General features: G+C 65.6%; 56 protein-coding genes, 1 other RNA gene and 1 pseudogene (1 of these 58 running past the window's edge). 31 read left to right on the forward strand and 27 right to left on the reverse strand.

The features are described 5' to 3' along the window. The first annotated feature begins 130 nt into the window (after window positions 1-130). Together BST40_RS29980 and BST40_RS05335 are read left to right on the forward strand one after the other, a co-directional pair. Window positions 131-298 carry a hypothetical protein gene (locus BST40_RS29980; protein ID WP_158006377.1) on the forward strand — a complete coding sequence of 56 codons (168 nt, stop codon included), beginning with the start codon at window positions 131-133 and terminating at the stop codon, window positions 296-298. Between the two features lie 37 nt (window positions 299-335). Then, a complete protein-coding gene (locus BST40_RS05335; protein WP_142276709.1) occupies window positions 336-824 on the forward strand; it encodes a lycopene cyclase domain-containing protein in 489 nt (162 codons plus the stop codon). A gap of 15 nt (window positions 825-839) precedes the next feature. Here BST40_RS05335 and BST40_RS05340 read toward each other — a convergent pair whose 3' ends face one another. The 3 genes from BST40_RS05340 to BST40_RS05350 all read right to left on the reverse strand — a co-directional run bounded on the left by BST40_RS05340 (window position 840) and on the right by BST40_RS05350 (window position 3,858). Beyond that, complete coding sequence (locus tag BST40_RS05340; RefSeq protein WP_141563941.1) at window positions 840-1,628, reverse strand: DUF5995 family protein; 789 nt, start codon at window positions 1,626-1,628, stop codon at window positions 840-842. Between the two features lie 95 nt (window positions 1,629-1,723). Continuing rightward, on the reverse strand, window positions 1,724-2,722 hold the full coding sequence (locus tag BST40_RS05345; RefSeq protein WP_083153694.1) for an LLM class F420-dependent oxidoreductase: 999 nt from the start codon (window positions 2,720-2,722) through the stop codon (window positions 1,724-1,726). Between the two features lie 5 nt (window positions 2,723-2,727). Next, entirely contained in the window at window positions 2,728-3,858 is a 1,131-nt protein-coding gene (locus BST40_RS05350) for an acyl-CoA dehydrogenase family protein (RefSeq protein WP_075548805.1), read from the reverse strand. A gap of 86 nt (window positions 3,859-3,944) precedes the next feature. Between BST40_RS05350 and BST40_RS05355 the strand changes: the two genes are divergently transcribed. The 3 genes from BST40_RS05355 to BST40_RS05365 all read left to right on the forward strand — a co-directional run bounded on the left by BST40_RS05355 (window position 3,945) and on the right by BST40_RS05365 (window position 6,187). Further along, the gene (locus BST40_RS05355; protein WP_075548806.1) at window positions 3,945-4,424 is read left to right on the forward strand and encodes a winged helix-turn-helix transcriptional regulator; all 480 of its coding nucleotides are present in this window, start codon (window positions 3,945-3,947) and stop codon (window positions 4,422-4,424) included. A 119-nt stretch (window positions 4,425-4,543) separates the two neighbouring features. Beyond that, entirely contained in the window at window positions 4,544-5,677 is a 1,134-nt protein-coding gene (locus tag BST40_RS05360; protein WP_075548915.1) for a glycoside hydrolase 5 family protein, read from the forward strand. Between the two features lie 105 nt (window positions 5,678-5,782). Then, window positions 5,783-6,187: a hypothetical protein gene (locus tag BST40_RS05365; protein ID WP_131808352.1), complete on the forward strand. Its 405-nt coding sequence runs from the start codon at window positions 5,783-5,785 to the stop codon at window positions 6,185-6,187. Window positions 6,188-6,202: 15 nt separating this feature from the next. On the opposite strand, the gene BST40_RS05370 is transcribed toward BST40_RS05365, so the two are convergent. Together BST40_RS05370 and BST40_RS05375 are read right to left on the reverse strand one after the other, a co-directional pair. Continuing rightward, entirely contained in the window at window positions 6,203-7,405 is a 1,203-nt protein-coding gene (locus tag BST40_RS05370) for a cytochrome P450 (protein WP_075548808.1), read from the reverse strand. Next, window positions 7,406-8,200, reverse strand: a complete 795-nt coding sequence (locus BST40_RS05375; protein WP_075548809.1) for a spirocyclase AveC family protein — start codon at window positions 8,198-8,200, stop codon at window positions 7,406-7,408. It abuts the gene before it with no gap. A 213-nt stretch (window positions 8,201-8,413) separates the two neighbouring features. Between BST40_RS05375 and BST40_RS05380 the strand changes: the two genes are divergently transcribed. Then, complete coding sequence (locus tag BST40_RS05380) at window positions 8,414-9,079, forward strand: TetR/AcrR family transcriptional regulator (protein WP_075548916.1); 666 nt, start codon at window positions 8,414-8,416, stop codon at window positions 9,077-9,079. Window positions 9,080-9,097: 18 nt separating this feature from the next. On the opposite strand, the gene lipY (BST40_RS05385) is transcribed toward BST40_RS05380, so the two are convergent. Both lipY (BST40_RS05385) and BST40_RS05390 read right to left on the reverse strand, forming a co-directional pair. Then, entirely contained in the window at window positions 9,098-10,744 is a 1,647-nt protein-coding gene (gene lipY, locus BST40_RS05385; protein ID WP_167381681.1) for a triacylglycerol lipase LipY, read from the reverse strand. Window positions 10,745-10,919: 175 nt separating this feature from the next. After that, the gene (locus BST40_RS05390; protein ID WP_075548810.1) at window positions 10,920-11,618 is read right to left on the reverse strand and encodes an MspA family porin; all 699 of its coding nucleotides are present in this window, start codon (window positions 11,616-11,618) and stop codon (window positions 10,920-10,922) included. Between the two features lie 235 nt (window positions 11,619-11,853). On the opposite strand from BST40_RS05390, the gene BST40_RS05395 reads away from it, so the two are divergent. The 5 genes from BST40_RS05395 to BST40_RS05415 all read left to right on the forward strand — a co-directional run bounded on the left by BST40_RS05395 (window position 11,854) and on the right by BST40_RS05415 (window position 15,368). Then, entirely contained in the window at window positions 11,854-12,129 is a 276-nt protein-coding gene (locus tag BST40_RS05395; RefSeq protein WP_075548811.1) for a hypothetical protein, read from the forward strand. Between the two features lie 89 nt (window positions 12,130-12,218). After that, the gene (locus BST40_RS05400; RefSeq protein WP_083153696.1) at window positions 12,219-12,536 is read left to right on the forward strand and encodes a hypothetical protein; all 318 of its coding nucleotides are present in this window, start codon (window positions 12,219-12,221) and stop codon (window positions 12,534-12,536) included. Beyond that, entirely contained in the window at window positions 12,533-13,297 is a 765-nt protein-coding gene (locus BST40_RS05405; protein WP_075548813.1) for an alpha/beta fold hydrolase, read from the forward strand. The genes BST40_RS05400 and BST40_RS05405 overlap by 4 nt, the downstream gene beginning before the upstream one ends. A gap of 34 nt (window positions 13,298-13,331) precedes the next feature. Then, window positions 13,332-13,547 (forward strand): Clp protease/crotonase-like domain-containing protein, encoded by a 216-nt coding sequence (locus tag BST40_RS05410; protein WP_083153698.1) that lies wholly within the window; start codon window positions 13,332-13,334, stop codon window positions 13,545-13,547. A 30-nt stretch (window positions 13,548-13,577) separates the two neighbouring features. Beyond that, entirely contained in the window at window positions 13,578-15,368 is a 1,791-nt protein-coding gene (locus BST40_RS05415; RefSeq protein WP_075548815.1) for a serine/threonine-protein kinase, read from the forward strand. Window positions 15,369-15,472: 104 nt separating this feature from the next. Here the strand turns inward: BST40_RS05415 and lipY (BST40_RS05420) are convergent, their stop codons facing one another. The 11 genes from lipY (BST40_RS05420) to prfB form a co-directional block, all read right to left on the reverse strand. Beyond that, on the reverse strand, window positions 15,473-16,657 hold the full coding sequence (gene lipY, locus BST40_RS05420; RefSeq protein WP_082275580.1) for a triacylglycerol lipase LipY: 1,185 nt from the start codon (window positions 16,655-16,657) through the stop codon (window positions 15,473-15,475). A gap of 400 nt (window positions 16,658-17,057) precedes the next feature. Next, window positions 17,058-17,425, reverse strand: a transfer-messenger RNA (tmRNA) gene (ssrA, locus tag BST40_RS05430). A gap of 86 nt (window positions 17,426-17,511) precedes the next feature. Continuing rightward, window positions 17,512-18,357 carry a maleylpyruvate isomerase family mycothiol-dependent enzyme gene (locus BST40_RS05435; protein WP_083153700.1) on the reverse strand — a complete coding sequence of 282 codons (846 nt, stop codon included), beginning with the start codon at window positions 18,355-18,357 and terminating at the stop codon, window positions 17,512-17,514. 19 nt (window positions 18,358-18,376) lie between these two features. Then, the gene (locus BST40_RS05440) at window positions 18,377-19,411 is read right to left on the reverse strand and encodes a tetratricopeptide repeat protein (protein ID WP_075548819.1); all 1,035 of its coding nucleotides are present in this window, start codon (window positions 19,409-19,411) and stop codon (window positions 18,377-18,379) included. Then, a complete protein-coding gene (locus BST40_RS05445; protein WP_162877277.1) occupies window positions 19,411-20,631 on the reverse strand; it encodes an ATP-binding protein in 1,221 nt (406 codons plus the stop codon). Before BST40_RS05445 ends, BST40_RS05440 begins: the two co-directional genes overlap by 1 nt. A gap of 51 nt (window positions 20,632-20,682) precedes the next feature. Next, a complete protein-coding gene (smpB, locus tag BST40_RS05450) occupies window positions 20,683-21,180 on the reverse strand; it encodes an SsrA-binding protein SmpB (RefSeq protein WP_075548821.1) in 498 nt (165 codons plus the stop codon). A gap of 2 nt (window positions 21,181-21,182) precedes the next feature. Then, entirely contained in the window at window positions 21,183-22,076 is an 894-nt protein-coding gene (gene ftsX / locus BST40_RS05455) for a permease-like cell division protein FtsX (protein ID WP_075548822.1), read from the reverse strand. Next, on the reverse strand, window positions 22,077-22,766 hold the full coding sequence (ftsE, locus tag BST40_RS05460; RefSeq protein ID WP_083153749.1) for a cell division ATP-binding protein FtsE: 690 nt from the start codon (window positions 22,764-22,766) through the stop codon (window positions 22,077-22,079). It abuts the gene before it with no gap. A gap of 44 nt (window positions 22,767-22,810) precedes the next feature. Next, a complete protein-coding gene (locus BST40_RS29985) occupies window positions 22,811-23,275 on the reverse strand; it encodes an Rv3103c family proline-rich protein (RefSeq protein ID WP_083153704.1) in 465 nt (154 codons plus the stop codon). Between the two features lie 2 nt (window positions 23,276-23,277). Beyond that, on the reverse strand, window positions 23,278-24,273 hold the full coding sequence (locus BST40_RS05470; RefSeq protein ID WP_075548823.1) for a mechanosensitive ion channel family protein: 996 nt from the start codon (window positions 24,271-24,273) through the stop codon (window positions 23,278-23,280). After that, a complete protein-coding gene (gene prfB, locus BST40_RS05475) occupies window positions 24,260-25,390 on the reverse strand; it encodes a peptide chain release factor 2 (protein ID WP_075548824.1) in 1,131 nt (376 codons plus the stop codon). Before prfB ends, BST40_RS05470 begins: the two co-directional genes overlap by 14 nt. 109 nt (window positions 25,391-25,499) lie before the next feature. Here prfB and BST40_RS05480 point away from each other — a divergent pair, with 109 nt between their 5' ends. Then, window positions 25,500-26,873, forward strand: a complete 1,374-nt coding sequence (locus BST40_RS05480; RefSeq protein WP_083153706.1) for an FAD-dependent oxidoreductase — start codon at window positions 25,500-25,502, stop codon at window positions 26,871-26,873. Here BST40_RS05480 and BST40_RS05485 read toward each other — a convergent pair whose 3' ends face one another. Genes BST40_RS05485 through BST40_RS05495 form a run of 3 tightly spaced genes read right to left on the reverse strand, consistent with a single transcriptional unit; the run spans window position 26,874 to window position 30,070 of the window. Beyond that, the gene (locus BST40_RS05485) at window positions 26,874-28,457 is read right to left on the reverse strand and encodes an FAD-binding oxidoreductase (RefSeq protein WP_083153708.1); all 1,584 of its coding nucleotides are present in this window, start codon (window positions 28,455-28,457) and stop codon (window positions 26,874-26,876) included. Between the two features lie 9 nt (window positions 28,458-28,466). After that, window positions 28,467-28,670, reverse strand: coding sequence for a hypothetical protein (locus BST40_RS31045; RefSeq protein ID WP_075548827.1), 204 nt, complete (start codon window positions 28,668-28,670; stop codon window positions 28,467-28,469). Window positions 28,671-28,699: 29 nt separating this feature from the next. Continuing rightward, entirely contained in the window at window positions 28,700-30,070 is a 1,371-nt protein-coding gene (locus tag BST40_RS05495; protein WP_083153710.1) for an HNH endonuclease signature motif containing protein, read from the reverse strand. 336 nt (window positions 30,071-30,406) lie between these two features. Between BST40_RS05495 and BST40_RS05500 the strand changes: the two are divergent. The 3 genes and pseudogenes from BST40_RS05500 to BST40_RS05510 all read left to right on the forward strand — a co-directional run. Further along, a pseudogene (locus BST40_RS05500) lies at window positions 30,407-30,839 on the forward strand (MMPL family transporter); the annotation flags it as partial. A gap of 172 nt (window positions 30,840-31,011) precedes the next feature. After that, on the forward strand, window positions 31,012-32,028 hold the full coding sequence (locus tag BST40_RS05505; protein ID WP_075548830.1) for an Acg family FMN-binding oxidoreductase: 1,017 nt from the start codon (window positions 31,012-31,014) through the stop codon (window positions 32,026-32,028). Between the two features lie 4 nt (window positions 32,029-32,032). Continuing rightward, on the forward strand, window positions 32,033-32,461 hold the full coding sequence (locus BST40_RS05510) for a pyridoxamine 5'-phosphate oxidase family protein (protein ID WP_075548831.1): 429 nt from the start codon (window positions 32,033-32,035) through the stop codon (window positions 32,459-32,461). Between the two features lie 7 nt (window positions 32,462-32,468). Here the strand turns inward: BST40_RS05510 and BST40_RS05515 are convergent, their stop codons facing one another. Continuing rightward, complete coding sequence (locus tag BST40_RS05515; RefSeq protein ID WP_083153751.1) at window positions 32,469-33,860, reverse strand: WS/DGAT/MGAT family O-acyltransferase; 1,392 nt, start codon at window positions 33,858-33,860, stop codon at window positions 32,469-32,471. 184 nt (window positions 33,861-34,044) lie between these two features. On the opposite strand from BST40_RS05515, the gene BST40_RS05520 reads away from it, so the two are divergent. Further along, window positions 34,045-35,043, forward strand: coding sequence for an Acg family FMN-binding oxidoreductase (locus BST40_RS05520; protein ID WP_083153711.1), 999 nt, complete (start codon window positions 34,045-34,047; stop codon window positions 35,041-35,043). Here BST40_RS05520 and BST40_RS05525 read toward each other — a convergent pair. From BST40_RS05525 to BST40_RS05535, 3 genes are read right to left on the reverse strand one after another with little or no spacing between them, the layout of a single operon-like run. Then, a complete protein-coding gene (locus tag BST40_RS05525; RefSeq protein WP_075548834.1) occupies window positions 35,023-36,756 on the reverse strand; it encodes a GAF domain-containing sensor histidine kinase in 1,734 nt (577 codons plus the stop codon). The genes BST40_RS05520 and BST40_RS05525 overlap by 21 nt on opposite strands. A gap of 9 nt (window positions 36,757-36,765) precedes the next feature. Continuing rightward, window positions 36,766-37,413 carry a hypoxia response regulator transcription factor DosR/DevR gene (gene dosR, locus BST40_RS05530; protein WP_075548835.1) on the reverse strand — a complete coding sequence of 216 codons (648 nt, stop codon included), beginning with the start codon at window positions 37,411-37,413 and terminating at the stop codon, window positions 36,766-36,768. Between the two features lie 37 nt (window positions 37,414-37,450). Next, window positions 37,451-38,251 (reverse strand): universal stress protein, encoded by an 801-nt coding sequence (locus tag BST40_RS05535; protein WP_075548836.1) that lies wholly within the window; start codon window positions 38,249-38,251, stop codon window positions 37,451-37,453. A 237-nt stretch (window positions 38,252-38,488) separates the two neighbouring features. Here BST40_RS05535 and BST40_RS05540 point away from each other — a divergent pair, with 237 nt between their 5' ends. From BST40_RS05540 to BST40_RS05560, 5 genes are all read left to right on the forward strand, one after another. After that, the gene (locus BST40_RS05540) at window positions 38,489-40,831 is read left to right on the forward strand and encodes a nitric-oxide reductase large subunit (RefSeq protein WP_083153713.1); all 2,343 of its coding nucleotides are present in this window, start codon (window positions 38,489-38,491) and stop codon (window positions 40,829-40,831) included. 3 nt (window positions 40,832-40,834) lie between these two features. Further along, entirely contained in the window at window positions 40,835-41,461 is a 627-nt protein-coding gene (locus BST40_RS05545) for a hypothetical protein (protein ID WP_075548838.1), read from the forward strand. Further along, complete coding sequence (locus BST40_RS05550) at window positions 41,458-42,255, forward strand: slipin family protein (protein WP_075548839.1); 798 nt, start codon at window positions 41,458-41,460, stop codon at window positions 42,253-42,255. Before BST40_RS05545 ends, BST40_RS05550 begins: the two co-directional genes overlap by 4 nt. A 359-nt stretch (window positions 42,256-42,614) precedes the next feature. After that, window positions 42,615-43,751, forward strand: a complete 1,137-nt coding sequence (locus BST40_RS05555; RefSeq protein ID WP_075548840.1) for a PPE family protein — start codon at window positions 42,615-42,617, stop codon at window positions 43,749-43,751. A 480-nt stretch (window positions 43,752-44,231) separates the two neighbouring features. Next, window positions 44,232-45,371: a PPE family protein gene (locus BST40_RS05560; RefSeq protein ID WP_075548841.1), complete on the forward strand. Its 1,140-nt coding sequence runs from the start codon at window positions 44,232-44,234 to the stop codon at window positions 45,369-45,371. A 5-nt stretch (window positions 45,372-45,376) separates the two neighbouring features. On the opposite strand, the gene BST40_RS05565 is transcribed toward BST40_RS05560, so the two are convergent. Continuing rightward, window positions 45,377-45,721 carry a hypothetical protein gene (locus BST40_RS05565; RefSeq protein WP_075548842.1) on the reverse strand — a complete coding sequence of 115 codons (345 nt, stop codon included), beginning with the start codon at window positions 45,719-45,721 and terminating at the stop codon, window positions 45,377-45,379. A gap of 23 nt (window positions 45,722-45,744) precedes the next feature. Between BST40_RS05565 and hisN the strand changes: the two genes are divergently transcribed. The 5 genes from hisN (at window position 45,745) to BST40_RS29990 (ending at window position 50,702) form a co-directional block, all read left to right on the forward strand. Beyond that, on the forward strand, window positions 45,745-46,527 hold the full coding sequence (gene hisN / locus BST40_RS05570; RefSeq protein ID WP_075548843.1) for a histidinol-phosphatase: 783 nt from the start codon (window positions 45,745-45,747) through the stop codon (window positions 46,525-46,527). 19 nt (window positions 46,528-46,546) lie between these two features. Continuing rightward, on the forward strand, window positions 46,547-47,653 hold the full coding sequence (gene amrS, locus BST40_RS05575; RefSeq protein ID WP_083153715.1) for an AmmeMemoRadiSam system radical SAM enzyme: 1,107 nt from the start codon (window positions 46,547-46,549) through the stop codon (window positions 47,651-47,653). An 82-nt stretch (window positions 47,654-47,735) separates the two neighbouring features. Beyond that, the gene (locus BST40_RS05580; RefSeq protein WP_083153717.1) at window positions 47,736-49,166 is read left to right on the forward strand and encodes an acyl-CoA dehydrogenase family protein; all 1,431 of its coding nucleotides are present in this window, start codon (window positions 47,736-47,738) and stop codon (window positions 49,164-49,166) included. Window positions 49,167-49,198: 32 nt separating this feature from the next. Then, entirely contained in the window at window positions 49,199-50,407 is a 1,209-nt protein-coding gene (locus BST40_RS05585; RefSeq protein ID WP_083153719.1) for an acyl-CoA dehydrogenase family protein, read from the forward strand. A 124-nt stretch (window positions 50,408-50,531) separates the two neighbouring features. After that, window positions 50,532-50,702 (forward strand): hypothetical protein, encoded by a 171-nt coding sequence (locus BST40_RS29990; protein ID WP_158083992.1) that lies wholly within the window; start codon window positions 50,532-50,534, stop codon window positions 50,700-50,702. Here BST40_RS29990 and BST40_RS05590 read toward each other — a convergent pair. Beyond that, window positions 50,657-51,298, reverse strand: a complete 642-nt coding sequence (locus BST40_RS05590; protein ID WP_083153721.1) for a TetR/AcrR family transcriptional regulator — start codon at window positions 51,296-51,298, stop codon at window positions 50,657-50,659. The genes BST40_RS29990 and BST40_RS05590 overlap by 46 nt on opposite strands. A 106-nt stretch (window positions 51,299-51,404) precedes the next feature. On the opposite strand from BST40_RS05590, the gene BST40_RS05595 reads away from it, so the two are divergent. The 5 genes from BST40_RS05595 to BST40_RS05615 all read left to right on the forward strand — a co-directional run. Next, window positions 51,405-53,003, forward strand: a complete 1,599-nt coding sequence (locus BST40_RS05595; RefSeq protein ID WP_083153723.1) for a bifunctional 3-(3-hydroxy-phenyl)propionate/3-hydroxycinnamic acid hydroxylase — start codon at window positions 51,405-51,407, stop codon at window positions 53,001-53,003. Continuing rightward, complete coding sequence (locus tag BST40_RS05600) at window positions 53,000-53,875, forward strand: alpha/beta fold hydrolase (RefSeq protein ID WP_075548849.1); 876 nt, start codon at window positions 53,000-53,002, stop codon at window positions 53,873-53,875. Before BST40_RS05595 ends, BST40_RS05600 begins: the two co-directional genes overlap by 4 nt. After that, window positions 53,872-54,885 carry a VOC family protein gene (locus BST40_RS05605; RefSeq protein ID WP_083153725.1) on the forward strand — a complete coding sequence of 338 codons (1,014 nt, stop codon included), beginning with the start codon at window positions 53,872-53,874 and terminating at the stop codon, window positions 54,883-54,885. The genes BST40_RS05600 and BST40_RS05605 overlap by 4 nt, the downstream gene beginning before the upstream one ends. A 72-nt stretch (window positions 54,886-54,957) precedes the next feature. Then, window positions 54,958-55,956, forward strand: a complete 999-nt coding sequence (locus BST40_RS05610) for an acrylyl-CoA reductase family protein (RefSeq protein WP_083153727.1) — start codon at window positions 54,958-54,960, stop codon at window positions 55,954-55,956. A gap of 41 nt (window positions 55,957-55,997) precedes the next feature. Beyond that, window positions 55,998-56,579, forward strand: partial view of an NADPH:quinone oxidoreductase family protein gene (locus tag BST40_RS05615; RefSeq protein ID WP_083153729.1) — the 5' portion only. 390 nt of this gene lie beyond the right edge of the window; 582 of the gene's 972 nt are visible here — the first part of the coding sequence; the start codon lies at window positions 55,998-56,000; the stop codon falls past the right edge of the window.

Consider the following 56,579-nt stretch of genomic DNA (forward strand, 5'->3'; position numbering starts at 1 on the left):
CCGACTCAGGCTTGCGCCAACCCGCACGAGGCATACCCTACAAACTACACCCATGTAGTCTTAACTGAACGGTATTGGGACTAAATGGGACTAACTGGATGGGCCGTACGGCCAGAAAGCGAGTCGGAAGGTGACCCACGCATATCTGATCGGCAGCGCAGGGCTGATGCTGATCTGGGTTGGTTTCTGGGTCCCGGCGGATACCACGCGCCGCATGACAATGTTGCGGGTCAGCGGGATCACCGCACTGACCGGCCTCGCCGAACCGCCGCTACTGGAATCCGCCGAGTCTGTTTGATCTGAACAACAGAATAGGCATCGATATCGAAAGTGTTGTGTTCTCATTCGCAGCGGGTGGAATGGTTGCTGCCATCTACACAGGCCTCCGCAAGATCGGCCGGAAAATCGGGCCGCAGCCGCGATGTGCACGCTCCCTCCAAGTTCTTGCCCTGGTTTCCCCGATCCCGGTCTTTGTCACTCTCATCACCACGACGAATGTGAACCCGATCTACATCACGATCATCGCGCTGTTCGCCGGTGCCGCCGCCTCGTGCGCCTGCTGGCCGGCGCGGATCCCGAGGATTATGCTGGCCGGCTTTCTATTCACGGGACTGTATTTTGTGTGCTTCGTGATGTTCAGCGCGGTATATCCGCACTACCTGTTCCATGTGTGGAACTTGTCTGCCCTTTCGGGAGCGGTCATCGCGGGAGTCCCACTGGAGGAATTACTATTCGCGTTGTTCTATGGCTTCATGTATTCCAATGCCACAGAATACTTCTTCACCAGAATTTCTGCTGCGCGGGACCACGAAACCAGCCGCTGAACACCGGTCAGGCGATTACCCGGCCTGGTCAATCATGCCCAGGTTGTAGGCTACGTCGCGGCTTTCTCCCATGGCGATGGCCTTGACCATTTTCGATATCGCCCATGGCGGGTTCAAGTATTTTTCGATCTCCAGGGCAATCGTGGCGTCGAAATGATCGATTATGTTCCCGCGGCTGGATTCTGGCTCGGCGATAAGCTGTTGCGCGATTGTCCACGCGAGGTCACGAGAACGCTTGAGTTCCGCGCCGACGAAGCCGACGTCCTTGCTGGCCAACATCTTGCGTACCCCAGCCATGACCGGTGAAATCCGCTCGATGCCGTCCAGGACTCGGCCGATCTGACTGCTGAGAATGGCATTGACGATGTCGAAATCACTCTGCAGCGGCTCCAGCGAATCTCCGGCCGTCGCGGCGGCGGCAATACCAAGGTCGAAAGTGTCGTGGGCGGTCATCGCGGTGAGGATGTGCTGCAAAACAATGGGGCTATCGCTGGCGTTCACGTCGAACGCGGCCTGCCACACTCGGGTCGGCTTCCGGTGGTCACCGTCGAACCGGCTCTGCACGGCATCGAAGTACCGGTGAGCGAACGCCACGCCGAACCGTGTCATCCGCGGTCCGTCGGCGAACATTCCCGCGTTGATGGCATCGCGAACCGCGATGGTTGCCCGCTTGTATACGAGCGCGAAGTAGCCGACCCGGCTCGCCGTCTCACCCGACCATTCAATGATCGCCTCGATGCCTTCGATGACCTCGTCCATCGTGGAGACGTCCGTTAGGCGCGGGGCAGGCAGCGTCGCGACCATGCCGCTGAGTATCGTCGCCGGCCAGCGGACTGTCCTCGGTTTCGACGTGGCCGGTCCCATGGCTGGGCGGTTGACCACCAGATCCGCGGATCGGGCTACTCGGTAGGACGGCACTCGGTGTCGACCAGGGGCACGATCTCCCGGACCGTGCGCAGCGTCATCCGGCCACCGGGGTCTTCGGCTGTCGAGGGCACGACGGCCAGGCAGTCGGCCCCGGCTCGGTGGTAGGCGCGCAGCCGGGCCGCGATCCGGTCGGCGCCGCCCAGCGCCCCCACCTGATCGAGCAGTTCGACGGGAATGGCCGCCGCCAGTTCGCGTCTGGTTGCGCCGGTGCGTGCGCCGCGGACGAGGTCGCCGAAGCCCAGCGCGGCGAACATTTCGCCGTAGCCGGGCGGCGCGAGATACACGGCCAGCTGAGCAGCCACCTGCGCGTGCGCGGCAGCACCCGGGTTGACCGCGACCGGCACCCAGATCGTCAGGCGCGGCGCGCGACGGCGGACCGCGGCGGCTTCTGTGTCGAGGACCTCCCGAACCTGCGCGACGCGCGCCGGCGACGCGAGGTTGAGCACCACCTCGTCGGCGCGCTGGGCCGCCAGCAGGATCATGCCGGGACCGAACGCCCCCAACGCGATTCGGGTATCCGGCGGTGCGTTGCGGAGCCGGAAACCGTGGCTGCTGACGTGCCGGCCGACGTAGTCGACGCGTTCGCCGGCCAATATCGATCGCAGGCATTCGATGGTTTCGCGCATGACCGGCACATGGTGTGCCCACCGGCGGTTGTGCCAGCCGCTCACAATCGCCGGACTGGACGCCCCCAGGGCAAGGTCGACCCGATTGCCGGTGAGGGAGGCAACCGAACCGACTCCCAGCGCCAGTGCCACCGGGCCACGGACACCGACGGCCAGCGGGCCGATTTTCAGGGTCAGGTGGGGCGCCCGCAGCCCTACCGCGGTCGCCAGCGCGAACGCGTCATAGGTGGCCATCTCGCCGATCCAGAGGGCGTCGAAGCCTGCGTCGGAGGCCGCCAGCGCGACCTCCATTGCTTCGTGGTCGGGTCGGTCAAGCCAAAACGGCAGGGCGACCTCGACGTCCATGCCGCTCACAGCATCGCCACGTCGCTGGGCTGGTCGAGCAGCACCCGGCCGGACAGCTCGCGGGAGGCCTCGTTGACCTGGAAGTGGGCGGTGGCGGTGAAGGCGTCCCGGAACCGGCGCTGCAGTGGCGAGCTGTCGTAAATGGCGCTGCCCCCCGCCAGGTCGTACATGGTGCGCACCACGTCGGCCGAAATCCGCACCGCATGCGTGGCCGCCAGCCGGAGCCGGTTGCGCAACGCCACCGGCACCGCATCGGCGCCGTGGCTGGCCTGCCACGCGGCGTCGATCGCCTGGTAGTACAGCGCGCGCGCGGCATCCAGCGCCGCTTCGGCCGTCGCCACCGCAGCCTGGGTCGCCGGGCGTTCGGCCAGTGTGCGCGTGGAGCCCAGGCCCTTCTTTCCGGCGGCCAGTTCGACGAGGTCGTCGATCGCGGCGCGCGCATTGCCCAATGCGGCCGCGCCGATCGACAGCGCGAAGAAGCCGAACACCGGAAAGCGGTACAGCGGCCGATCCAGCGCAGGTCCGTCGAACACCGAGAACACCCGGTCGGCGGGCACGAAAACCTCGTCGGCGACGCTGTCGTGGCTGCCGGTGCCGCGCAGGCCCAGGGTGTGCCAGGTGTCGAGGACCTTCAGGTCCGCTTTGGGCAACGCGACGACGGAGGGCACCCGCTGATCGTCGACAAAGCAACCCGCGAACATCATGTCCGCGTGGCTGATCCCGCTGCAGAACGCCCAGCGCCCGGACATCACGACACCGCCGTCGACAGAGCGCGCCGTGCCCCGCGGCGCCCACACCCCCGCCGCGACACCCCGCCCGCCGCCGAACATCTCCTCGCGGCTGGACGCCGGCAGGTAGGCGACCAGCAGGGCGCTGGTGATGGCGATCGATACGCACCATCCCGCGGAGGCGTCACCGCGCGCAATCGCTTCGGCGCACCGCAGCGCCGTTTCCGGCGCCAGCTCCAACGCCTCGACCTCGCGGGGCATGGTGGCGCGCAGCAGTCCGGCCGCATTCAGGCTGGTAACGAGTTCGTCGGGGAGTCGGCGATCGCGATCGATCTGCCCGGAAAGCTCGCGAGCCGCGAGGGCGATCTTCTCGGCAAGGTTCTCGATCTCGGCGTCGCGGTGATTCATCAACGGCTCCTGGTGACGGTGACGGCGGCGGTTCAATCAACTTACTCCTGTCGGTTCAGTAATTGAACCGGTAAAGTCGTTGAACTATGCACCCCGCCGAGTTGTCGCATCGCTTCGAGGGCGAGTCTGTCGGACGGGCCCTGGAGCTGGTCGGTGAGCGCTGGACGCTGCTCATCCTGCGTGAGGCGTTCTTCGGGGTGCAGCGCTTCGGCCAGCTCGCCCGCAACCTCAACATCCCGCGCCCCACCCTGTCGTCGCGGCTGCGGATGCTCGTCGACGTCGGCCTTCTCGACCGCGTCCCCTACTCCCGCGATCCCGAACGACACGAGTACCGGCTCACCGAGGCCGGCCGAGAGCTCTTCGCGGCGATCGTCGTGCTCATGCGGTGGGGCGACGAGCATTTGCCCCACCCTGACGGCCCGCCGATCATGCTGCGACACCACACCTGCGGCGAATTCGTCGATCCTCGCCTGATCTGCGTCCGCTGCGGCGAGGAGATCACCGCGCGCAATGTGACCCCCGAGGCCGGCCCGGGATTTCGCGACCGGCTGTCGGCATCGCGGTAACCGCCGCCGCACAACGCAAGTAACGATTCCCAACCTCAAACGTTTCGAATCGATAAGCAACTCCAAACACGTTGCCGAGCAACACCATACGGATCACCTGGCGAAATTATGGTCTTTTCGTGGACCGTCGGACCGCGTTGAAGCTGCCGCTGCTGCTGGCCGCGGGCACGGCGCTGGCCACGGCCGGGCGCGCCGGTGCCGAACCAGGCCGGTGGCCGGCCGAGCGTGCCAACAGCTGGTATCAAGCGCAGGGCTGGCTCGTCGGCGCCAACTACATCACGTCGAACGCCGTCAACCAGCTGGAGATGTTCCAGTCGGGCAGCTATGACCCGCGGCGCATCGACGGCGAGCTCGCCGCGGCGCGGTCACTCGGGTTCAACACGGTGCGGGTCTTTCTCCACGACCTACTGTGGGCCCAGGACCGCCAAGGCTTCCAAGGCCGTCTCGCGCAGTTCGTCGCGATCGCCGCGCGCCATGGCATCAAGCCGCTTTTCGTCTTGTTCGACTCCTGCTGGGACCCGTTCCCCAGGCCGGGCCGTCAGCGCCCGCCCAGGCCCGGGGTGCACAACTCCGGGTGGGTGCAAAGCCCCGGTGCCGAACACCTCGGTGACCGGCGCTACGTCGGCGTTCTTTACGACTATGTCACCGGAGTCGTGGGCCAATTCCGCAATGACGACCGGGTTTTGGGTTGGGACCTGTGGAACGAACCCGACAATCCCGCGCGCGTATATCGCAAGGTGGAGCGCAAGGACAAGCTGGCGCTGGTCGCCGACTTGCTGCCCCAGGTGTTCCGGTGGGCGCGGGCAGTCGAGCCTGCTCAGCCGTTGACCAGTGGGGTCTGGCAGGGAAACTGGGCCGACCCCGGGCAACGCAGCACGATCAGCGGCATCCAACTGGACAACTCGGACGTGATCACCTTCCACAGCTATGGCGCGCCGGCCGACTTCGAGGCCCGGATCGCCGAACTTTCCCCACTGGGGCGTCCGGTCGTGTGCACCGAATACCTGGCCCGCAGCCGGGGCAGCACCGTCGCGGGAATTCTGCCAATTGCCAAGCGGCACAACGTCGGAGCGTTCAACTGGGGGCTGGTCGCCGGAAAGACCCAGACGTACCTGCCGTGGGACTCGTGGGATCACCCGTACCGCACGCCGCCGAAGGTGTGGTTCAGCGACCTGCTGCGGCCCGACGGGCGGGCCTATCAGGACGGCGAACTGGAAACGATTCGGACGCTGACCGGCGTCCAGCAGGAATAGCGCTGCGCCGCATCGCGTGCAGGGGCGAGAAAAGCAAGTTGTTCCGCCACGCGCCTTCGACCGCTATGATTCCGCTGAGTCGCGCACAACCACGAGGTGGTGGACATGTTTCGGGAACTCGCCGTAGGCGCAATAGGAATGGGTGTTCTCGGAGCGGGGCTGCTGGTCGCTCCGCCGGCGCAGGCCGACGACCCCCCGTACCACATTCTGAGCGCCCAGGATCTGTGCAATCTCGTCTACCCGAGCTCGGAGGCGATGCCGGACCCGTCCAAAGAGCCACCGGCCGTTGGACTTATCTGTGTCCGGCAGGGCGGGGTGCTTCTCCGGTTGGCCCGGGATCAGCCGGCCATCTTCTCCAATACCTTCGCTCTCGAACCGGGCAAAGCTCCTGAGCTGCCGAAAGGTTCGGTGCGCGTCAATCCCAAGGATCCGCTCAGCGACTGGATCATTCCGGACTGCTACATCCCTGATCGCATCGACTGCAACCCCAACGCGCCCGGCCACCGCTGACCGGCTTCGCATTGATCAGGGCTTGGCCCGAACTGTCTTGACGGGCAGTCGCGCCCAGCCCCGCACACTGGACGTCCGTGCCCTGCTGGCGTTGTCGTAGTCGACCTCCCAGTCGGTCCATCGCTTGAGGACCTCTTCGAACGCGACCCGGGCCTCGAGCCGCGCCAGGGCCGAGCCGAGGCAGAAATGCAGTCCCTGCCCGAAGCTCAAATGGCCACCTTTGCGGTGGATGTCGTAGCGATCCGGCTCGCTGAATCTCTTCTCGTCCCGATTCGCCGAACCATTGAGCAGCAGCATGTGGGAGCCCTCGGTCACGGTGTGCCCGTACAACTCGACGTCGCGAGCGACGTAGCGCGCCTGCACCGGCGACGGCGGCTCGTAGCGCAGGGTCTCCTCGACCGCCGAGCCGATCAGGTGCGGATCCGCGACGAGTTCGTGTCGTTGGTCGGGATGCTCGCCGAGCAGTTGGCCCATGAAACCGATCAGCCGCGCGGTGGTTTCGTTGCCGGCACCGACGATCATCGCGGTGTAGGCCAAAACTTCGTTGCGTTCCAGGCGCCGCCGGGATCCGTCTGATTCGTCGACTTCGGCGTTGAGCAGATCTGTCGCCAGGTCGTCGGAGGGATGCGTCGCCCGCCACTCGATGTACTCGGCGAACATCGCCATCGAATCCTCGAAGATCGTCGGGCTGACCCCCTCCCGTCGCGGTCCGAGCGCGAGGTTCTGGTCGTTGCGGTCACGGATTAGCTGTTGCGCCTGCTCGGGGATGCCCAGCAGGTAGCCGATGGTGCGCATCGGCATGATCGCCCCCAGATCGGCGACGAAGTCGAACCCGTCCGAATCGCGAAGCGAATCCAGTGCGCGACAACAAAATTCACGCACCAGTCGGTCGACGGCCAGCATCCGCCGAGGGGTGAAAACCCGCGACAACAAGCGCCGGTGCAGATCATGCAGCGGCGGATCCTCGAACAGCAGGATTCCCGGCGGAACTTCGATGCCGCTGAACAAGATGTCGGCCGTGGTGCCCCGTCCCGACCGATACGTCTGCCAATCATGCAGTGCGGCTGCCACGTCGTCGTAGCGACTCAACGCATAGAAGTTGTACTTGTCGTTGAAATACAGTGGGGCCGCTGCCCGCATCCGTTTCCACACCGGATAGGGATCGTCATCGATGTCGAAGTCGAACGGATCGTAGTAAAGCTCCTGTTGGGTGGGCACTCATCCGCCCTGCCGGGGTTGGTTCGGTACGCCGGGGAATAGCTGCTCCGTCGGCCCGGAGGTCACCCACCCGCCCAGCTTGGTGACGAGGTGGGGCGCAAAGACCGCCCCGTACAGTAGGTTCCCGATGACAACGACGGCGACGACGGACAGCACTGCCGACTGCAGCCGGCTCGTCGAGCGCTTGTCGGCCCACATCTCGATGACGTTTCGTCCCTGGGAATCGGTGCGGCCCAGCAGATAGGTGAAGACCATCATCTGCACCCCCAATGCCAGCGAGTCGTAGACCGGGTACTGGTGCTTGGCGCCCTCGAAGATTGCCAGGCCGGGAATCACGTAGCCGTAATGGAAGACGCCGAGCCGGGCCCCGAGGAACGCGTTGAAGACGAAGGCCCAGCAGAAGCCGACGACGAGTCCGACGATCAGCAGCGTGATCGGCCGACACCAGCCGAACCGCGCGCTCAACCGTCGTCCGAGCGCCGCGCCGATCACCGCGGGCAGCACGAAGTAGCCGATGTAGCCGACCGGCACCGACGAGGGGAGCCCACCCCACGTCATGTTCAACGGCCACCACGACGGCACTCGTGGTAGGGCGGGCGGGAATTGCGCGTACATCGCCCAGTCGTAGGGCGCCTCGATCCACGAAAACGAGATCGCCGAGACACACAGCAATAGCAGTGGGTGTAGCCGACGGCGGCGAAAGCTCAGATACCCACCCGCCGCGGTGAACACGATGCCGCTACCCCAGCCAAAGATGACGGCCGCAGTCAGCAACGGCGTCAACTGGGTACTCATCGTGAGCGCCCGCCGCGGCGCGCTTCCGGGTCGATGTAGATAACCAGACCGAAGATGACGACGATCAGCCCGAACAGGGTTCCGAGCATGATGACCGCGCCCACAACACGCCCTTCCGGCAGGCTACCCGGCTTTGTGATAGTGGATACTATTCTAAGTCGAAGGTCAAGGCCGACGATCGTGAAATACCGGAGTGCCCAGGAGTAAATGACGGTGTCCCAGCGACTTTCGTCCAGCAACGGGCGCGCGGCCCAAGCGCCGGTTCAGCCGCTCCGTCGGCCTCGCGGTGAGCCGCGCCGGCTCCTGCTCGATGCCGCGCGCGAGCTGTTCGCCCGCCAGGACTACCGCAGCACCACGACGCGTGAAATCGCACAGGCGGCCGGAGTCAGCGAATACCTGCTATTCCGGCACTTCGGCTCGAAGGCCGGGCTTTTCCGGGAAGCACTGGTTCTTCCTTTCACCCGTTTCGTCGACGAATTCAGCCGGACATGGCAGTCGGTCGTCCCGGAGGAAACCGACGAAGAGGAACTGGCCCGCCATTTCGTCGAGCAGCTCTACGACATGCTCGTGGACCATCGGGGTCTGCTGCTGACGCTCGCGGCGTCGGAGGCGTTCGGCGAGGAGGAAACCGAGGACACCGGCATCGCCGACATGCGACGGGCTATTGCGGTGCTCGGTCAGATCAGCGCCGAGGGCATGCGGTTACGCGGAATCCGCTCGAGTCAGCCGGACCTGCCGGCGCACTCGACGGTGGCGATGATCGTCGGCATGGTCGCACTGCAGGCGACCTTCTTCGGGTCCGTGCCGCCCCCGCGGGAGGCGATCGTCGACGAACTCGTCCAGGCGATTCTGCATGGCTTCCTGCATCGGCGCGACTGAGCGGTGCTTCGCCCGCGATCAGGCGGCGATACCGAGTTGCCGGTTGATCTGCGGCCAGTATTGGAAACCGTCCGGAGTAAGCAGAATCCAGTCGTGAATCTGACCGTTGGCCAGCACGAAGCTGACCGGGGCCCCTTGAGTTACGGCCGCTTGTTGCAGGACAAACACGTCCGGCGCGAGGATGTCCAGGTTGCCCGAGTAGACATACGTCTGCGGCAGTCCGCCCAGGGAGCCGTTCAGCGGACTCACCATGGGGTCGTTCACGTCAAGATTGCCGGCCCACACCCTGCCGATCTGTTGCGCGGGCCCGACAGGAAGCAACGGATCCTGGACCAGCCCGATATTCGGATTGGTCATTCCCACGTCGAGCCACGGAGACACCAGAACCATTGACTCCGGCACGGGGTCGCCGTGGGCCACCAGGTATTGGGTAGCCGCCAGTGCGAGGTTGCCGCCCGCCGAGTCGCCGATCACGCTGACGTTGGACGGCTGGTGTTGAGCGATTTGCGTGGAGATGAAACCGGCCATCGTGGGTACGACCGTACCGGCGGTACCACCTTCCTGCAGCAACGGGTAAATCGGGACTTGAACGGTCGCGCCGGTCTGCTGGGCCATCACCGAGTAATTGATCCAGTGCAAGAACGAGGGCGGAAAGATAAACGCGCCACCGTGAATGGCGACCACGTATTCACCGGTCGGATGAGCCGGCGTGATCTGCACGACGCTCATCCCGTTATACGTTGTGTATTGCACCGTCTCCCCCAGCAGCAAATTCAGGAAAGGTGGCGGGGAGTTACCGAGGAACCACGACAGCGGCGGGATGTCGCTCGCGAACAACGCCAACAGTGGGTTACCGGGCACCGCAAGTTGAGTTTCCAGGCCGGACAACGCGAGCAGGGGTTTCACCGGCCACAGCGCGGCTTCTTCAAGTCTGGTCGCCAGCGACGGGGCGCCGGTGAAGTTCCCCGAATGCGTTGCCGCGAAAGGCGGATCAGCCGGCGCCCCGAAGACGCCGGTGATGAGGGTGTCGGAAACCCGGGCGAATCCACTGGCCAGTGCCGTGGGGGTCTGCTGAATTTGCTGTTCTACCAAGGCGAAACCGTTTCCGATTGCTTTGGCGAATTCGCCTGGCAGTCCAGGCAGATCTTGCAGCGCTTGTTCCCACGGGGCCAACTGCGCGACCGTCGTCGCGGCACTGCTGTGATATCCGCTCATCGCGGCGACGTCCTGAGCCCACATCTGCTCGTATGCAGCCTCGGCGGCCGCGATCGCCGGTGCGTTTTGACCGAACAGGTTAGAGATCACCAGCGACACCAACTGGCCACGGTTGGCGTTGATCAGTTCAGGGTGCACGATGCCGGCCAGTGCTGCTTCATAGGCGATGGCCGCCGCCCGGGCTTGAGCTGCTGACTGTTCGGCTTGAGCGGCTGCCTTTCCCAGCCAGTCCAGGTACCGGGCTGCCGCCGCCGTCATGGAGGCCGACGCGGCGCCTTGCCAGGCCTGAGCCCCCAGGTCCGAGGTGATCGAACCGAATGCGTTCGCCGCTGAGCTCAATTCACCGCCGATTCCGTCCCAGGCCGTCGCCGCCGCCAGCATCGGCTCCGATCCCGGTCCAGCAAGCAGCAGCACCGAATTGACCTCGGGCGGCCACACCGAAAAGCTCATTACCCTGCCCCCTCGATTCCCCCTCGATCAGGCTTATTCCAGGAACGTACCCCGTCCATGCCTTGGCGGAAGAGTTTTCGGCGGCAGTCGCGGTGGCATTCGCCGAAATCCGCAACAGAGCGTGCCGAGCACCAACGCCGCGGGTGCCGTCGAAGCTCGCCTTCGGCAATCGCGGTCAGACGGCCTTGGTGGAGCCGACGTAGGACAGCACCACGTCGGACTCATCGGTGATGCGGGTCATGGTCGCGTAGGAACGGATGAACGACTGGCCAACGCACCCGTCGATCTTGATGTGGAAGTCGCTGATCATGATCCACGGATTTGGCCCCTTGAAGTCTTTGCGGACCACCGGCACGATGACGACGAATCCGGGCTTGAGGCCCACGCTGACCACGTTGTTATACTGCCCGCTGGCCAGCGGAATGACGATAGGCGGCTGGCCGGGACCCAGCGGCAGTTCGGCGGCGAGCGAGGGAGAGATTCCGCTGCCATTTGCGATGACGAAGCCATTGGAGGTGCTCTGGTCGACCCCGCACCCGATCTCGTAGCCGACCTCCAGGACGCCTCGGGGGTCTTCCGGCCCGGTGAGCGAAGCGCCAAAGATTCCGCTGGAGAGGTATTCGCGGGACGACAGCGCGGTGGTCAGCGGCGCCACCGGAACGTGTTTCTCGTCCTTCGCGCCGAGGGCCAGGACCCAGCCGTCAGGGGTGTTCACCCTAGCCGGTGTGCCTGGAGGCACCGACCCGTCGGACGGTGGCACCGCACCGGGAGGGGGTTCGGCGTCGGGTTGGGCACCTGCCGACGGCGCGGTCATCGGTACGACGAGGCACACGGCCAGAACCGCAGCACGGCGAACTACCGCGGAAATCGGCATCACAGCCGATACGCTAAGCACCGCCCCATTCCGTTATGGCGTTGCTGGTTAACGAAATCAGAGTTGTTGCGCGTTTGTAGCTGGTTTGCGATTCAGAAGAGGCAGTCTGGCGAGACCCGCGTCACTCAGCGCTGGTCGCCGAGCGGTTCCTGTTTGCCGGAACGCTCACAGGTGCTTGGCGAGTAAACTTCACGTATAGCCAGGGATTCGTGGCAGACGGCAGAGAGGGCGACCGATGACGCTGCAAAGGTTCGCTCGAACGGCGCTGGCAATCCTGATAGCCAGCATCGGAATATGGATGACGGCTCTGTCCGGCGGCAGCGGCATCGCTTACGCAGACCCAGATGACGATGACGCGCTTCCGATCATCGATGATCTGCTCTTCACCCCGATATTCTCGCAGGATCCGCGCTTGCTACATCCGAGCAGAACAGGCCTCGAACAAGACTGGGGCCGGATCGGAATGGTCTGTCAGAACCGAACTGTCAAGTGCCAAAAGAACGGATTTTAGCCCGAGTTTGAGACGCCGTGGCGGCGATGGCGCTGCGTTATTGCCGTGAACGTGAGCGATATTGGCGGCCCATCGGTCAGTTCTAGGCCGTGCAAGCCCATTCGGTCACCATCGACCTGGAAGGTGGAGCCGGCCGGTCTCGGCCCCGCGACCTCGAAATCGCTTGCGCCAAAATGCTTGCCGACCGGGCGGCACGACTGGTGACGGCGGTAACCCATCAGCCGCATGGAGCGATCGGTATGACGAAGGAGTATCCGTTGCACCACGTGACCCGTCGACTCTGGGCCTGGCACGACAAAGGTAAAGGGCATCATCGCTGCCCGAACCGGCTCGGCGCAGCGCTGGTCGCTCGCCGTCCCGACGCCCGCTACCCGGCCATCCAGTGCGGGTCCGAGGTGCTGGCGTGAAGCGCCTGCAGCGACCGGACGGGGTCACGCTGGTCTTCCGGGTGCACAATCCCCAGGCGCCGGGTGTGCCGCTGTTGCTCACGCACGGTTTCGGCGCCACCGGGGGCATGTGGGACCCCAACATTGATGCCTTGAGCGTCGACCGGCCGGTGATCGTCTGGGACCAGCGCGGCCACGGCGGCAGCGACGCGCCCGAGGACATGGACCGCTACAGCGAGCAGATCAGCGTCGCCGACATGGCGGCCGTTCTTGATGCCGCGGGCGCCGATCGGGCCGTGCTCGGCGGAATGTCCTTGGGCGGCTACCTATCCCTGGCCTTCCACCTCGCCCATCCGCAGCGGGTGGCGGCGCTGGTACTGGTCGACACGGGGCCGGGCTACCGCAACGACGCGGCCCGCGACAAGTGGAACGCATGGGTGGAACGGCGCGCCCAACGACTCGAACGAGGCGAAGCGCTCACCGACATGTCACCGGAACTCGCGCAGGCCGTGCACCAGCACCCCGAGGGGCTGCCCCGGGCCGCCCGCGGTGTCATGGCCCAGAAGGACGCTCGGGTGATCACGTCGCTCGACAGTGTCACGGTGCCCACGCTCGTCGTCGTCGGCGCCCAGGACACCGACTTCCTGGCCAGCGCCGACTACTTGGCCCGCAAAATCCCCGGGGCCCGCAAGGTTGTCGTCGACAACGCCGGGCACGCGGCAAACATGGACCAGCCCGGGGCGTTCAACGCCGCGGTGCGCGAATTCCTGGATCGGCTGTGAACATCCCGGAGTCACCGTCGAACGCGGCGGACACGTGGCTGTCGTGGAGATCCATCGACCTCCGAACAACTATTTCGACGCCGCCTTGATCGAGCGCATCGCCGACGCGTATGAGCGGCTGGACGACGACGCCCAATGCCGGGCGATCGTGTTGTGCGCAGGGAAAACACGTCTGCGCCGACGCCGACTTCTCCCGGCCCGCCGGGGGCGTGCCGACGCGGGCTGGCACCTCATCAGCGAGATTCGCTAGCCGGCCGTGGCGGTTTGTAGGCTTTCGGGCATGCCGTTCGACAACGGTGAGGTATTCGCTGGCTACGTGATCGAGCGCCTGCTCGGCACCGGCGGGATGGGTGAGGTTTACCTCGCCCAGCATCCCCGGCTGCCGCGTCACGACGCGCTGAAGGTCTTGTCGTTGGCCGCGACAGCCGACGAGGAGTTTCAGGCGAGATTCAAACGCGAAGCCGAGTTGGCGGCGACGCTGTGGCACCCCCATATCGTCGGCGTTCTCGATCGCGGTGAGTTCAACGGCCGGCTCTGGATCTCGATGGAGTACGTCGACGGCACCGACGCGGGTCGGTTGGTCCGGGAGCGCTACCCGAACGGAATGCCAGAGCAAGACGTCGCGGAAATCGTGACTGCGGTGGCCGATGCGCTCGACTTCGGTCATGATCGCCGTCTGCTCCATCGTGACGTCAAGCCCGAGAACATCCTCGTGACCGCGCCCGATGGCCACCGGCGCAGGGTGCTGCTCACCGATTTCGGCATCGCCCGCAGAATCGACGACGTCAGCAACCTCACCGACGTCAACGTCGCCATCGGAACCATCAGTTACGTGGCCCCCGAGCAGCTGCTGGGCAAGCCACTTGACGGCCGGGCAGATCAATATGCGCTGGCTGCGACGACGTTTTACCTGTTAACCGGTGCCCCGCCGTTTCACGACTCGAATCGCGCCGTCGTCGTCAGCAACCATCTCAATACACCGCCACCGCGGATATCGGCGCGCCGGCCCGAACTCGCGCACCTCGACGCCGTCCTGGCAAGGGCGCTGGCCAAAGACCCCAACCAGCGATACCCGACTTGCACCGAGTTCGCCCTGGCTCTCACACAGCGGGGCGCCCCGGCGCGCTTGCAAACGTCGGGGCCGGGCCCCGCCGAGGACCTCGCTTCGGGCGGACGTCCGGCCACGCAGCGTCTCGAGCGTCTGGTTGTTCACGGAACGGCGCGCGCCGTAGCGCAAAGCGCGGTCGGAGCCCAATCGCAGGTCGGGATCTTGTCGTTCCAGGTAGTCCCCTATGAGCCGCTCGGCGACCGGCGCGCTCCGCTTCCCGTCGAGATCCAAACCGACCTCGTCGCGGGTCAGCTCGCGGACGGGGACGAGGTCGAGATCACCGGCCTGTGGGACGGCGAAACCCTCGACGCTGACAAGATCGTCAACTTGTCAGCCGGAGCTCGTCCGAGGCGACGCCGGTCGGAGGTCGGTGCCACACCGCCGCGAGACAAGGCGCCGAAAGGCAGAAAACTCCGGCTCGCCGCGCTCGTCGCCGTCGTCGGTGTCATCGTGTTGACCGCGGCGGCGGTTCTGTACTTCACGCACGGTTTCGGCACCCGGACCCGCCCTGGACCAATCGTCAAGCCGGTGAGTGCAACGGTTTTTTCACCCGACGGCGCCCCCGACAACCCGCAGCAGGCCAACTTGGCGATCGACGGCAACCCGAACACGGCGTGGTCCACCGTTACCTATCGGGACGCGGTCCCGTTCCCGAAATTCATCGAGGGAATGGGGCTGTTGCTGCACCTGGCCCAGCCGACCGCGCTGAGCGCCGTGACGATCGACGTGTCCAGCACGGGAACCCAGGTGCAGATCCGTTCGTCGCCCAGCCAAACCCCGACCACATTGGCCGACACCACCGCGCTGACCCCGAACACGCCACTGCAGCCGGGGCACAACCGCATCACGGTGGATAACCGGACGAAGACCTCCAATGTGCTGGTGTGGATCTCCACCTTGGGCACCACCAATGGCCAGAGCCGGACGGAAATCTCCGAGATCACCCTGCAGGCGGCCGGGTAGGCGCAACTGCTGGTCGCGGACGGCCAGGCAGGCATGTTTCTGGGTTCGGTCGGGGCGGCAGTGAACAGGGCCAAGATCCCCGTGATCGTGGCGCCACCCTGCGATCAGGCGACGATACCGAGTTGTTGGTTGATCTGCGGCCAGTACGGCAACCCGCCGGGAGTCAGCAGAACCCAGTCGTGAATTCCGCAGGGTTCCACAACGAAGCTCATCGGGGCCCCTTGGGCTAATGCTGCTTGCTGGAGGACGGCCGCTTGTTGTGCAAGTGGATCCAGCGAGCCGGAGTAGACATACGTCGGCGGAAGACCGTCAAGTGACCCATTCAGCGGGCTGACCAGATAGTTGTTCGCGGGAAGATTGCCTGCCCACACCGCGCCGAGTCCCCCAGTCCCCACATCCAGCCACGGAGACAGCAACACCATCGACGACGGTACCGGTTCGGATTGGCTGACCAAGTATTGGACGGCCCCCAGTGCGAGGTTGCCGCCCGCGGAGTCGCCGACCACGCTGACATTCTGGGCTCCGTATTGCGCGATCTGCGATGAGATGAAGCCGGCTGTTTGCGGTACGACCGTGGCGGCGGTACCACCTTGCTGGAGCAACGGGTAAATCGGCACTTCGAAGGTCGCGCCGGTCTGGTAGGCCGTCACCGAGTAATTGATCCAGTGGAACAACGAGGCCGGGAGAATGTACGCGCCACCGTGCAGGGCAACCACGTGTTCGCCCGTTGGAGCGGCCGGCGTGATCTGCACGACGCTCATCCCCTGATACGTGGTGTACTGCACCGTTTGCCCCAGCAGCAAATTCAACAATGGTGGCGGGGAGTTGCCCAAGACCCACGACAGCGGCGGGATGTCGCTGGCAAGCAGCATCAGGAGTGGGTTACCTGGCACTGAAGTCAGGGATGCGAGCCCGGAGCTGAATCCGGCGGCAATCGTCGTGGGGATCTGCTGGATTTCCAGCTGAACGCCAAGCACCGCCTGCTCAAAAGTCGCCAGAGGCGCAGCGCCGGCCGCTTCGGCGGTGGCATACGCCCCGGCAGCGCCGCTCAATGCCTGCACGAACCGCTCATGGAAAGCCGCCGCGTGTGCGCTGACAGCTAGATAGTCCCGGCCGTGGGCCGAAAAGAAGGCCGCGATCGCCTCCGACACCTCATCCTCGGCCGCGGCCAGTACCTCAGTGGTGGCCGCGGCCATCCCCTGGTTTGCGGTTGCGACCACCGAACCAATCGACGCCACCTCTGTGGCCGCGCCGGACATTAGCTCGGGAGACGCAAGAACATACGACACTGTGCCGCTCCACCCTTCGGGCAACCCGTCGAGTTGCCCAGCCGATACCGATCATCGAGTAGCCGGAGCTTATGCCGAGGACGGGTAATCACGTCGCGGTTTGCCGGAACCGGCGTCCAGGTGGACTCAGGTAAGCAAGACGAGACGACGAACGCGGCCGTCGGGCTGCCGATTGCGTGTTGAACAAGATGAACAGATCGTCAAGGCCGCATTGCGCAACGGCGAGCGCAGAGCGACGTCATCCGGCGGGCACCACGGCTGCTCGAACGGAAAGTGGTCGACCAGGTCCGAACGATCGATGTCGTTCTATGTGCACGGCGATGAACACGCCGTAGCGCGATACCTCGGTCTGTGATGGCTGTCGTTGCCTGCAAATGAGCCGGCGAACCGGCCCGTCAAGTGGTGGAGCTGCCGGGAATCGAACCCGGGTCCTACGGCATTCCCTCAAGGCTTCTCCGTGCGCAGTTCGCTATGCCTCTGCTCGGATCTCCTGGTCACGCGAACTAGCCAGGATGACGATCCCAGTCGCTGTTGGTGTCCCGACGAGTCCCGCGACCGAACTCATCGGTTGATCCCTCTAGCTGATGCCAGGGTCCGGGTCGAGGGCGGTCCCGGTCTGACAGACTAGCCGTCGCTTAGGCAGCGAGAGCGTAGTCGCGCTGATGTGAATCGGCGCTTATTTGGTTGCAACGACGCTTACGGTGGTCTCTTGCCTGCACCGGCACGCTTCCCTTGATTCGATGCGCGAAGTCGAAACCGTTCAGCCCCATGTCTTCGAGCACCCTTGCCGACTTCCGGCAAGACAATCAATGGTACGCGTCTACCAACAACGGGCAACGGGATTATCTTCCCGATCAGATCACGAAGTTCAGACGCTCGACGATCCGGCCCGCGAGGTCCTTGTCGCCGCCGAGTTCTACCTGCTGGCTGCGGGCGGGGCTCATCGGACGACCGCCGGCAAGCCTGGTGAACTGCAGTCCATCAAGCCGGATGGCCGCGGTCGGCTCTTGTCCGCCGAAGTCCTCGACCAGTTGCGCGCGGCCATCGACGCTGACCCGGATGGTGCGGGCCAATGGGCCGGTCAGTTCGAACAGCACCCGGGAGCCGTCGGGCGCTTTGGCCAGCTTGCCTACGACGAACCCCATGCTGGAAGACATTTCGTCGAGGGACAGCTCGGCGGTCCGACCACCCAACTCGTCGTCGGACGACGGCCGCTGCAGCGCCTGGCGGATATCCTGTTCGTGCATCCAGCAATCGAAGGTACGGATCCGCATGAAGCGCCCGTAGGCGTCGGGGCCCGCCGGCGTCGTGGTCGCCGCGCTCCAGTCGGTCTCCGGCATTCTCTCCAAAGCCTTGCGGCGTTTGGTGGTCACCTCGCGGAACCGCTCCAGCACGCTGGTGCCCGACTCTCCGCTGAGATGAATCACCCAGCTCTCGTTCATCACTCCGATGGGGTTGCGCACATGCTCGAGCGTGGAGACGTCGATATCGGCCTCCGGTGCGCCGATGCCGAGCAGGAAGGACTCGGTACCGATGATGTGCGACACGACCGCCTTGACATTCCAGCCTGGCAGCGGGCTCATCGACTGCCAATCCGCCTCGGGCAGTCCGTCCAGCAGCGCATCGAGGGAGTCCCACACGGCGAAAAGTCCCGCCAGGACCTCGGACTTGTCGAGTTGGGTCAGCGGACGATCGGCCATGGCTCGGATAGTAGGCCGGTCACCATCCGAGCGTCACGCCGGCCCGCGCGAGAATCAAACCAATGACGATCAACATTCCCCCAACCGCGACCGCCCACGCCGACCCACCGAAAACGGTGACACCAGCGCCGGCACACGCTGCCGAGGCCGCGTGGATCAAGCGGGCGGCGACAAAGCCACGGTTGCGAAAGATGTACGAAATAACCCCACGAGGTATCGCTCGCAATAGCCAGCCAAGGATGGCGATCAGCACAGCGGTGAAGAGCCCGGCCAACATTCGCAATCTGGAGGTTGGCTCGCCCTGGTCGTGCGCGACGCCGACAAAAACGACAAACAATCCCAGGAGCACCGCGACGACAGTCAGACTTTTCAGCACCTTCGTGACAAGGTCGGCGATATTGCGGCGCGCAAGATCTCCTAGCGTCGGGTCACTTCTCGCGGCCCTCAGAAATCCCCGCAGCGCGAGTGAGAACTTACCGGCCAGAAGCCGATTGACGGCAATGTTGTGGAGCGCCGTGGCGTTGCCCGGATCCGACGCCAAGGCCTCCAGATACGTTGCGGTGGATTCGGGGATACGACGCAGGTCATGCAGGATGGAGCCGCGCAGCACCAACGCGTCGACACTCATGGGATCAAGGCGCAATGCCTCGTCTACTACGAGCAGCGCCGATGTAAGCTGGCGCGAATTTTGCAGCAGCTTCGCGTAAAGCCGCTGCGCCGCAGGTTCGTTGGGATGAGTAAGCACGGTCCGCCAGGCCATCCAAAGGGCGTCGTACGAGCGACCCAGGCCTTCCAGCGACAGCGCGTAAAGCCGCATGGCGAACTCGTACTGCGGCGCTGCAGATAACGCGCCGTACGCGCTATGAGAGGCCGTGTCGTAGTTGCCCAGCATGTACTCAGCCCGGGCGAGGTGCGCCTGCAGGACCGGATCGGTCGGGTTTTCCGCCAACGCACGGCGCAGGACATCCCGGGCCCGCTCATAATTTCCCGTGTCGACGTAGGCACTGGCGAGGTGGACAGCTTCGGCCACTCGGTCGGTGTCCGTTTCCGACATCACCGAATCTTTCTGCGCCGCAAGTACTTTGCCAACTCGTCGTAGGTACCGTCGTTGTTGGCGAATTCGACGACGTTGCGCGCGGTCTCAAACCAGGGCCCAGCGCTGGGCCTGACCTGCGCGGCAGCAGCCTGGACGTCCGCCATCGTGACCGGACGCACCTGCTGGCTGCGCATCGAATCGGCCATCGCCAATTGCGTTGCACTGTCGCAAACATGCGCCAGATCGGCGCCTGAAAATCCCTCGGTGCGGCCCGCGATCGCGGCGGGATCGATCCCGGCGACCGGCCGATCCTTCAAATGAAACCGGACTATCCCCGCCCTGGACTCGGCGTCAGGCAACCCCACGAAAATCATCCGGTCAAATCGCCCGGGCCGCCGCAATGCCGGATCGACATCCCAGGGCGCATTGGTGGCACCCAGCACATAGACACCGTTGTTGGCGGACGTAGCGGTGTCGAGTTCTTCCAGCAACGTGTTGACGATGGTGCGGATGCCCGAGCTGCCGCTCAGCGCGGAACGCCGGTGCCCCAACGCGTCGACCTCGTCGAAAAACAGCACGCACGGAGCGTTACGGCGGGCATTGTCGAAGGCCGAACGGATGCTGCGCTCGCTCTCACCCTGGTAACGATGCAGCACGTCGGCGATTCCCAGCTGGTAGAAGCTGGCGCCCAACTCTCCCGAAACCGCCTTGGCGACATAGGTTTTGCCGCACCCAGGTGGCCCGTATAGGAGCAACCCACCACGAGCGGACACCTTGTAGGCCTTCATCAGCTCGGGGTTGCGCAGCGGCCCCAGTAGCGAAAGTTCCAATTGCCGTTTGACATCGGCCATGCCCGCAACGTCGACCAGCCGCACCTGGCTGCGCTGCAGCACGTCGAAATCTCCTTCGGCCAGGACGTCGGGGGGCGCCTCCACGAAGGCGGGCTCGATGATGTCGGCGACTTCTTTTTCGGCAATGGACCAATCGAAGCCGTCTTCGGCAGGAGCCTGCGGCTGAGTCGGGATGGGCTCGGCCAGCGCGGCACTGCACCGCTGCAGCAGGCTCAGCGCGACGGCGTTGCCGGCGTCCTGGCTCAAGGCCGCGCTGCAATGTCCCAACGCCTCGGCATAGCGTCCCTTGTCGGCCAACAAGGTAGCCAAATGCACACGCAGCTCGACGACTTCGGGGCTGCGCTGCACCGCTGCGGACAACTCGCGAATAACTGGGTCTTCAGTCACGGCCATTCCCCGTAAATACCGCAACCCGCCCCTGCGCGCCAGTCAGCGCCGTCAGCCCATGCCCTTGGCGCGGCGGCCCAGCTCCCGGATCACCTCGCGCTGGGCGTCGCGGCGAGCCATGTCCTGGCGTTTGTCGTGGGCATGTTTACCGCGGGCCAGCGCGAGCTCGACCTTGACCTTGCCCTCGGTGAAATACAGCGACAACGGCACCAGCGCGAAGTTGCCTTCGCGCAGCTTCCCGATCAGAGTGTCGATCTGACGCCGGTGCAACAGCAACTTGCGGTTGCGCCGCGGTTCGTGGTTGGTCCAGCTGCCGTGCTGGTACTCCGGAATGTGCAGGTTGCGCAACCAAATTTCGCCGTCGTCGATGGTGGCGAAGGCGTCGACCAATGACGCATGCCCCTCGCGCAGGCTCTTCACCTCGGTCCCCTGCAGGGCCATGCCGGCCTCGAACACCTCGATGATCGAATAGTTGTGCCGGGCTTTGCGATTGGTGGCGATGATCTTTCGGCCGACCTTGGCCTGCTTGCCCGGCGCCTTATTGGCCATCGCTATTGCCGCACGTAGATGCGCAGCGTCGCGTAGGCCGTCAGCCCGGACATCGCCACGCCCAGCAGCAGCAGCCACGGCGCGATGTAGAGGATGTCGGCGTAGTCGACGCGGGCGATCAGATTGGCTTGGTAGAACTGGTTGAGCGCATTCTCCAAAAACATCGCCCGCACCACGATCAGGCCGCCGATGGCGATCAGGACGCCGACCGTCGCGGCCAGCATCGCCTCCACCAGGAACGGCAGCTGGGTGTACCAGCGGCTGGCCCCGACCAATCGCATGATGCCGATCTCGGTGCGCCGCGTATAGGCGGCGACCTGAACCATGTTGGCGATCAACAAGACCGCGCCGATGGCCTGGACAAGTGCGACCGCAAAGGCGGCATTGCTCAGCCCGTCGAGCACGGCGAACAGCCGGTCGATCAGATCCTTCTGGTTGAGTACCGACAGCACCCCGGGCTGGCCCTGCATCGCGGTGTCGAAGTCCTTGTGCTGCTCGGGATTTTCCAGTTTGACGATGAACGACGCTGGGAAGGAATCTTTTCCGGCCACGTCCTTGTACTGCGGGAATTTGCGGATGGCGTCGTCATAGGCCTGCTGACGGTTGAGGAAGCGCACCGCCTTGACGTCGGATCGCTTTTCGATTTTCTCGCGCAGCGCTTTACACGGGTCGCTGTCGCAGGCGGGATCGTTGGCGGAGACGTCATCGGTCAAAAAGACCTGGGTTTCGACACGGTCGAGGTAGATGGCCCGGGAGTTGTCGGCCAGCCGGACCACCAGCAGTCCGCCGCCGAACAGGCCGATCGAGATCGCGGTCGTCAGGATCATCGCGATCGTCATGGTGACATTGCGACGAAGGCCGGTCAGGACCTCGTTGAGCAGGAAGCCGAAGCGCACTTAGCGATCCATCCCATAGACGCCGCGCTGTTCGTCACGAACCAGCCGGCCCAGCGACAACTCGACGACCCGCTGCCGCATCGAGTCGACGATGTGGTGGTCGTGGGTGGCCATCACCACCGTGGTCCCGGTTCGGTTGATCCGCTCCAACAAATCCATGATGTCCTTACTGGTGTCTGGGTCGAGGTTGCCGGTGGGCTCGTCGGCCAGCAGGACCAGCGGCCGGTTCACGAAGGCGCGGGCGATCGCGACCCGCTGTTGTTCGCCGCCCGACAACTCGTCCGGCAGCCGGTTGGCTTTGCCCGACAATCCCACCGTCTCGAGCACCTCGGGCACCACCCGGTTGATCGCGTCAGTGCGTTTGCCGATCACCTCCAGCGCAAAAGCGACGTTTTCGTACACGGTCTTTTGCTGCAACAGCCGAAAATCCTGAAAGACGCAGCCGATCACCTGACGCAGCTTCGGGACGTTTCGACCACGCAGCTTGTTGACGTGAAACTTCGACACCCCCACATCTCCGGATGTCGGCGTCTCGGCTGCCAGCAGCAACCGCATGAAGGTCGACTTGCCCGAACCCGACGGGCCGATCAGGAAGACGAACTCACCCTTGTCGATCTTGACGTTGACGTCATCCAGCGCCGGACGTGCCGACGATTTGTACTGCTTGGTGACATGGTCCAGGGTGATCATCACGGCACGCCAGTGTAGCGGTGAGTTTCGCTGGGAAGCGAAATTCAACTGGCCGGGGGCGTCGAACTGGGCGGTGGCCCCGGTCCGGGCTGCGGTAGCTGTGACGGCGTCGGGGTGCTCGGAGTCGTGGTCGCCGGGCAGAAGGGCGGCGGCAGCAGACACGGAGGTGGCGGCGGGCCAGCCGAGGTCGTCGTCGTGGTGGTCGTCGGTTCCGGCGTTGTCGTCGTGGTGGTGGGCATCGGCCGCACCCGAGTGGTCACAGGAGGTTGCACCCTGTCCCGCGGCACCCAGGTGTAGTCGGGATCGGGCACAAAGCCCGGTGGCACGACCTGCGCAGGCCTTGCGGGGGCCGGTTCCGGACGGTAGGTGTCATAGGTCCACCACACCGCCAGGAACACGATGATCAACACCACCGTCGACGTGCGCACCCGGCCGCCGAACAGGTGGCTCGGGGTGCGCCGTGCGCTATTCCGGTCGCGCTTACCCAGCACGTTGGGCCAGAAGTTCATCACTACCGCACCGCACCCTTGACTTCGCCGGGCTCGGCGGCCTCGGCGGCTTGGGTAGCCTGGGCGGCTGGAACCGCCGGGTCTTCGACCAGGCCGACCGTCGCGTCGGCGGCGGTCACGATGCCGGCGCGAGCAAGGGCCCGGATGACCAGCACCCGCAATTGCCGACCGGCCTCAAACTGCTTCCCGGGCAGCGTGCGGGCCACCAGGCGCAGTGTCACGGTGTCGACTTCGATGCTTTCCACCCCCATCACGGTGGGGGAATCCAGCAGCAACTCCCCCAGCACCGGGTCGTCGCGCGCGTGCTCGCACTCCTGGTGCAAGACCTCGTTGACCCGGTTGAGGTCGGCATTGGTCGACACCGGGATATCCACCACGGCACGGGCCCAGTCCTTGGAGAGGTTGACCGACTTGACGATCTGGCCATTGGGGACGGTGAACACTTCGCCGTCCGCGGAGCGCAGCCTGGTCACCCGCAACGTCACGTTTTCGACAGTGCCGGTCGCATCGGTCGCCGACCCCAGGATGGTGAGCTTGACCAGGTCTCCGAAGCCATATTGCCGCTCGACAATGATGAAGAACCCGGCGAGCAGATCCCTGACCAGCTGCTGGGCGCCGAAGCCCAGCGCCGCGCCGACCACCGTGGCCGGCGCGACCAGACCGCCCACCGAAAACTGCAGGACGTCGGCGATCTGCATGACCACGACGATGCCGATGAGCACGATCGACACCCACGAGATCACCGACGCCACGGCCTGCCGGTGCTTGGTGGCCTCCGAGCGCACCAGCGCATCGCTTTCGGCGAAGCCGAGGTCGAGCTGTCGGGTCACCCGTTCGGCCACCCAGCTGACGAACCGGGCCGCCAACACGGCCGCGATCAGCAGCATGACGATGCGCAAACCCCGGGTGATGATCCATTCGCCGATGTGACCGCGCCAAAAGTCGTGCCAGCGCTGGGCCACCGCGAGGGCGAGAACTGTGGTGTTAGTTGCTGTCATCTTTTCGGTTACGCCACCGGATTCCTGCTTCCAGGAACCCGTCGATGTCTCCGTCCAGGACGGCGGCCGGATTGCCTACCTCGTATTCGGTCCGCAGGTCCTTGACCATCTGGTAGGGATGCAGGACATAGGACCGCATCTGGTTACCCCAGGAACTGCCGCCCTCACCCTTCAACGCATCCAGCTCAGCGCGCTCTTCTAAACGCTTGCGCTCCAACAACTTTGCTTGAAGAACTCGCATCGCCGCCACTTTGTTCTGCAGTTGCGACTTCTCGTTCTGACAAGTCACCACAATACCCGTTGGGATGTGGGTTAAACGCACGGCGGAGTCTGTGGTGTTCACCGACTGGCCGCCGGGCCCGCTGGACCGGTAGACGTCGACCCGTACATCGCCCTCCGGGATGTCGATGTGGTCGGTGGTTTCGACTACCGGTAATACCTCGACTTCGGCGAACGACGTCTGGCGCCGGCTCTGGTTGTCGAACGGGCTGATCCGCACCAGCCGGTGGGTGCCCTGTTCGACCGACAAGGTGCCATAAGCGAACGGCGCGTGCACGGCGAAGGTGGCACTTTTGATGCCGGCTTCTTCGGCGTAGGAGGTGTCGAACACCTCGACCGGATATTTGTGCTGCTCGGCCCAGCGGATGTACATCCGCATCAGCATTTCGGCCCAGTCTGCCGCATCCACCCCGCCCGCGCCGGAACGGATCGTGACCAGCGCCTCACGCTCGTCGTATTCGCCGGACAGCAGGGTGCGCACCTCGGTGGCCTCGATCTCGGCGCGCAGCGCCTTGAGCTCGGCGTCGGCCTCGGCCAGGGCTTCGGCGGCGGTTTCCCCTTGTTCCTCGGCCGCGAGCTCGTAGAGCACCGGTAGATCGTCAAGTCGGCTACGCAGCTGCTCGACCCGGCGCAGTTCGCCCTGGGCGTGCGACAACTCACTGGTCACGCGCTGTGCGCGAGCCTGGTCGTCCCACAATTTGGGGTCGGATGCCTCGTGCTCGAGCTTGTCGATCTTGGCCCGCAAAGCGTCGACGTCGAGCACCCGCTCCACCGTGGTCAGGGTGGAGTCAAGGGCAGCGATCTCAGCTCGTCGGTCGGCTTGACGGTCGGGTTCCACAGCCGACCACGTTACCGGCAGTTACCGTGGTCAGCGTCTAGCATCATGGGACCAGTGCATCGCGCTACCGCGACACTTCCCATTCCGGGCACGAACAGAAAGCTCGAGCATGCGGCCACACCACCGTCCCTACCACGTCGCCATCGTCGGCTCCGGGCCGTCGGGGTTCTTCGCCGCGGCATCGCTGCTGAAGGCCGCCGACGGCTCCGACCACATCGACGTGGCCGTCGACATGCTGGAGATGCTGCCGACGCCCAGGGGACTTGTTCGCTCCGGTGTCGCCCCGGACCACCCCAAGATCAAGTCGATCAGCAAAACCTTCGAGAAGACGGCCGAAGATCCCCGCTTCCGTTTCTTCGGCAACATAGTGGTGGGCGAACACGTCTCCCCCGGCGAACTCTCCGAGCGCTACCACGCGGTGATCTACGCCGTCGGGGCACAATCCGACAAGCCGCTGAACATTCCCGGGGAGGATTTGCCGGGCAGCATCGCCGCCGTCGATTTCGTGGGCTGGTACAACGCACATCCCAACTTCGAACATGCGACGCCGGATCTGTCGGGTGCCCGGGCTGTGGTGGTCGGCAACGGCAACGTCGCCATCGACGTCGCGCGCATCCTGGTCACCGACCCCGAGGTGCTGGCGTGCACCGATATCGCCGATCACGCGCTGGAGTCGCTGCGCCCCTGCGGCGTCCGGGAAGTGGTGCTCGTCGGCCGGCGCGGTCCGCTGCAGGCAGCGTTCACCACGTTGGAGTTGCGGGAACTGGGTGAGCTGGAGGGGGTGGACGTGGTGGTCGACCCGGCCCAGCTGGAGGGCATCAGCGACGAGGACGCGGCGGCGGCCGGCAAGACCGCCAAGCAGAACATCAAGGTGCTGCGCGATTACGCCCAGCGCGCGCCCCGTGAAGGCCACCGTCGGATTGTGTTCCGGTTCATGACCTCCCCAATCGAGATCAGAGGCGACGGCAAGGTGGAGCAGATCGTGCTCGGCCGCAACGAACTGGTCGCCGACGAGAGCGGGTGGGTTTCGGCCAGGGACACCGGCGAGCGCGAGGAGTTGCCGGTGCAGCTGGTGGTGCGTTCCGTCGGCTACCGCGGGGTGCCGACGCCCGGACTGCCGTTCGACGAGAAACGCGGGACCATTCCCAACACCGCTGGCCGGGTTGAAGGCAGCCGCAACGAATATGTGGTGGGGTGGATCAAACGCGGCCCGACCGGCGTGATCGGCACCAACAAGAAGGACTCCCAGGACACCGTCGACACCCTGATCGCCGACCTGGCGGCTACCGAAGCGCTCACGGAATTCCCACCCGACCATGGCGAGCAGCTGGCCGCCTGGCTGGCATCCCGGCAACCTCAACTGGTCACGACGGCGCAGTGGAAAATCATCGACCACTTCGAACGGGCGGCCGGGGAGCCGCACGGGCGTCCCCGCGTCAAGCTGCCGAACGTGGCCGAGTTGCTCCGCGTGGGGCGCGGCTGATCAGGGGTCGACAAGCACACCGGGGTTGAGGATTCCGGCCGGGTCGAGCACGGACTTCGCCGCACGCAGGGCCGCCGCAAATGGATCGGGGCGCTGCCGGTCGTACCACGGGCGGTGGTCGCGGCCCACGGCGTGGTGGTGGGTGATGGTGCCGCCGGCCGTGCTGATCGCCTCGGACACGGCGGCTTTGATCTCGTCCCACTGCGCGTCCAGCGAACCCCAGCGTCCGCCCGCGTAGATGCCGTAGTACGGGGCCGGACCGTCGGGGTAGACATGGGTGAATCGGCAGGTCACCAGGCCGGTTCCGCAGACGTGTGCGATCGCTCGTCGTGCGGCATCGGTCACCGCGGCGTGCAGGGTGTCGAATCCGGCCCAGGTGCAAGCGGTTTCGAATGTTTCGGCGATGACGCTACGGCGGGCCAGGGCGTCTCGTTGGTAGGGCATCCGCAGGAACGCCGAGCGCCAGTTCGTGGAGGCATCGTTTTCCGTTGTGCTGGTTGCTGTTTCGCGGCCACGGCGCGCGGTGGTGCGGCCGCCGTAGTCGGCGGCGATCTCCACCGCCCGAGCCAGCCACGCGTCGACGGGGTGGTCCGCCGACTCGAAAGCCAGCACCAGCAACCCGCCGCTGACCGTGATGCCAGCGTTCAGGAATGCCTCGGCCGGGTCCAGTAGCCGGCAATTCGCGGGATACAGGCCGGCCTGGGCGATGGTCCGGGTTGCCGTCACCGCGGCGGCCCAGTCGTCGAAGGCGATCGACACGGTGAGCTGCCAGCGCGGCCGGTCCTGCAACCGCATCCAGGCCTCGGTGATGATGCCGAGGATGCCTTCCGAACCGAGGAACAGCCGGTCCGGGGACGGTCCGGCGCCGGACCCGGGCAGCCGGAGCGACTCGCTGATTCCGGCCGGGGTGACGACGCACATCGACTCGGTCAGGTCGTCGATGTGGGTGTACAGGGTGGCGAAGTGTCCCCCGGAGCGGGTCGCCAGCCAGCCGCCGAGAGTCGAAAAGCCGAAGGACTGCGGGAAATGGCGCAGCGTGAGATCGTGTGGGCGAAGCTGGTTTTCGATCGACGGACCGAATGTGCCGGCCTGGATACGCGCCACCCGGCTGGCCCGGTCAATGTCGAGCACGGCGTCCATCGCGCCGATGTCGACCGTGACCGCCGGCTCGTCGAAGCGCGGCTCGACGCCACCGACCACCGAACTGCCGCCGCCGTACGGGATGACGGCGACGTGCTCGCGGGTACACCAGTCCAGCACGTCGACCACATCCTGCTCGCTGCGCGGCCGCACGATCAGGTCCGGGACATGGTCGAGGCGGCCCTGCAGGTTGCGCGCGACGTCGCGGAACGCCTTGCCGCGGGCATGCCCGGCGCGATCGAGTGGATCGGCCGAGCACAACCCGGCCAGCGACGCCGGCGGGGTGATCCGCGGTGGTGCCAACCCGAGCGCCGTCGGATCCGGAGGTTGGTGGTCGGTCAGGTCATGGCCGGGCAGCAGCGCTGCGACGCGTTCCGCCAGTGCCTGCGTCTCCGCCTGCGACAGCGCGTCCTCGACGTCACCCCAGCCCCACCACGAACGCATGCGGTGTGGTCAGCGTTTGACGACGACGACGGCTCCGCCGACGACCAGCAGCACCAGCGCCGTGGCAATAGCCCAGCCGGTGCCCGCCAGCCACCAGATGACGGCCAGCAATGCCAGCACCGGTGACAACGCGAACAGCACCATCCCGGGGTGCTGTTTGATCACTGCGAGCGCGCTTGTCGCCCGGACCCGATCGATTTCCTTGCCTGCCATGCGTTCAGCATGCCATGACACCGGCCCGGTCAACCCCCTTCTTCGTCGTCATCGTCTGCGTCGCGTAGGAGTTTTTCGGCGTGGTGGAACGCGTTGGTGCGGGGTTGGCCGTGGTCGAGATGCGCTGGCGGGATCCATTCGGTGTCACCCCTGGCGTTTTTGCGGGTGGTCCAGCCGCCGTCGAGGAGTTTGTGGTGGGGTCCGCAAGCCAGGGTGAGTTGGTCGACATCGGTGCGACGGGTGGTGGCCCACTCCCGTACATGATGGACCTCGCAGCGATACATCGGCACATCACAGCCCGGCGCTGAGCAGCCACGTTCTTTGGCGCACAAGACAATTCGTTGCCCGGGTGAGGCCAGGCGTTTGGTGTGGTACAGCGCAAGGGGTTTGCCGTCGTCGAAGATCGCCAGATAATGACTCGCGTGGCGGGCCAGGCGGATTACATCCGACATGGGCAGCAGGGTGCCACCACTGGTGAGGGCCTTGCCGGACGCCGATTCCAGGTCTTTGAGCGTGGTGGACACGATGATGCTGGCCGGTAACCCGTTGTGCTGCCCAAGGTTTCCTGATGCCAACAACCCGCGCAGGGCGGCGTTGAGGGCGTCGTGATTGCGTTGGCCTTCCGAGCGGGTGTCACGCTGCGCGGCTTCCTCAGGCGCAGGGCCATCAACTACCGGGCTCTCGTCGGCCGGATTGCACATGCCCGGAGCGCCTAGTTTGGCCAGGACCGCCTCGACGCTGGCCCGGGTTTCCGGGGTCAGCCAGCCATTGAGCCGCGACATTCCGTCAAGGCCCTGCTTGCCCAGGATCAGGCCGCGCCGCCGCGCCCGGTCCCCATCGGAATAGGTGCCATCGGGGTTAAGGCAGTCCATCAGCCGCTGCGCCAGCTTCGCCAACTGGTCGGGCCGGTACTGGATGGCCAACCGGGCCAGATGCGCTTCGGCTTTCTCCCGCGTCTCGATGTCCACATCGACTGGCAGGTGGCGGAAAAAGTCGCGGATCACCCGGACATGCGCCTCGCCGATATGGCCGTCACGCTGTGCGGCAGCGGTGGCGCTCAGCTGCGGGGCCAACGGCTCGCCGGTCAAGGCCAGACGCTGCCCCAACTCGGCGGCCTCGCCCACCCGCCGGCCGGCCTCAGCGCGGGTGATCCGCAGCCGGCTGGCCAACGCCGCGGGCAGCCTGCCGCCCAATTCCTCCTCGGTGGACTGTTCGGCAATCTGATTGATCAGCGAGTGTTCGATGCTGGGCAGCTGACGCCGCGTCGTCTCACAGTGCTCCAGCAAGACCAGCCGTTCGGGAGTGGTCAACGCGTCGAAGGAGAGCTCGAGCAGCCGTGCCATTGTCGCCTTGAGCGCATCGAAGGCCGAGATGACATCTTCGCGACTAGTCGCACGCATGTTCGAATTCTATCGCCGGCCACCGACATCGACGACGTCGAACGGACGGGGCCGGTCTCTGGCTTGATCTGCCCGGGAGGACCGGTAGCGCCGATCTATGCCTTGGGGCTGCGCTTCCTGCCGGCTGTCACCGCCACCACGCGCGTCACCGTCACGGCGTGAGCAAGACCTTCACCCGTTCACCCGACCGGGACCCGGCAATCGCGTAGCCCTTGACCCCGGAGGCATGATCGGCGCCGCACCCCGGTCGGCAGCTCGCCCCAATCGCCCCCCGACCAGGTCGACGGCGAAAACCGTTGCTGTGCCTGCCGCAAACGCGCTGCGCAGCGCGCACAGTCCAACCTCGCGGTGTTGCTGTTCCGGATCGCATTCGGTTTGTCGATGGGCTACGAAGTCTTCCTGATCGCGAGAATCCGCGAGTATTGGTGCGTGCCGACGCGGGATATGTCCGCCATGGCCCCCGGCCCCACGACGAGCCGCCAATGACGAAAGCGTCACCCGCGGCCTCGCCCACACCGGCCGCGTGATCACCGCCGCAGCGTTGATCATGGCGATCAGCTTTGCGGCACTGACTTCTGCCGACGTCTCGTCCATGCGGATATTCGGTCTCGGGCTCACGATCGCGGTGCTGGTCGACGCCACCGTGGTGCGGATGATCCTGGTTCCGGCGTTCATGTTCCTCATGGGCCAGTGGAATTGGTGGGCGCCCGCGCCGCTGACACGCCTGCACGAACGTATCGGCATCGACGAATCCGCAAGCCTGCCTTGACCGCTCGGTGAGCGACGGATTCCCGCGACTCTCGAGCCACGAATCCCGCTGCACACCCGCAAGCCGCGACCCGCCCGATACCAGCGTCACCAAACGGCCCAACCATTACCTTGAAACCACAGTGACACTCGACATTTGCCGAAATGACGAATGACCCTATCAACTACGGACAATGGCCCGTAACGTCCACCGTGTGGACATCGAGGTGCTCGCGAACGCAGTCCTGCTGGCCTGCCGCGCCCCGTCGGTGCACAACAGTCAACCCTGGCGGTGGGTCGTAGAGCACCATGCCGACGTCTACACCGCCCACCTCTTCGTCGATCGCCACCGAATCGTGCGGGCGACAGATCATTCCGGCCGTGAGGCACTCATCAGCTGCGGCGCGGCGCTCGATCACCTGCGCGTGGCGATGACGGCCGCGCAGTCGCAGCCGAGCATCACTCGCTTCCCCATCCCAGGTCGCCCCGACCACCTGGCCACCATGGAATTTAGCCCCACCGATCACGTCACCGCGGCCCAGCGACAGCGGGCCGAGGCGATTCTGCAGCGCCGAACCGATCGGCTTCCGCTGGACCGCCCCAGTTACTGGGACCTTTTCGAGCCGGCCCTGCGCGCCGCCGTGGACGACGATGTCGCGATGCTGGATGTCCTCGCCGACGAGCAACGATCACTACTGGTGCAGGCGTCACTGTACAGCGAAGCCCTGCGTCGTGACGATCCGTCTTATCATGCCGAACTCGACTGGTGGACTTCGCCATTCGCGTTGGCAGAGGGCGTACCTCCGAGTGCGCTGGCATCCGACACCGAACGCCTTCGGGTCGACGTCGGCAGGGATTTTCCAGTACGAAGCCACCAGCAGCGCCGCCCGCAGATCACGGCCGACTGGTCGAAAATCCTGGTGCTGTCCACACCCGGGGACACTCGACTGGACGTACTGCGTTGCGGCGAAGCGCTGTCGACCGTCCTGCTCGAATGCACCATGGCGGGTATGGCGACCTGCACGCTGTCGCATCTCATCGAGTCGAGCGAAAGCCGCGACATCGTCCGCGGCCTGATCGGCCACCGCGGCGAGCCGCAGGTCCTGGTACGCGTCGGGATCACGCCACCGATCGACGACGCTCCCCCGCCCACACCGCGGCGGCCGCTGAACACCGTCCTGGAAATTCGCGAAAAGCCCGAGAAAGGTTGAGCCGATGCCCGACGAGCCCGTTACCTTCCTGTCAGCCGACGAAAGCTGGAAACTCCTGAGCAGCGCCGCGCTCGGCCGACTGGTGACCAGCATCGCCGGTGAGCCCGAGATCTTCCCGGTCAACTATGTCGTGCAGGACCGCACCGTGCTCTTCCGCACCGCCGAGGGCACGAAATTGTTTCTCGCCGTGACGAATAGCCCGGTCGCATTCGAAGCCGACGATCACGACGCGGTGGAAGGCTGGAGCGTCATCGTCAAAGGCCATGCACGGGTTCTGCGTACCGACGCCGAGGTCCGGAAAGCCGAGCAAGCCCAACTGCGGCCATGGGTCGCGACGTTGAAGCTGCATTACGTGCGGGTCACCCCGTCCGAAATCACCGGCCGGCGTTTCTTGTTCGGACCGGAGCCGGACCGCACCGAGACGTTTGCGTGACGACCGGTCACACGACTAGGGACAGCCGTGCCTTACTGCGGCGGGCCTTGCGCCGCTTGCTGATTGCCACCAGCCGTGCTACCGCGGCTTCGATTCCCCGCGCCAGTTGATCGACATCGGTCACCGCGTCGTAGTCGGTGAGAATGCCGAAGCACAGGTCGTCAGCGTAGCTGAGCATCGCGACCCCGGTTCGCAGGTGCATCGCCAGCGGCGGAACCGGGAATACCGCGACCACCCTTTTACCCAAGACCTTTAGCGGGTGACGCGGCCCGGGCACATTCGTCGCCACCGTCACGATCCCACGCTGGGGCAACCGCATCAACAGCCCGACCGCCCGGGCCGTCATCGCGAATGGAAGGCGATTCGCAACTGACATGAACACGTTTCCGGCTTGCGGCTGACCGCTGGTCTTGGCCCGGCTCAACCGTTCATGCACGCTCCGCAGCCGCTGCACCGGATCCTCTTCCTCCACGGGAAGATTTGGAAGCATCGCGGATACGCGATTGTCGACCTCACCGAAGGCGTCCGTCGAACGGACCGAAACCGGCACCAAGGTGCGCAACGAACCCCGCCGGGGCCGCTGCCCACGCGCGACCAGGACGTTGCGGTAGCTCTCGGTAATCGCCGCCAGCGCAACGTCGTTGATGGTGACACCGAACGTCTGACACACCACATCGAGATCGGCCAGGGAGACCCGCGCCCCGCCGAACCGGCGCAAGTCGCTCAGCGGCCCGTTCAGCGTCGACTCGGCGGGGGTCAACAGACCCGCGACCAGTCCGCCGGCACCCCGGACGATGCGGACGATACCTGATGTGATCGCGCCGGGGGCAGTCCCTAGGCCACTCAGCAGGCTCAGCGGATTCGATGCGCCCAGTTCTGGTTTCAGCGCGGCGTGGGTCTTCTCCGCGAAACTGTCCCGAGCGACATGACCGCTGGGGTCGCACAATCCGGCCAGGATGTGGGAAGCCGCGATTCCGTCGGCCATGCAGTGGTGGACCTTGGTCAGCATCGCCCACCTGTCGTCGGTGAGACCTTCGATGACCCAGAGCTCCCATAGCGGGCGGTCGCGGTCCAAACGCCGGGCCATCACGTCGGCGACCAGCCGGTACAGCTCGCGGTCGTCGCCCGGATGTGGGACCGCAACCCGCCGCACGTGCCGGTCGATGTCGAAGTCCGGGTCGTCTACCCATTCGGGAGCACCCAGGTCCAAGGGGTGCAGCCGCAACCGTTGCCCGAACCGCGGACAGGCGCGAATGCGCTCGGCAAACAGCGCCACCAACACATCCTGGTCGGGCGCGGGGCCTTCGATGACCGCGAGGCCACCGATGGCCAGACTGACTCGCGGATCAACATCTTCGGCCTTAAGAAAACCGGCATCCAGCGTCGTCAGGTGAGTCATCATCAGCGTCTTTTCCCAGTTATCTGCAACTCTCGGTACCACTATGCCTGCCGCCGGGGCGTCGCGGCAGGGCCAAAGGTCCCTGCTTGCCGAGGGCTTCGTCCTCTGCCACGATCAATTGCCCCGCCCCGATCCTTGATGCATGACAGCGATGGGACGGCTGGTCTGAATCGGAAAGGCAGCCATGAATGCCCAATTCCCGGACGCGGGCACCCTTCGAGCGGTCCTCACGCTGGCTACCCGCGCGCCCTCGGTCCACAACACCCAGCCGTGGCGGTGGCGGGTGGGCGCGGCAAGTCTGGACCTGTTCTCCGAGCCCGACATGCAACTGCACAGCACCGATCCCGACGGGCGCGATCTGATCATTAGCTGCGGTGTCGCGCTGCATCACTGTGTCGTTGCCTTGGCGTCGATGGGCTGGCGCGCCAAGGTGAACCGGCTGCCCGATCCGGACAACCCCCGCCACCTCGCGACCATCGAGGTCCAGGCCCAGGATGCCGATCACGCCGACATCGCACTCGCCGCGGCCATTCCGCGGCGCCGGACCGACCGTCGCGTCTACAGCAGCTGGCCGGTGGCCGGAGGTGACGTCGCCCAGATGGCCGCGCGGGCTGCTCGCTGTGGGGTCATGCTGCGCCAGGTCGACGAGCTGGACAGGATGAGATCAATTGTCGCCCAAGCTGTGTGGCGCCATGCGGGCGACGAAGGGTACATCCGCGAGCTCACCACTTGGAGTGGCCGGTACGGCGGCGTGGCCGGGGTTCCGGCCCGGAACACTCCGCCGTCGGATCGCAGCGCCCCGATCCCGGGACGGCTGTTCGCGGCGCCGGCGCTGGCCCAACCCTCCGGCGTCTCGCCCGCCGACGACGGCGGCGTCATCGTGGCCCTGGGCACCGACCACGACGACCGGGTGTCTCGGCTACGGGCCGGAGAGGCAACCAGCGCCGTCCTGTTGACAGCGACCGCCATGGGATTGGCGTCCTGCCCGATCACCGAACCATTGGAGATCCAGAGCACGCGCGACGCCGTTCGCGCGGACGTGTTCGGCGACAGCGGCTACCCGCAGATGCTGCTCCGAGCCGGTTGGGCGCCGATCAATGCCGACCCGTTACCGGCCACGCCGCGGCGTAGTCTGTCGCAGGTCGTCGACGGGCCCCGGGAGCTACTGGATGAGCGGGGCTGACCAGCGCAGCAATGTACCGCCACCGGCGGCGGCTTCGATGGCGAATTCGCCGCCGGCCTCCGCTGCGCGCCGGCGCAGATTGGTCAGGCCGCTAGCGGTGAACTGCTCGGGCATTCCGCATCCGTTATCGCTCACCTCGATGCACAGGTCGTCGGCGACTTGGACCCGGACCATCAATGTCGTGGCCCGCGCGTGGCGGACGGCGTTGCTGACCGCTTCCCTGACCACTGCCTCGGCGTGGTCGGCCAGCAGGTTGTCGACCACCGACAGCGGCCCGACGAACTGCACCGAGGTGCGCAACCCCGATCCGGCGAATTGGGCGACCGCGGTATCGATTCGCTGCCGGAGCCGGGTGATGCCCTGCGAGCCGCCGTGCAGGTCGAAAATCGTGGTGCGGATCTCCTGGATGACTCCCTGCAGATCGTCGATCGCCTCCGAAAGCCTTTGCTGCACTTCGGGAACCCGTGTCCGGGGAACGGCAGCCTGCAACGCCAGACCGACGGCGAAAAGCCGCTGGATCACGTGGTCATGCAGGTCTCGCGCGATCCGGTCGCGCTCGGTCACGACGTCGAGCTCACGCATCCGGCGCTGCGAGCTGGCCAGCTGCAGTGCCAGCGCGGCCTGGTCGGAGAAGGCGGCCATCATCTCGAGTTGGTCCTCGGTGGCCGGTCCGGAACTGTCGTGACGCAACAGCACGACGACGCCGGCGCAGGTATCGGTAGCCCGTAGCGGCAACAGCAGCGCCGGACCAGCGACGTCGGCACCGTCCAGCTCGAACTTCTCGACCTGTTTGGGGCTGCTGTCGACGCAGACATCCGCGAGGGCGGCATCCGCCAACGAAATGACTTGCCCCATAACGGAAGCCACGGCGCTGCCCACCGTCTCGATCACCAGTAGCTCCGTCACGTCGACGGCCGGCACGTTCTCGTCGAGCGGAACGGCAACCAGGGCCGCGTCGGCCCCGGTTAGCTTGAGCGCCTCCTCTGCGACCAGCCGAAACACCGTCGCGGGTTCGGCGCCGGAGAGCAATTCGGTGGCGATGTCGCGGGTGGCCTCGATCCACGACTGTCGCGCCGTGGCCTGTTGGTAAAGCCGGGCGTTCGCAATGGCGATGCCCGCGGCCGCGGCCAGCGCCTGGACCAGCAATTCGTCGTCGTCGCTGAACGGCTGACCGTTGGTCTTGTCGGTCAGGTACAACGTGCCCAGCGACATGTCGTGCACCCGAACCGGCACCCCGAGGAAGGTGCTCATGGGCGGATGGTTGGTCGGAAAGCCGACGGATGCCGGATGCAGTGAAAGGTCGTCCAGCCGTAGCGGTTTGGGCTCGTCGATGAGCAGACCGATGATGCCGAGGCCCTGCGGCAGGTGGCCGATCCGCTCGACGGTCTCTTCGTCGAAGCCCTCATAGACGAACTGCAGCACCCGCTTGTCCCGGTCGTGAACCTCCAGGGCACCGTAGCGGGCGTCGACGAGATTGGTCGCCGAGTGCACGATCGTGCGCAGGGTCGCGTCCAAGTCCAGACCCGACGTGACGACGAGCATGGCTTCCACCAGCCCGTCGAGGCGGTCGCGGCCCTCCACGATCTGCTCGACCCGCTCCTGCACTTCCACCAGCAGCTCACGCAGCCGCAGCTGAGAAAGCGTTTGGCGCAGCGGACGCAGACCGGCGTCCAGGGTTGTGCCGGGATCGACGGGAAGCCTGCCATCAGCCATGGGTGCGCGTCACCCCGCGCCCGGTCGCGAGCGCTGCAACTGCGTTGCGAATACCGCGGCCTGCGTCCGGCGCTCCATTCCCAGCTTGGCCAACAGCCGGGATACGTAGTTCTTCACCGTCTTTTCGGCCAAGAACATCCGATCGGCAATCTGCTTGTTGGTAAGGCCCTCGCTCAGCAGCCCCAGCAGCGTGCGCTCCTGTTCGGTCAGGCCGGACAACGGGTCCGGCTCCTCGACACCGCCCCGCAGTTTGGACATCAGCGCGGCCGCTGCCCGATTGTCAAGCAGCGACCGTCCCGCGCCCACTTCTTTGACCGCACGGGCCAATTCCATTCCCTTGATGTCCTTGACGACGTAGCCACTGGCACCGGCCAGGATCGCATCCAGCATCGCCTCATCGGAGGTGTACGACGTCAGGATCAGACAGCGCAGTTCCGGCATGCGCGACAACAGATCTCGGCACAGCTCGATGCCATTGCCGTCGGGCAACCGGACGTCGAGCACCGCCACGTCGGGGTTAGCCGCCGGAATTCTGGCCATCGCTTCGCCCACCGAACCCGCCTCACCGACGACCTCGAGTTGAGGGTCCGCGTCGAGCAGGTCGATCAGACCGCGCCGTACCACCTCGTGGTCGTCGACCAAGAAGACTGTTACCAAGACTTCACTCCTGAGATAGTCCCGAGATTGGCTGTTCCTAGAGGTTGCCACTGCGCACGGTCAGCACCGAGCATCCTGCGCTGTAGACGTTGCATGCCTGGGCGGCATGGGAGTCGGTGACATATAGCTGGTCCGGCTTGGCGTTGGCGGTGATGTAACGGCAGGCATGCCCGCGGATGACGGTCGACTCGATTTTGACGTCAGGGTACAGCCGCGTCCACCGGGCCAGCCGGCGGCTCAGTTGCGCTTGCGCCAAACGGTTTCCGTCTCCGGCGTCGCCCGATGTGTCGGCCATGCGTGCCGAAAGCGCCCGCAGCGGCACTCCCCGCAGCCTTGCCTCCTCGAATGCATGTCGCAGCACCGAACCGTTGTTCACCTCCGCGACCACCGTGCTGACTTTCGGCGCCGGCATTCCGCCGGTGGGCACCTGGATGACCGCCACCGGGCATAGCGCCGAGCCGGCCAGGGTCGCCGCGACCGAGCCTTCGCCGCGGCGCGCGTGGTTGAGCCCGATGGACCCGACACACACCATCACCGCCGACCTGGACTCCTCCATCAGCTTGGTGAGCGGCCTGCCCCGCAGGACTTCGGTTTCCACCTTGACCGGGTGTCCGGTGGCTTCAACGGCACGGCATACGTCGAACAGTGCCGCGTGCGCCGTACCTTGCCGACCATCACGACCGCCACCGCCCGACGGTTCCAGCGGATCGATGACGTACACCAGGCGCAGCGGAATGTCTCGGCTGACCGCCTCGTCGATCGCCCACAGCGCCGCCTGGGTTGCCGCCTTCGATCCGTCGATACCGACGACCACCGCCGGAGCTGACGGGTTGCTCATCGTGCTCTCCTCTGCTGAGCCGTTGGCTACTCGCACGTTATCGATGAGGCAACCGGCTTACCCAGGGGCGTTGGTCCCGATATCAGTGCCATTGGTCCCTACAGGACAACGGTCGGTCAAACGCACTATTGCCAGCGCGCCGATAGACGAATTGGATGTTTACGAGCCGTCGTTGCATGTGAACAAGGAGTTGAATCCGCGGCGATACAGCCCATCATCCAGACAGGAGATCTCGGAATGGCTGCTCAACAGACATCGTCATCGCCAATTCCCAGCCGGCAATCGTCGCGCCCCCTGATCGGGAAGGGCTGGATTCAGGGTGTGGCCCTGGTGATGATCTTCGGCTTCCTGGTGATGGGAATCCTGGTCTACCGCACGTACACCGCGGCGATGCCGCTGCCGGACAAGGTCGTCGCCGAATCGGGCCAGGTCCTGTTCACCGGCGACGACATCACCCGCGGCCAAGAGCTCTACCAGGCGCGTGGCCTCATGCAATATGGATCGGTGCTCGGCCACGGCGCCTACCTGGGGCCCGACTACACCGCCGACTACCTGCGCATGGCCACCGACGACGTCGCCGATCAGCTACGGGCCCAAGGGGTGGCCGACCCCCGCGATCGGGTGGTCACCGAATTCCGGACCAACCGCTACAACCCCGATACCAAGACGCTGGTGTTCACCGACCGCCAGGCCGCGGCGTTCGGGCGGATCCAAAACCACTACGCGGCCTACTTCGGGGAGAACTCGACCAAGTACGGGCTGCTGCCGCAGCTGATCACCGATAAGGCACAAATCCGCGACCTGACCGCGTTCTTCGCCTGGACGGCGTGGGCGGCCGCCGCCGAGCGGCCCGGCCACAAGTACAGCTACACCAACAACTGGCCGGCCGAGCAGCGCGTCGACAACGGTCCGACCGCAGCGGTGATCCTGTGGTCGGCGCTGTCGCTGATCGCGTTGCTGGGCGGCATCGGGATCATGTTCGCCATCTACGGACGCTGGAGCCAAAAGGTCGGCTGGCACAGCGCCGAGGCGTCCAACCTCTCCTTCCGCCAACCCGGCGAGGTGAGCCTGACGCCGGCCCAGCGGGCGACCATCTGGTTCTTCGCGATCGTCTCGGTGCTCTTTCTGGCCCAAACACTGCTGGGCGCCGCCGCCGAGCACTATCGGGCCGACTTGTCGAACTTCTTCGGCCTGGACCTGGCCCGGCTGCTGCCGTACAACCTGGCCCGGACCTGGCATCTGCAGCTGGCGCTGTTCTGGACCGCGGCGGCGTTTCTGGCGGGCGGCATCTTCTTGGTGCCGTTCATCAGCCGTCGGGAGCCCAAACGTCAGGGCCTGCTGGCCTACGTGTTGCTGGGCGCGGTTGCCGTCGTGGTGTTCGGCTCGCTGATCTGCGAGGCGCTCTCCATCTACGGGGTGATTCCCCAGGGCGGGCTGCTCTCCCAGCAGTGGGAGTACCTCGACTTGCCGCGGCTGTGGCAGATCCTGCTGATCGTCGGCATGTTCGTCTGGATCGCCATCATCTTCCGCGGCATGCGCGCCCGGCTCAAAGGCGAGTCGAAGATGAACATGCCGTGGTTGTTCTTCTTCTCCGGCCTGGCCATTCCCACTTTCTACGCCGTCGGGTTGTTGGCCAGCAGCGGCACCCACTACACCGTCGCCGACTTCTGGCGGTTCTGGGTGGTGCACCTGTGGGTCGAGGACTTCCTCGAACTCTTCACCACCGTGATGGTGGCCTACATGTTCGTGCTGCTGGGTGTGGTGCGGGAACGCATTGCCCTCGGCGTGATCTTCCTCGATGTCATCCTGTACTCCGCCGGCGGCGTCATCGGCACCATGCACCACCTGTACTTCTCGGGTACCCCGGTGGAGCACATGGCGCTAGGCGCCTTCTTCTCGGCTGCCGAGGTCATTCCGTTGACCTTCCTGACGGTCGAGGCGTGGGCGTTCCTGCAGCTGGGTGCGCGCCAGCAGTCCGGCGACGGCAACCCGTTCCCGCATCGCTGGGCGGTGATGTTCCTGGTCGCGGTCGGGTTCTGGAACTTCGTGGGCGCGGGCATCTTCGGATTCCTGATCAACCTGCCGGTGGTGTCCTACTACGAGATCGGCACCGCGCTGACGGCAAACCACGGGCACGCGGCCATGATGGGGGTTTACGGCATGCTGGCCGTCGGCCTGGCGATGTTCGCCTTCCGCTATGTGATCCCGGCCGACAAGTGGCCGGAGAAGCTGGCGCGAATCTCGTTCTGGGGCATGAACATCGGCTTGGCCTGGATGGTGTTCGCCACCCTGCTGCCGCTGGGCATCCTGCAGCTTTACCACTCGGTCAACGATGGCTATTTCGAGGCGCGGTCGCTGGGCTACATCACCAAGCCCGGCAACGCGGTGATCGAATGGCTGCGGATGCCCGGTGATCTGATCCTCATCGTCGGCGGCGTGCTGCCGTTCGTCTGGATCGCCTGGACCGCGTTGCGCAACTTCCGCTCCGGTTCGACGGTCGAGGAATTGCCGGAACATCCGCTGTACACCGAGGTTCAGGCGGAGCCGACATCCGGTGTTAAGTCGCCGGCGAGGGACTGAGCGGTGGCGCCGCCGGCTGCCTCGGTCTGGCTGTTCGCCGGGTATTCGCTGGCGTTGCTGGCCATCGGGTGGAGCTTCGACTCGATGGCGCGGCGGGCATCAGCGCGTGCGGCACGCTGGCGCACCGGCCAGTTCACCTATCACCGCGACCACGACGCCTGGGTGTGTCCACAGGACCAATGGCTATGGCCGAGTTCGTTTGATCCCAAGCACCGGGTCATGCGTTATCGGGCGTTGCCGGTGGTGTGCAACAGCTGTCCGGTCAAAGACAGCTGCACGACGTCGGACCACGGCCGGGAGATCAGTCGCGAGGTGGATCCGTGGCCGCACTCGGACGCCGGACGGTTCCACCGCGGGATCGCTTGCTGCGTGGCCGCGTTGGGAATCGTGCTGCCGCTGGCCACGTTGATCGCCAACCACTCGCCGGCTGAGATGTTGGTGTTGACGGGCACCATGCTGGTGGTCGTGGTGCTGGGGCTGCCACTCGCCCGCCACCTGTGGAACACCCCGTCCAACGCGCCCGACCATCTGCCGCATCGCAGCGCGATCGAAGACCAGGTGGCCGCCGCGGTCGACCGCTATTCGACCCGCTGGGGCGGCTGGGAAGGCAAGGAGGACAAGACATCGTGACCGGTGTGGTGATCGGCTTCATCGTTGTCGGCGTCGTGGTTCTGGTAGTGCTTGCCGTGCTGGCGCTGGCTGTGCTGCGCGAGTACGAGCGCGGCGTGGTGTTCCGGGTGGGGCATGTGCGCCCACTCTACCAACCGGGACTTCGGTTACTGATCCCATTGGCGGACAAAATGATCCGGGTCGACCAGCGGCTGGTCACGCTGACCATCCCGCCGCAGGAGGTGATCACCCGTGACAACGTGCCGGCCCGCGTCAATGCGGTCGTCATGTTCCAGGTGACCGACCCGATGAAAGCGATTCTGGCGGTGGAGAACTACGCGGTGGCCACCTCGCAGATCGCGCAGACCACACTGCGTTCCCTGCTGGGCCGCGCGGACCTAGATACCCTCCTGGCACATCGCGAGGACCTCAACAGCGATCTGCGCACCATCATCGAAAAGATGACCGAGCCCTGGGGTGTGCAGGTTCGCGTGGTGGAGATCAAGGACGTCGAGATTCCCGAGTCGATGCAACGGGCCATGGCCCGAGAAGCCGAAGCCGAGCGGGAACGCCGCGCCAAGGTCATCAACGCCCGAGGAGAGCTGCAGGCGTCAGAGGAGCTGCGGGAAGCCGCCGAGACTTTGTCGAAGAGCCCCGCCTCACTGCAATTGCGCTATCTGCAAACTCTTTTGGAGCTGGGCGCCGACCAGAACTCGACGGTCGTCTTCCCGCTGCCGGTCGACATCATCACCCCGTTTCTGCGGCAACCTGAACTGTTGCAGAGCGTTGTCGACAACTTCAACCACCGCGGCTAACCGGGCACCGCACGTCTGAGGAAGCCACAGGAAAGTCTCGGACACGATTTGGCTTCGCCGTGACTTAAAGTCGCGGCTCCTGGCTGACCTGCGGAGCTATTGCACCACAGCCCTGTTCACACCAGCTGCCAGCCGCGGCACACCGCGGTTCACCACACCCGCAAGCGCGCCTGCGGGGTAGTCGCCGTCCCGCGGCCACGGTCTGACCGGCTATACGCTGACCGCGGCCCGCGGCCTGCCGCACATGTCGTGATGCACGTCGACGGTCTCCGTCCTATTCCCGCACCCGCACCCACGCCTAAGCCGAAGCCACGCCGAAGCCGCCGCGAAGGCCACAACAGTCAAGGGGCTGTGACGCAATGGATTACGCATTCTTGCCGCCGGAGATCAACTCTGCGCGAATCTACAGTGGCCCGGGACCGCGCTCGTTACTGGCTGCTGCGGGGAGCTGGGATACGGTAGCCGCCGAATTGACGTCCGCGGCCGCGGGCTACGGCTCGGTGATCTCGACCCTGACCGCGATGTATTGGTGCGGTCCGGCGTCGGTGTCCATGCTGGCAACGGCTGTTCCATTTGTCGAATGGCTGGAAACGACTGCCGCCCAAGCGAAGGAGTCCGCTGATCAGACCAGAGCGGCAGCGGCCGCGTTCGAGCAGGCCCATGCGATGACGGTTCCTCCCGCAGTGGTCGCGGCCAACCGCAGCAGGCTGAAGGCGCTGATCATGTCGAACTTCTTCGGGCAGAACACTGCGGCGATCGCGGCTACCGAGGCGCAATATGTGGAAATGTGGGCCCAGGACGCCGCCGCCATGTACGGCTACGCGAGCAACGCGGCCGCCGCCACGGCGCTGACGCCGTTTTCCTACCCTGAGCTGAGCGTCAACCCGGCCGGGGTGCTCGCCCAGAGCGCCGCGGGCAGCCAAGCCATCGGCGGATTCGCCGGAAACACCGCGACCGTGTTGTCGTGGTTGGCTTCCCTGGCGCCCGAGGCCCTGCAGGCGGTCCAGGATTGGCCGAATATTCTGCCCGAGGACTTCACCATTCTTGACGCCATATTCGCGGTCTATGCAACCATGGACGTGTCACAGGATGTCGAGTCGGTCGCTGCCGGAATCATCGGGGCCGAGGACAACCTGGGCCTGTTTGGGACCACCGAAAATCCAGCGGAGTTGCTGCCGGCCGACCTCTCCCCGGTCTTCCCGGCGGCCGAAAGCAGTGCTGGCGCAGGGCCGTCTAACGTGGTAACCGCGAGCATGAGCCGGGCGGGCTCGATCGGCCCGTTGTCCGTGCCAGCGTCTTGGACCGCGCCGTCGACCGGCCCCGTAACGGCGTTGTCCGGCAGCGGCTTGACCACCCTCCCCGGGACCGAGGTACCCGATCACGGCCCGCCGGGGGTACCCGGCACGCCGGCCGGCGCCTTGAAGCGAGCCTCGGGCGTCATGCCCCGCTACGGGGTTCGGCTCACCGTGATGTCGCGCCCACCGGCGGCCGGCTGATCACCGGCCACACCTTTCGTCGACTCCGGCAACCGGCCGCGGTGTCGCTACCGGGATATCTGCGACCGAGGATCGGGCAAATCGCGATCGCCGAGCAGCCCCGGCAAACTTTCGTTTCTCTCTGGTTCGTGTGGCGAATTCACTGCGAATTCATGTAGCCGTCGCCTAATATTCACTCCAACCGGCGTACGCGGTCGGCTGTGGCTTGCCAGTTTTAGGGCATTCCGGAATCGAAGGTCACCCAACATGCCCTGTGCGAATGGCCCACCAGCGACCCACCTCCCACGACGCCACGTGAAAAGAGCCCGAAAAGTTCTGGGCCGCAATCTCACTGACCCGGCGCGCTGTTAGTCCCGGGTTCCGGACCGACGGGAACAACCTGTCGTCCACGACACCGCCAACGCGGCACCTATCACGCCGGCACCGAACCGATCGCGGGGCACGTCCCACCGTACGAACTACCTAAGGAGCTGTGACACAATGGATTTCGCTTTATTGCCACCGGAAGTCAACTCCGGCCGGATGTACACCGGTCCCGGCCCGACCTCACTGCTCGCGGCGGCGGGCAGCTGGGACGCGCTGGCCACCGAGCTGGACACCACCGCCCAGACCTACGAATCGGTGGTGTCGGGCCTCACCACTTTGGATTGGTACGGCCCGGCATCGGAGTCGATGGCCGCAAGGGTCGCCCCCTATGTGAGTTGGCTCTACACGACCGCGACCCAGACAAAGCAGACGGCCATGCAGGCCAGGGCCGCTGCGGCGGCCTTCGACCAAGCGTTTGCGATGACCGTGCCACCGCCGGCGATCGCGGCCAACCGCATCCAGCTGATGGCGTTGATCGCCACCAACTTCTTCGGCCAGAACACGGCAGCGATCGCGGCCACCGAGGCGCAGTACGCCGAGATGTGGGCCCAGGACGCGGCGGCGATGTACGGCTACGCCACCGGCTCAACGGCGGCGGCGCAACTGACACCGTTCCCCTCACCGTCGCAGATCACCGATCCGGCCGGGCTGGGCGCGCAAAGCGCCGCCGTCGCCCAGGCCAACGCCAGCGCGGCCGCCACGGACCCGATTTCGCAGCTGGTTGCCGCGGTGTCCCAATCCCTGGGGGCGTTGTCCGGATTACAAATACCCAATTTCCTTCCTGCCGACTACGCCGTCCTTGACGGGATATTCGCCATCTACGCGACGTTCAGCGCGATTGACAGCGTCGAGTCGATCGCCGACGGCATCATCGGCGATGAAGCCGCATTGGCTCCGGCGTTGACCAGCGCAACCGAGACCCTGCCGGCCGAGGCCGGTTCGGTGCTCGCCGCGGCGCAACAGCCGACCGGCGCCGCACTGGGGTTGGGTGGCAACGCGGTGCTTGCGAGTGCCGGCCGGGCCGGTTCTATCGGGCAACTATCCGTGCCGGCGAGCTGGGCCGCCCCGGCAACCCGGACTGTCGCGGCATTGTCGCCCGCGGGCCTGACGACGATACCGGGCACCGAGGAGGTCGGGGCAGGCACGCCGGGTGTCCCGGGAATGGCGGTGCCGGCGCCGTCACGTGCCTCCGGCGTGCTGCCCCGTTACGGGGTGAGGCTCACGGTCATGGCACATCCACCGGCGGCCGGATGACTCGATTAGTCGGGCCGCGACTCCGGTGGCGGCTCGGCCGGTGCGAAGTTCCAATTGTCAGGATTCTTCGGCGAATACACGACCGGAAGCACCTGACCGATGGCCGGCCACTGGCTGGCGTCGACCGCCATCCGCCGATAAACACTGTGCTCGTTGACGGTTGGGCCGTTGATGACGCCGGAGATGGTGACGAACTGCTCACCGGCCGCGTCCGGCCGGGGACTGACGCCGGTCACCAGCAGCGTGCCGCTCGCCAGCGCACCGCGCGGACCCGGCGGAAAGAACCGCGGAGCAAGAAACACCACCAGGACCGCAACCAAAATGAGCAGCACGCCAAATTCCCATCCCACGCCGCCATGGTAGGACTGCTGGCGTGAGTCAGCAGGATCTACGCCTTGCGTTGGCGCTCGCCGATCGTGCGGACGCGGTGACGCGCGCCCGGTTCGGCGCGCTCGACCTGCACGTCGACACCAAGCCCGACCTGACGCCGGTGACCGACGCCGACCGAGCGGTTGAAGCCGACATCCGTGCCGCACTCGCCCAGGAACGTCCGGGTGACAGCATCCTCGGCGAAGAGTTCGGCGGAACCGCCACTTTCCGCGGACGACAATGGATTGTCGACCCGATCGACGGCACCAAGAACTTCGTGCGCGGGGTGCCGGTGTGGGCCAGTTTGATCGCCTTGCTCGACGACGGCGTTCCGTCCGTCGGGGTGGTGAGCGCGCCCGCGCTGCACCGACGGTGGTGGGCCGCGCACGGCCAGGGTGCGTTTGCCTCAGTCGACGGCACGCAACCGCGCCGGCTGTCGGTTTCCTCAGTGCCGGAACTGGATTCGGCGAGCTTGTCGTTCTCGAGCCTCTCGGGCTGGGCACAGCTCGGCTTGCGAGACCGTTTCATCGAGCTGACCGATGCGGTGTGGCGGGTGCGCGGCTACGGCGACTTCCTGTCTTACTGCCTCGTGGCCGAGGGCGCCGTCGATATCGCCGCCGAACCGGAGGTGTCGGTGTGGGATCTGGCTGCGCTGGACATCCTGGTACGCGAGGCGGGAGGCCAACTCACCAGCTTGGACGGCACACCCGGACCGCACGGCGGCAACGCGGTGGCGACCAACGGCCTACTGCACCAGGGGGTTCTGGCCAGGCTCCACGCGGCGTAGCCTGGCGTCCGAGAATGACATGACTGCCGTTGCTTCGCCGGACGACCCGTTCACCATCCCGACGAGACACTGGCACCGCCTCGATGACGGCCGGATCCAGTGCGACGTATGCCCGCGCGCCTGCAAGCTGCACGAGGGGCAGCGCGGGCTCTGCTTCGTCCGCGGCCGCCGTGCCGACCGGATTGTGCTGACCAGCTATGGACGCTCCAGCGGGTTCTGCGTCGATCCGGTCGAGAAGAAGCCGCTCAACCATTTCTTGCCCGGGTCGGCCGTGCTGTCGTTCGGCACCGCGGGGTGCAACCTGGCATGCAAGTTCTGCCAAAACTGGGACATCTCCAAGTCGCGGGAGACCGATACCCTTGCCGGCCGCGCCGGTCCCGACGACATCGCTGGTGCTGTCGACGAATTAGGTTGTCGCAGTGTGGCATTCACTTACAACGATCCGACGATCTTCTGGGAATACGCCGCCGATGTCGCCGACGCCTGCCATCAACGGGGCATCAAAGCGATCGCGGTGACGGCCGGGTACATGTGTCCGGCCCCGCGCGCGGAGTTCTACCGGCATATCGACGCCGCCAATGTCGACCTGAAGGCGTTCACCGAAGACTTCTACCGCAAGGTCTGCGTCGGCCACCTGCGCGATGTGCTCGACACCCTCGTTTACCTACACAACGAGACGAACGTCTGGCTCGAGATCACCACCCTGCTGATCCCGGGCCGTAACGACAGCGATGCGGAGCTCGCCGCCGAATGCGCATGGGTTCGCGAAAACCTGGGCGTCGACGTGCCGATGCATTTCACCGCATTCCATCCGGACTACAAGATGACCGACACGCCGCCGACGCCGCCGGCCACCCTGACGCGGGCCCGTCGGATCGGCATCGACGAAGGCCTGCGCTTCGTCTACACCGGAAACGTCCACGACACCGAGGGCGGCACCACACACTGCCCGGGATGCGGGACTGCGGTGGTGGTTCGCGATTGGTATGCGATGCGGGTTTATGCGCTGACCGATGACGGATGCTGCCGATCGTGTGACCGTCAGTTGGCCGGTGTGTACGACGGCCCCGCGGGCGGTTGGGGCCGGCGGCGGCTTCCGCTGCCCACCAGCCTGTCAACGGTGTGAATTAACTAACACCAGCCCCATTTATCTTACTCGGGAGTAAGATAGGGTTATCGCATCGCCCCAACGACAGAGGCAAGCTGACATGACCAACACAATTCCTGCTGCTCCTGCTGCTGAACCCGCTTCCGGCTCGCCGGCTCCGCGCTCCCGATCGCGCCTGCCGCGCCGCGGCCGCCAAAGCGCAATCGGACTGCAGCCGCACAAGCGGAGCGGCATCGACGTCGCCCTGGCCTTCCTGACGCCCATCGTCGGTCAGGAATTCCTGGACAAGTACCACCTGCGCGATCCGCTGAACCGGACGTTGCGCTACGGCGCCAAGACGATCTTCTCCACCTCCGGGGCCGCAAGCCGGCAGTTCCGGCGGGTGCAGGGCCTCCGCGGCGGCCCCACCCGGCTCAAGGCCAGCGGCAAAGACTATTTCGACCTCACGCCCGACGACGACCAAAGGATGATCGTCGAGACCGTGGACGAGTTCGCCGCAGAAATTCTGCGACCCGCCGCACACGACGCCGACGAAGCCGCGACCTACCCGGTCGACCTCATCGCCAAAGCCGCCGAACTCGGCATCACCGCAATCAATATTCCCGAGGACTTCGACGGCATCGCCGAGCACCGCTCCAGCGTGACCAACGTGCTGGTGGCCGAGGCATTGGCGTACGGCGACATGGGGCTGGCGTTGCCGATCCTGGCCCCCGGCGGTGTGGCCGCAGCGCTGACCCATTGGGGCAGCGCCGATCAGCAGTCCACCTACCTCGCCGAGTTCGCCGGTGAGAACGTTCCACAGGCGTGTGTGGCGCTCGCCGAACCGCAACCGCTGTTCGACCCCACCCGGCTAAAAGCGACCGCCATCCGCACCCCGTCCGGCTACCGGCTGGACGGCGTCAAGTCGTTGGTCCCGGCCGCTGCCGCCGCCGAGCTGTTCATCGTCGCCGCGCAGCTGGACGGCAAACCGGCGTTGTTCATTGTCGAGTCGTCGGCCAAGGGTCTGACCGTCAAGCCGGACCCGAGTATGGGCATCCGCGCCGCGGCCCTGGGCCAGGTCGATCTCGCCGGGGTTTCCGTCCCGCTGAGCGCGCGCCTGGGTGAGGACCAGGCGAGCGACGCCGACTACTCGGAAGCGATCGCGCTGGCCCGGCTCGGCTGGGCGGCGCTGGCGGTCGGCACCTCACATGCGGTTCTCGACTACGTCGTCCCCTACGTGAAAGAACGCCAGGCCTTCGGCGAACCGATCGCGCACCGGCAGGCCGTCGCGTTCATGTGTGCCAACATCGCCATCGAGTTGGACGGACTGCGGCTGATCACCTGGCGCGGGGCGTCTCGCGCCGAGCAGGGACTGCCCTTCGCCCGGGAGGCCGCGCTGGCCAAGAGGCTGGGCGCCGACAAGGGGATGCAAATCGGCCTGGACGGCGTCCAGCTGTTGGGCGGTCACGGTTTCACCAAGGAGCACCCGGTCGAACGCTGGTATCGCGACCTGCGGGCCATCGGCGTCGCCGAGGGTGTTGTCGTTATCTGAGTCGTTATCTGATCCGAGCTGAAAGTCCAACGATGCCAATCAATCTGGAATTACCCCGCAAACTGCAGGCCGTGATGACCATGACCCATCAGGGTGCCGCCGAAATCATGCGGCCGGTATCGCGCAAATACGATCTGAAAGAACATGCATACCCGGTCGAACTGGACACCATGATGAGCCTGTTCGAGGGTGTCGCGGACGCCAAATCGGTCGCCTTCGCCGGAGCTGATGCGCTGGGCGACACCGAATCCACCACCGACAACCACAACGGCGCCAACATGGCCGCACTGCTGCAGACGCTGGAGGCCTGCTGGGGTGACGTCGCGCTGATGTTGACGGTCCCCTACCAGGGGCTGGGCAACGCGGCCATCTCCGCGGTCGCCACCGAAGAGCAACTCGAGCGGCTGGGCAAGGTATGGGCGGCGATGGCCATCACCGAACCGGGATTCGGATCCGATTCGGCCGCCGTGTCGACGACCGCCACCCTCGACGGCGACGAGTATGTAATCAACGGCGAAAAGATCTTTGTCACCGCCGGATCGCGCGCCACCCACATCGTGGTCTGGGCCACCCTCGACAAGTCGAAGGGCCGTGCGGCGATCAAGTCGTTCATCGTGCCGCGTGAGCACCCGGGTGTGACGGTCGAACGTCTCGAACACAAGCTCGGTATCAAGGCTTCCGACACGGCGGTGATTCGCTTCGATAACGCGCGCATCCCCAAGGACAACCTGCTGGGAAACCCGGAAATTCAAGAGGGCAAGGGCTTTTCCGGGGTGATGGAGACTTTCGACAATACCCGGCCGATTGTTGCCGCCATGGCTATCGGGGTCGGGCGTGCGGCGTTGGAGGAGATCCGCAAGATCCTCACCAATGCCGGGGTCGAGATCGACTATGACAAACCCGCATATGTGCAGAGCGCTGCCGCCGCCGAGTTTCTGCGGATGGAGGCCGAATGGGAGGCCAGCTACCTGCTGGCGCTGCGCGCGGCATGGCAGGCCGACAACAACATTCCCAACTCCAAGGAAGCCTCGATGAGCAAGGCCAAGGCCGGCCGGATGGCCAGCGACGTCACCCTGAAGAGCGTCGAATTAGCCGGTGCCACAGGCTATTCCGAACAAACGCTGCTGGAGAAGTGGGCCCGCGACTCCAAGATCCTGGATATTTTCGAAGGCACCCAGCAGATCCAGCAACTGGTGGTCGCCCGTCGGCTGCTGGGCCTGTCGTCCGCCGAGCTGAAGTAAGCGCAGACCCGCTTGACTCGTTACCGTTGAGCGCCGGAGTGAGTTTCGCTCCGGTCACAGGAGTCTCCGCGGGTTCGAGTGCTGGTTTTGCCCGGCTCTGCGCGGCACGTCGTTGCGTGTGTGCGTGACCGCGGTGAAACAGTTCGTCCATGCCGGGATACCGCAATGTCAACGGGCCGATCGGCGCAACGCCGGCGTCCGCCGCGGCGAGCAGGGCGGCGGCTTCGTCGATCATGCCGGGCAGCAGCGTCATCGGTCGTCGTTCTCCTCGATCATGCGCAGCGCGGTGTCATAGAGCGCCTTTCCGTGGATCTCGAACATCGCGGTGAGATCGACACTGTCGCCGCCGATTTCCTTGGCGATGAACAGGCCGTCGGCGCCGGCGATGCCATACGTCGCCAGCTGGTGCACCTGCTCGTCGGTCAAGCTCGGGGCCAGGTCGCGAAGACTGCGGCTCATGGCATCGAAGGCCTGGTCCCTGACCTGAATGAACATCGCCCGCGCCCGCGGTTCGATCGGGCGGCGCTCCAGCGCCAGCATCAACCCCAGCCGCAGAAAGTCCGGTGAATTCAGCACCGCCTTGGCGGTTCCGGCCGCGACCTCCAGCAGCCGGTCGCGCGCAACCAGATCCCCGGGCAACTGCCAGACCTTGAGCCAGTTGCCGAAACTGCGTTCGATGACGGCGGCGATCAGATCGTCTTTGTCCTTGAAATGCCAGTAGATCGAGCTGGCCGGAAGCCCGCACTTGGCGCTCACCGCGCCGATGCTGGTGCCTTCGTAACCACGTTCGGCGGCGATCTCGTTGGCCGCGTCCAGGATGCGGTTTCGTGACATCTCGCCGTCGGCGCGCCGCTGGCGGCGCTTGGGTTCGCTTTTCGGATTCTTGGTCATCGGACTCCCGCCTATTGACTCTGTAGTGATCATTACACTACCGTAGCGATCACTACAGAACAAGTCCCCGACCGCCCCCGGGGCCGCAACAGAATGTGAGACGGCAGTGAGTGACACTTCGAGTTACGACGTCGCGATCGTCGGCTACGGGCCGACCGGCGCGACCGCGGCCAATATCCTGGGTCGACTTGGACTCAAAGTCGTTGTGATCGAACGCGATCCGGATATCTACCTGCGTGCCCGCGCCATCTCTATCGACGAAGAGGTAATGCGGGTGTGGCAGTCGATCGGGCTGGCCGACCGGCTGCAGGAGGACATGCTGCCCGGCCGGCCGATCGCCTTTGTCGACGCCAACTGTGTGCCGTTCATCGAGTGGGTCATCGGCTCGAAGGGCTCCGGGCATCCACCGCAGCAGTTCATCTATCAACCCGCCGTCGATCAGGTGCTGCGCGAAGGTGTTGCCCGCTTTCCCAACGTCGAGGTGCTCGTCGAGCATGAATGCCTGCGCGTCCTCAACAGAGGTGACGAGGTCGAGCTGATGCTGGCCGACCTGGCCAGCGACACCTTCAAACGGCTGCGAGCGTCCTTCGTGATCGCCGCCGACGGCGGCTCGTCGCCGACCCGGCGGAAACTGGGCATCGGCTACCAGGGGCGCACCTACGGGGAGCGCTGGATCGTCATCGACACCAAGGTACGCAAGACCTGGGATGCCCACGACCGCTTGCGGTTTCACTGCACGCCGAAGCGTCCTACCGTCGACTGCCCGACCCCGCTGATGCATCACCGCTGGGAGTTCCCGATCCGCGCGGACGAGGACGAGAAGCAGCTGTCCAGTCACGAGGAGATCTGGAAAGTCCTTGGCGCTCAAGGCATCACACGGGAGAATGTCGAGATCCTGCGCGCCGTGGTGTACAGCCACCACGTCCGCTTCGCCGACCGGTGGCGGGCGGGCCGAATCTTCTTGGCCGGTGATGCCGCGCACGCCATGCCGCCGTGGCTGGGCCAAGGTATGTCGGCCGGCGTTCGCGATGTGAACAATCTGTGCTGGAAGATCGCCGCGGTGCTGCGCGGACAAGCCCCCGACACGCTGCTGGACTCCTACCAGAGCGAGCGGATGCCCCACGTCAAAGAGGTGACTCGGCGCGCGGTCATGATGGGCCGGCTCATCACCGAACGGCACCGGCCCGTCACCTTCGTCCGCGATCATCTGCTTCGCAGGCTGACCCGCGGGCTGCCCCGGTCGGTGGATGTGCTGCAGAAGTACTTCTGGATACCCGACGCGCGGTACGCCGACGGGTTCCTGGCGGCCAGGCAACCGGCCGTCGGGTGGCAGCTGCCCCAGCCCTGGGTCATCGACACCAAGGGTGCGACGGTCCGCCTTGACGACGCGCTGGGGAACCAGTGGGCGATCCTGTACACCGACACCCTGCCCGCCGGCGCCGGCGCCTGGACGGAACTCGGGCTGCCGGCCTTCCGGATCGACGGACCGAACTCGGCAAGCCACAAGGACGCGATCCGCGATAGCGGCGGCAACCTGCTCGCCTGGCTGAAGGACAAGGCAGCGGCCGCCGTGGTGGTGCGCCCGGACGGATTCGTCTATGCCGCAAGCGTACCCGGGAAGCCACTACCCCCACCCCCGGCCGGACTGACGCAGTGCAGCGCGCCCGCCCCGGTCGAGCCGATCAGAAGTGGAGCAGCAGCATGACCGTCGCGGAGCTGACCGAAAACACTGCCGTCGTCGCTGGCAAGACCATCTTCTTCGCGGAAAAGGGTCGCGGCTTCCCGGTGGTCATGTTGCACGGCGGCGGACCCGGAGCGTCGGGAGTCTCGAACTACTCGCGCAATATCGACGCCCTGGCACAGTCCTATCGCGTCATCGTTCCCGATATGCCGGGCTACGGCCGCTCGGCCAAGAGCGCCGACCACAACGATCCGTTCGGGTATCTGGCCGACATGATCCGCGGCCTACTCGACGAATTGGGCGTCCAGGCCGCACATCTGATCGGCAACTCCTATGGCGGCGCCACAGCTCTGCGGCTGGCGCTGGACACGCCACATCGCGCCGGCAAGCTGGTGTTGATGGGTCCGGGCGGTATCGGGACTACCCGCGCGCTACCTGCCGAAGGCTTGAAGTACCTGCTTTCCTACTACGGCGGTACCGGACCCAGCCGCGAGAAGCTGGCCACGTTCATCCGTAGCTATCTGGTCTACGACGGCGCCGCGGTGCCGGACGATCTGATCGACTCGCGCTACCGAGCGTCCGTCGATCCCGAGGTGGTGGCCAACCCGCCGCTGCAGCGGCCTTCGGCACCGGCGGCGCTGCGCACCGCGTGGCGTATGGATCTTATCCGGGACAAACGGCTCAAGCAGCTGTCCAACCCCACCCTGGTGCTGTGGGGCCGTGACGACAAGGTCAACCGTCCCTCCGGCGGACCGCTGTTGGTCAACGTCATGCCTAATGCCGAGCTGGTCGTGACATCCCATACCGGCCATTGGATGCAGTGGGAGCGCGCGGACCTGTTCAACCAGCTTGTCACCGAATTCCTTTCCTCCGACTCGAAATTGGCAGTCTCATGACTGACACTTCCACCTCGGTCTTTGGCCGGGTCCACCTCGGCTACATCGTGATCGAGACCGAGAAGTTCGCCGACTGGCGACGTTTCGGCCGCGATGCCATCGGCATGCACCTCGACGAGACGGTGCCCGGTGTCATGCGGTTCCGGCTCGACGACAACGAATGCCGCTTTCTGTTGCAGCGGGGCCCCGCCGAGGATGCCACCGCCCTGGGGTGGCAGCTCGACGACCACGCCACGTTCGACACCATCGAGGCCCGGATCAAGAGTCACGGCGTTCCTGTCACGGTCGGCTCCGCGGATGACGCCGCGCAGCGCGGCGTCGAGCGCTTCGTCCGGTTCCCCGGGCCCAACCGCCTGACCCAGGAGATGTACGTCAACGCCCGCAACGGCTCCCAACCGCTGACCTTGGCGGCCGGTGGCGGTTTCGTCACCGGGGCGGACGGCATGGGCCATGTGGCCATCACCACCAAGAAGCCACAGCAGATGCGCGGGTACTACGACACGGTGTTCGACGCGCGGCTCAGCGACTACATCGATGAGACGATCAGCGGCGTGAAATTCAAGATCCGGTTCCTGCGGGTCAACGAACGCCACCACACGGTGGCGATCGCGTCGACGAAGCACTTGCCGATCAACCCGATTCGCACCAGGATTCAGCATTGCAACGTGCAGGTCGCTGAGCTCAACGACATGACGTTGGCCTATCAACGGGTGCAGCAGCTGGGGTTCGACATGGCCCTTTCGGTTGGCCAGCACACCAACGACAAGGAGTTGTCGTTCTACGCGGTAACCCCGTCGGGGTTCGAGTGGGAACTGGGCTGGAATCCGATCGTCGTCGACGAATCGACCTGGGAGCCAACCACTCATCAGGGCATCAGCATCTGGGGCCATACCCCGGAGGGGCAGACGATCGTCGATATCTTCGAGCGGTTCAAGATCGGCGCACAATCGATGCTGCACCGCGAACACGCCGTTCCCGAGCTGTGCGGGACGGGCATTCCCGACGACTGAGCCGGCGACGCGGTCACCCGAAAAGCGACCGGGTGGAAACCAATCCAGCCGCTGCGGTTAGCGTCGAACGTTATGGACACGTTTCAAGCACTGGTGGCCCGCCAGGACCAGGATCGGATCAGCACGACGGTGGAGACGCTGACAACGGCCGATCTGCCGCCCGGCGAAGTGACCATCCGGGTGCTGTACTCCAGCGTCAACTTCAAAGACGCGCTCGCGCTGACGCCGGGCGGCGGTGTGGTGCGCAAGTACCCCGTCGTGCCGGGTATCGATCTGACCGGCGAAGTCGTGGACTCGCAGTCGCCCGAGTTCGCCGCCGGCGACATGGTGCTGGCCCACGGCTATCAGATCGGGACGGGTCACCATGGCGGCTACGCCGAATATGCCCGGCTGCCAGCCGATCAGGTGGTACCCCTGGGTGCGTTGAGTCCGCACGACGGCGCGGCGATCGGCACCGCCGGCTTCACCGCGGCGATGAGCGTGCAGGCGCTGATCGATTGGGGTATCGCACCAGACGCCGGGTCCGTCGTTGTCACCGGCGCCTCCGGTGGCGTCGGGACGGTCAGCGTCGACCTGCTGGCCGCCGCAGGCTATCGAGTGGTGGCCTCGACCGGCAAACCCCAGGCCGCCGAACTGCTGAAAATGCTTGGCGCCAGCGAGGTTATCGGCCGGCTGCCCGCCGACCCGGACGCCAAACCGCGGCCATTGGCCACCGCGCGCTGGGCGGCCGCGGTGGACTGCGTGGGCGGCGCGACACTGGCCGACGTGTTGAGCGCAGTCGACTACGGCGGGGCGGTCGCGGCCAGCGGCCTCACCGGCGGGCCAGCCCTGCATACCACCGTGATGCCGTTCATCCTGCGCGGCATCGCCCTGCTGGGAATGGAATCCGTGCAGATGGCGATCGGTCCGCGCCGCAACCTTTGGGCACGCCTTGGCGATTCGCTACGGCCACGCCATCTGGCCGACATCACCACCGAGGTCGACGTCAAGAATGTCGTCGAGGTGGTCGACCAAGTCCGGGCCGGCGCGTTCACGGGGCGCGCTGTGGTGCGGGTAGCCGGCGGGTTCTAGATTGGGGCCGGGGACTGACGGGGCTTCACCAAGGAGGTGGCATGCGCGCGGCACGGGTGACTCGGCTAGACGGTCCGGACTCGGTCGAGGTGGGCGAGGTCGACGAACCCGCCGGCGACGGTGTGGTGGTCGATGTATACGCCGCCGGCGTGGCGTTTCCCGACGCGCTGCTCACCCGCGGCCTCTACCAGTACCGGCCCGAGCCGCCGTTCGTGCTCGGGGCCGAAATCGCCGGGGTGGTGCGCACCGCGCCCGAGGATGCCCAGGTGCGGGCCGACGACCGGGTCGTCGGCCTGACGATGCTCACTGGCGGCATGGCCGAGGTCGCGGTGCTCGCCCCCGACCGGGTGTTCAAGCTGCCCGACAACGTGAGCTTCGAGGCGGGAGCCGGCTTGTTGTTCAACGACCTGACGGTGTACTTCGCCCTCAGTGTCCGTGGCCGGTTGCAGCGCGGCGAAACGGTACTGGTGCACGGCGCGGCCGGCGGCATCGGCACGTCGGCGCTGCGGCTGGCACCGGTGCTCGGAGCGTCGCGCACCATCGCGGTGGTCAGCACCGAGGAGAAAGCCGCGGTCGCGACGGCCGCCGGGGCCACCGACGTGGTGCTGGCCGAAGGGTTCAAA

The organism is Mycobacterium persicum, from assembly GCF_002086675.1.
GTDB classification, from domain to species: Bacteria; Actinomycetota; Actinomycetes; order Mycobacteriales; family Mycobacteriaceae; genus Mycobacterium; species Mycobacterium persicum.

Excerpts from the sequence above, each read along its gene's own strand:
- BST40_RS05580 (WP_083153717.1), top strand. The coding sequence starts at position 47,736 with ATGACCAACACAATTCCTGCTGCTCCTGCTGCTGAACCCGCTTCCGGC.
- BST40_RS05510 (WP_075548831.1), top strand. The coding sequence starts at position 32,033 with ATGCCCGACGAGCCCGTTACCTTCCTGTCAGCCGACGAAAGCTGGAAA.
- BST40_RS05585 (WP_083153719.1), top strand. The coding sequence starts at position 49,199 with ATGCCAATCAATCTGGAATTACCCCGCAAACTGCAGGCCGTGATGACC.
- BST40_RS05515 (WP_083153751.1), bottom strand. The coding sequence starts at position 33,860 with ATGACTCACCTGACGACGCTGGATGCCGGTTTTCTTAAGGCCGAAGAT.
- BST40_RS05505 (WP_075548830.1), top strand. The coding sequence starts at position 31,012 with ATGGCCCGTAACGTCCACCGTGTGGACATCGAGGTGCTCGCGAACGCA.
- BST40_RS05560 (WP_075548841.1), top strand. The coding sequence starts at position 44,232 with ATGGATTTCGCTTTATTGCCACCGGAAGTCAACTCCGGCCGGATGTAC.
- BST40_RS05535 (WP_075548836.1), bottom strand. The coding sequence starts at position 38,251 with ATGAGCAACCCGTCAGCTCCGGCGGTGGTCGTCGGTATCGACGGATCG.
- BST40_RS05555 (WP_075548840.1), top strand. The coding sequence starts at position 42,615 with ATGGATTACGCATTCTTGCCGCCGGAGATCAACTCTGCGCGAATCTAC.
- BST40_RS05415 (WP_075548815.1), top strand. The coding sequence starts at position 13,578 with ATGCCGTTCGACAACGGTGAGGTATTCGCTGGCTACGTGATCGAGCGC.
- BST40_RS05440 (WP_075548819.1), bottom strand. The coding sequence starts at position 19,411 with ATGTCGGAAACGGACACCGACCGAGTGGCCGAAGCTGTCCACCTCGCC.
- BST40_RS05485 (WP_083153708.1), bottom strand. The coding sequence starts at position 28,457 with ATGCGTTCGTGGTGGGGCTGGGGTGACGTCGAGGACGCGCTGTCGCAG.
- BST40_RS05480 (WP_083153706.1), top strand. The coding sequence starts at position 25,500 with ATGCGGCCACACCACCGTCCCTACCACGTCGCCATCGTCGGCTCCGGG.
- smpB (WP_075548821.1), bottom strand. The coding sequence starts at position 21,180 with ATGGCCAATAAGGCGCCGGGCAAGCAGGCCAAGGTCGGCCGAAAGATC.
- BST40_RS05390 (WP_075548810.1), bottom strand. The coding sequence starts at position 11,618 with ATGCCGATTTCCGCGGTAGTTCGCCGTGCTGCGGTTCTGGCCGTGTGC.
- BST40_RS05605 (WP_083153725.1), top strand. The coding sequence starts at position 53,872 with ATGACTGACACTTCCACCTCGGTCTTTGGCCGGGTCCACCTCGGCTAC.
- BST40_RS05590 (WP_083153721.1), bottom strand. The coding sequence starts at position 51,298 with ATGACCAAGAATCCGAAAAGCGAACCCAAGCGCCGCCAGCGGCGCGCC.
- BST40_RS05600 (WP_075548849.1), top strand. The coding sequence starts at position 53,000 with ATGACCGTCGCGGAGCTGACCGAAAACACTGCCGTCGTCGCTGGCAAG.
- BST40_RS05340 (WP_141563941.1), bottom strand. The coding sequence starts at position 1,628 with ATGGTCGCGACGCTGCCTGCCCCGCGCCTAACGGACGTCTCCACGATG.
- BST40_RS05365 (WP_131808352.1), top strand. The coding sequence starts at position 5,783 with ATGTTTCGGGAACTCGCCGTAGGCGCAATAGGAATGGGTGTTCTCGGA.
- BST40_RS05540 (WP_083153713.1), top strand. The coding sequence starts at position 38,489 with ATGGCTGCTCAACAGACATCGTCATCGCCAATTCCCAGCCGGCAATCG.
- lipY (WP_167381681.1), bottom strand. The coding sequence starts at position 10,744 with ATGAGCTTTTCGGTGTGGCCGCCCGAGGTCAATTCGGTGCTGCTGCTT.
- ftsE (WP_083153749.1), bottom strand. The coding sequence starts at position 22,766 with ATGATCACCCTGGACCATGTCACCAAGCAGTACAAATCGTCGGCACGT.
- amrS (WP_083153715.1), top strand. The coding sequence starts at position 46,547 with ATGACTGCCGTTGCTTCGCCGGACGACCCGTTCACCATCCCGACGAGA.
- BST40_RS05355 (WP_075548806.1), top strand. The coding sequence starts at position 3,945 with ATGCACCCCGCCGAGTTGTCGCATCGCTTCGAGGGCGAGTCTGTCGGA.
- BST40_RS31045 (WP_075548827.1), bottom strand. The coding sequence starts at position 28,670 with ATGGCAGGCAAGGAAATCGATCGGGTCCGGGCGACAAGCGCGCTCGCA.
- BST40_RS05495 (WP_083153710.1), bottom strand. The coding sequence starts at position 30,070 with ATGCGTGCGACTAGTCGCGAAGATGTCATCTCGGCCTTCGATGCGCTC.
- BST40_RS05610 (WP_083153727.1), top strand. The coding sequence starts at position 54,958 with ATGGACACGTTTCAAGCACTGGTGGCCCGCCAGGACCAGGATCGGATC.
- BST40_RS05470 (WP_075548823.1), bottom strand. The coding sequence starts at position 24,273 with ATGACAGCAACTAACACCACAGTTCTCGCCCTCGCGGTGGCCCAGCGC.
- BST40_RS29985 (WP_083153704.1), bottom strand. The coding sequence starts at position 23,275 with ATGAACTTCTGGCCCAACGTGCTGGGTAAGCGCGACCGGAATAGCGCA.
- BST40_RS05350 (WP_075548805.1), bottom strand. The coding sequence starts at position 3,858 with ATGAATCACCGCGACGCCGAGATCGAGAACCTTGCCGAGAAGATCGCC.
- BST40_RS05525 (WP_075548834.1), bottom strand. The coding sequence starts at position 36,756 with ATGGCTGATGGCAGGCTTCCCGTCGATCCCGGCACAACCCTGGACGCC.
- BST40_RS05520 (WP_083153711.1), top strand. The coding sequence starts at position 34,045 with ATGAATGCCCAATTCCCGGACGCGGGCACCCTTCGAGCGGTCCTCACG.
- BST40_RS05345 (WP_083153694.1), bottom strand. The coding sequence starts at position 2,722 with ATGGACGTCGAGGTCGCCCTGCCGTTTTGGCTTGACCGACCCGACCAC.
- BST40_RS05435 (WP_083153700.1), bottom strand. The coding sequence starts at position 18,357 with ATGGCCGATCGTCCGCTGACCCAACTCGACAAGTCCGAGGTCCTGGCG.
- BST40_RS05395 (WP_075548811.1), top strand. The coding sequence starts at position 11,854 with ATGACGCTGCAAAGGTTCGCTCGAACGGCGCTGGCAATCCTGATAGCC.
- BST40_RS05375 (WP_075548809.1), bottom strand. The coding sequence starts at position 8,200 with ATGAGTACCCAGTTGACGCCGTTGCTGACTGCGGCCGTCATCTTTGGC.